This window comes from Kitasatospora sp. NPDC023120 (genome assembly GCF_055560835.1).
The window spans coordinates 1-57,671 of the sequence record NZ_JBVHHY010000008.1 but is presented as its reverse complement, the minus strand read 5'-3'; the positions used below and the strand labels follow the sequence as shown (position 1 = coordinate 57,671).

At 73.0% G+C, this 57,671-nt stretch carries 46 protein-coding genes and 1 tRNA gene (1 of these 47 running past the window's edge); 12 read left to right on the top strand and 35 right to left on the bottom strand.

The genetic code is table 11. The annotated features are described in order from the left end of the window. The 15 genes from ACZ3TI_RS13680 to ACZ3TI_RS13610 all read right to left on the bottom strand — a co-directional run. Positions 1-1,175, bottom strand: partial view of an MraY family glycosyltransferase gene (locus tag ACZ3TI_RS13680; RefSeq protein WP_465726392.1) — the 5' portion only. 103 nt of this gene lie to the left of the window's left edge; the window shows 1,175 of its 1,278 coding nt (coding positions 1-1,175); it begins with the start codon at positions 1,173-1,175; the stop codon falls past the left edge of the window. 197 nt (positions 1,176-1,372) lie between these two features. Further along, positions 1,373-2,653, bottom strand: coding sequence for a serine hydroxymethyltransferase (locus ACZ3TI_RS13675; RefSeq protein ID WP_465726391.1), 1,281 nt, complete (start codon positions 2,651-2,653; stop codon positions 1,373-1,375). A 170-nt stretch (positions 2,654-2,823) separates the two neighbouring features. Then, entirely contained in the window at positions 2,824-3,465 is a 642-nt protein-coding gene (locus ACZ3TI_RS13670) for an arsenate reductase/protein-tyrosine-phosphatase family protein (RefSeq protein WP_465726567.1), read from the bottom strand. Positions 3,466-3,497: 32 nt separating this feature from the next. Then, the gene (locus ACZ3TI_RS13665; RefSeq protein ID WP_465726390.1) at positions 3,498-4,145 is read right to left on the bottom strand and encodes an L-threonylcarbamoyladenylate synthase; all 648 of its coding nucleotides are present in this window, start codon (positions 4,143-4,145) and stop codon (positions 3,498-3,500) included. A gap of 164 nt (positions 4,146-4,309) precedes the next feature. Then, positions 4,310-5,176, bottom strand: a complete 867-nt coding sequence (gene prmC / locus ACZ3TI_RS13660; protein ID WP_465726389.1) for a peptide chain release factor N(5)-glutamine methyltransferase — start codon at positions 5,174-5,176, stop codon at positions 4,310-4,312. A 63-nt stretch (positions 5,177-5,239) separates the two neighbouring features. Next, on the bottom strand, positions 5,240-6,316 hold the full coding sequence (gene prfA, locus ACZ3TI_RS13655) for a peptide chain release factor 1 (protein WP_465726388.1): 1,077 nt from the start codon (positions 6,314-6,316) through the stop codon (positions 5,240-5,242). 147 nt (positions 6,317-6,463) lie between these two features. Beyond that, positions 6,464-6,685 (bottom strand): 50S ribosomal protein L31, encoded by a 222-nt coding sequence (rpmE, locus tag ACZ3TI_RS13650; protein WP_030057539.1) that lies wholly within the window; start codon positions 6,683-6,685, stop codon positions 6,464-6,466. 137 nt (positions 6,686-6,822) lie between these two features. Further along, positions 6,823-7,983 carry an LCP family protein gene (locus ACZ3TI_RS13645; protein WP_465726387.1) on the bottom strand — a complete coding sequence of 387 codons (1,161 nt, stop codon included), beginning with the start codon at positions 7,981-7,983 and terminating at the stop codon, positions 6,823-6,825. A gap of 140 nt (positions 7,984-8,123) precedes the next feature. Further along, positions 8,124-10,199 (bottom strand): transcription termination factor Rho, encoded by a 2,076-nt coding sequence (gene rho, locus ACZ3TI_RS13640; RefSeq protein WP_465726386.1) that lies wholly within the window; start codon positions 10,197-10,199, stop codon positions 8,124-8,126. Positions 10,200-10,811: 612 nt separating this feature from the next. Further along, complete coding sequence (gene thrB / locus ACZ3TI_RS13635) at positions 10,812-11,750, bottom strand: homoserine kinase (RefSeq protein ID WP_465726385.1); 939 nt, start codon at positions 11,748-11,750, stop codon at positions 10,812-10,814. Positions 11,751-12,114: 364 nt separating this feature from the next. Next, positions 12,115-13,215, bottom strand: a complete 1,101-nt coding sequence (gene thrC / locus ACZ3TI_RS13630) for a threonine synthase (protein WP_465726384.1) — start codon at positions 13,213-13,215, stop codon at positions 12,115-12,117. A gap of 9 nt (positions 13,216-13,224) precedes the next feature. Further along, a complete protein-coding gene (locus tag ACZ3TI_RS13625) occupies positions 13,225-14,517 on the bottom strand; it encodes a homoserine dehydrogenase (RefSeq protein ID WP_465726383.1) in 1,293 nt (430 codons plus the stop codon). A gap of 136 nt (positions 14,518-14,653) precedes the next feature. Then, positions 14,654-16,045, bottom strand: coding sequence for a diaminopimelate decarboxylase (gene lysA, locus ACZ3TI_RS13620; protein ID WP_465726382.1), 1,392 nt, complete (start codon positions 16,043-16,045; stop codon positions 14,654-14,656). A 163-nt stretch (positions 16,046-16,208) separates the two neighbouring features. After that, a complete protein-coding gene (gene argS / locus ACZ3TI_RS13615; protein WP_465726381.1) occupies positions 16,209-17,864 on the bottom strand; it encodes an arginine--tRNA ligase in 1,656 nt (551 codons plus the stop codon). A gap of 84 nt (positions 17,865-17,948) precedes the next feature. After that, positions 17,949-18,428, bottom strand: coding sequence for a response regulator (locus ACZ3TI_RS13610; RefSeq protein WP_465726566.1), 480 nt, complete (start codon positions 18,426-18,428; stop codon positions 17,949-17,951). A 191-nt stretch (positions 18,429-18,619) separates the two neighbouring features. Here ACZ3TI_RS13610 and ACZ3TI_RS13605 point away from each other — a divergent pair. Continuing rightward, positions 18,620-18,691: transfer RNA gene (locus tag ACZ3TI_RS13605), tRNA-Arg, on the top strand. A 153-nt stretch (positions 18,692-18,844) separates the two neighbouring features. Here ACZ3TI_RS13605 and ACZ3TI_RS13600 read toward each other — a convergent pair. From ACZ3TI_RS13600 to ACZ3TI_RS13585, 4 genes are all read right to left on the bottom strand, one after another. Next, complete coding sequence (locus tag ACZ3TI_RS13600; protein ID WP_465726380.1) at positions 18,845-19,816, bottom strand: trypsin-like serine peptidase; 972 nt, start codon at positions 19,814-19,816, stop codon at positions 18,845-18,847. A gap of 107 nt (positions 19,817-19,923) precedes the next feature. Next, positions 19,924-20,871, bottom strand: coding sequence for a carbohydrate kinase family protein (locus ACZ3TI_RS13595; RefSeq protein ID WP_465726379.1), 948 nt, complete (start codon positions 20,869-20,871; stop codon positions 19,924-19,926). Positions 20,872-20,952: 81 nt separating this feature from the next. Continuing rightward, entirely contained in the window at positions 20,953-22,575 is a 1,623-nt protein-coding gene (locus ACZ3TI_RS13590; RefSeq protein WP_465726378.1) for an MFS transporter, read from the bottom strand. A gap of 176 nt (positions 22,576-22,751) precedes the next feature. Then, positions 22,752-24,458, bottom strand: coding sequence for a DUF885 domain-containing protein (locus tag ACZ3TI_RS13585; protein WP_465726377.1), 1,707 nt, complete (start codon positions 24,456-24,458; stop codon positions 22,752-22,754). Positions 24,459-24,598: 140 nt separating this feature from the next. Here ACZ3TI_RS13585 and ACZ3TI_RS13580 point away from each other — a divergent pair, with 140 nt between their 5' ends. Next, entirely contained in the window at positions 24,599-25,354 is a 756-nt protein-coding gene (locus ACZ3TI_RS13580) for a TetR/AcrR family transcriptional regulator (protein WP_465726376.1), read from the top strand. 100 nt (positions 25,355-25,454) lie between these two features. On the opposite strand, the gene ACZ3TI_RS13575 is transcribed toward ACZ3TI_RS13580, so the two are convergent. Continuing rightward, a complete protein-coding gene (locus ACZ3TI_RS13575) occupies positions 25,455-26,306 on the bottom strand; it encodes a fumarylacetoacetate hydrolase family protein (RefSeq protein WP_465726375.1) in 852 nt (283 codons plus the stop codon). Between the two features lie 368 nt (positions 26,307-26,674). On the opposite strand from ACZ3TI_RS13575, the gene ACZ3TI_RS13570 reads away from it, so the two are divergent. Further along, positions 26,675-27,370, top strand: coding sequence for an MBL fold metallo-hydrolase (locus ACZ3TI_RS13570; RefSeq protein ID WP_465726374.1), 696 nt, complete (start codon positions 26,675-26,677; stop codon positions 27,368-27,370). Here the strand turns inward: ACZ3TI_RS13570 and ACZ3TI_RS13565 are convergent. From ACZ3TI_RS13565 to ACZ3TI_RS13535, 7 genes are all read right to left on the bottom strand, one after another. Then, on the bottom strand, positions 27,326-28,543 hold the full coding sequence (locus ACZ3TI_RS13565; RefSeq protein WP_465726373.1) for a serine/threonine-protein kinase: 1,218 nt from the start codon (positions 28,541-28,543) through the stop codon (positions 27,326-27,328). The genes ACZ3TI_RS13570 and ACZ3TI_RS13565 overlap by 45 nt on opposite strands. A gap of 160 nt (positions 28,544-28,703) precedes the next feature. Then, positions 28,704-29,693, bottom strand: a complete 990-nt coding sequence (locus tag ACZ3TI_RS13560; protein WP_465726372.1) for an ABC transporter substrate-binding protein — start codon at positions 29,691-29,693, stop codon at positions 28,704-28,706. A gap of 55 nt (positions 29,694-29,748) precedes the next feature. Further along, positions 29,749-30,501, bottom strand: coding sequence for an amino acid ABC transporter ATP-binding protein (locus ACZ3TI_RS13555; protein WP_465726565.1), 753 nt, complete (start codon positions 30,499-30,501; stop codon positions 29,749-29,751). Between the two features lie 38 nt (positions 30,502-30,539). Further along, on the bottom strand, positions 30,540-31,553 hold the full coding sequence (locus tag ACZ3TI_RS13550) for an amino acid ABC transporter permease (protein WP_465726371.1): 1,014 nt from the start codon (positions 31,551-31,553) through the stop codon (positions 30,540-30,542). Positions 31,554-31,624: 71 nt separating this feature from the next. Continuing rightward, the gene (locus tag ACZ3TI_RS13545; RefSeq protein WP_465726370.1) at positions 31,625-32,572 is read right to left on the bottom strand and encodes an ABC transporter substrate-binding protein; all 948 of its coding nucleotides are present in this window, start codon (positions 32,570-32,572) and stop codon (positions 31,625-31,627) included. An 82-nt stretch (positions 32,573-32,654) separates the two neighbouring features. Beyond that, positions 32,655-33,152, bottom strand: coding sequence for a GNAT family N-acetyltransferase (locus tag ACZ3TI_RS13540; protein ID WP_465726369.1), 498 nt, complete (start codon positions 33,150-33,152; stop codon positions 32,655-32,657). Beyond that, on the bottom strand, positions 33,149-34,336 hold the full coding sequence (locus tag ACZ3TI_RS13535) for an LLM class flavin-dependent oxidoreductase (RefSeq protein ID WP_465726368.1): 1,188 nt from the start codon (positions 34,334-34,336) through the stop codon (positions 33,149-33,151). The genes ACZ3TI_RS13540 and ACZ3TI_RS13535 overlap by 4 nt, the downstream gene beginning before the upstream one ends. A gap of 584 nt (positions 34,337-34,920) precedes the next feature. Here ACZ3TI_RS13535 and ACZ3TI_RS13530 point away from each other — a divergent pair. Both ACZ3TI_RS13530 and ACZ3TI_RS13525 read left to right on the top strand, forming a co-directional pair. Further along, positions 34,921-35,874: an amino acid ABC transporter permease gene (locus tag ACZ3TI_RS13530; RefSeq protein WP_465726367.1), complete on the top strand. Its 954-nt coding sequence runs from the start codon at positions 34,921-34,923 to the stop codon at positions 35,872-35,874. Further along, positions 35,871-37,799 (top strand): FAD/NAD(P)-binding protein, encoded by a 1,929-nt coding sequence (locus ACZ3TI_RS13525; protein ID WP_465726366.1) that lies wholly within the window; start codon positions 35,871-35,873, stop codon positions 37,797-37,799. Before ACZ3TI_RS13530 ends, ACZ3TI_RS13525 begins: the two co-directional genes overlap by 4 nt. Before the next feature lie 96 nt (positions 37,800-37,895). On the opposite strand, the gene ACZ3TI_RS13520 is transcribed toward ACZ3TI_RS13525, so the two are convergent. Further along, entirely contained in the window at positions 37,896-39,806 is a 1,911-nt protein-coding gene (locus tag ACZ3TI_RS13520) for a serine/threonine-protein kinase (RefSeq protein WP_465726365.1), read from the bottom strand. Positions 39,807-39,989: 183 nt separating this feature from the next. Between ACZ3TI_RS13520 and ACZ3TI_RS13515 the strand changes: the two genes are divergently transcribed. Beyond that, entirely contained in the window at positions 39,990-42,269 is a 2,280-nt protein-coding gene (locus tag ACZ3TI_RS13515; protein ID WP_465726364.1) for an FdhF/YdeP family oxidoreductase, read from the top strand. A 73-nt stretch (positions 42,270-42,342) separates the two neighbouring features. Here ACZ3TI_RS13515 and ACZ3TI_RS13510 read toward each other — a convergent pair whose 3' ends face one another. Beyond that, the gene (locus ACZ3TI_RS13510) at positions 42,343-43,884 is read right to left on the bottom strand and encodes a C40 family peptidase (protein ID WP_465726363.1); all 1,542 of its coding nucleotides are present in this window, start codon (positions 43,882-43,884) and stop codon (positions 42,343-42,345) included. 332 nt (positions 43,885-44,216) lie between these two features. On the opposite strand from ACZ3TI_RS13510, the gene ACZ3TI_RS13505 reads away from it, so the two are divergent. Both ACZ3TI_RS13505 and ACZ3TI_RS13500 read left to right on the top strand, forming a co-directional pair. Then, entirely contained in the window at positions 44,217-45,389 is a 1,173-nt protein-coding gene (locus tag ACZ3TI_RS13505; protein ID WP_465726362.1) for an inorganic phosphate transporter, read from the top strand. Between the two features lie 26 nt (positions 45,390-45,415). Then, a complete protein-coding gene (locus tag ACZ3TI_RS13500) occupies positions 45,416-45,667 on the top strand; it encodes a hypothetical protein (protein ID WP_465726361.1) in 252 nt (83 codons plus the stop codon). A 102-nt stretch (positions 45,668-45,769) separates the two neighbouring features. On the opposite strand, the gene ACZ3TI_RS13495 is transcribed toward ACZ3TI_RS13500, so the two are convergent. Beyond that, the gene (locus ACZ3TI_RS13495; RefSeq protein ID WP_465726564.1) at positions 45,770-47,266 is read right to left on the bottom strand and encodes an MDR family MFS transporter; all 1,497 of its coding nucleotides are present in this window, start codon (positions 47,264-47,266) and stop codon (positions 45,770-45,772) included. A gap of 223 nt (positions 47,267-47,489) precedes the next feature. Next, the gene (locus tag ACZ3TI_RS13490) at positions 47,490-47,939 is read right to left on the bottom strand and encodes a MarR family winged helix-turn-helix transcriptional regulator (RefSeq protein ID WP_465726360.1); all 450 of its coding nucleotides are present in this window, start codon (positions 47,937-47,939) and stop codon (positions 47,490-47,492) included. Positions 47,940-48,065: 126 nt separating this feature from the next. Here ACZ3TI_RS13490 and ACZ3TI_RS13485 point away from each other — a divergent pair, with 126 nt between their 5' ends. Then, positions 48,066-49,100: an ABC transporter permease gene (locus ACZ3TI_RS13485; RefSeq protein WP_465726359.1), complete on the top strand. Its 1,035-nt coding sequence runs from the start codon at positions 48,066-48,068 to the stop codon at positions 49,098-49,100. Positions 49,101-49,184: 84 nt separating this feature from the next. Here the strand turns inward: ACZ3TI_RS13485 and ACZ3TI_RS13480 are convergent, their stop codons facing one another. From ACZ3TI_RS13480 to ACZ3TI_RS13465, 4 genes are all read right to left on the bottom strand, one after another. Continuing rightward, positions 49,185-50,399, bottom strand: a complete 1,215-nt coding sequence (locus ACZ3TI_RS13480) for an ROK family transcriptional regulator (protein ID WP_465726358.1) — start codon at positions 50,397-50,399, stop codon at positions 49,185-49,187. Between the two features lie 16 nt (positions 50,400-50,415). Then, the gene (locus ACZ3TI_RS13475) at positions 50,416-50,982 is read right to left on the bottom strand and encodes a GtrA family protein (protein WP_465726357.1); all 567 of its coding nucleotides are present in this window, start codon (positions 50,980-50,982) and stop codon (positions 50,416-50,418) included. 44 nt (positions 50,983-51,026) lie between these two features. Then, complete coding sequence (gene lon / locus ACZ3TI_RS13470; protein ID WP_465726356.1) at positions 51,027-53,423, bottom strand: endopeptidase La; 2,397 nt, start codon at positions 53,421-53,423, stop codon at positions 51,027-51,029. 176 nt (positions 53,424-53,599) lie between these two features. Beyond that, on the bottom strand, positions 53,600-54,376 hold the full coding sequence (locus tag ACZ3TI_RS13465) for a rhomboid-like protein (protein WP_465726355.1): 777 nt from the start codon (positions 54,374-54,376) through the stop codon (positions 53,600-53,602). Between the two features lie 563 nt (positions 54,377-54,939). Between ACZ3TI_RS13465 and ACZ3TI_RS13460 the strand changes: the two genes are divergently transcribed. From ACZ3TI_RS13460 to ACZ3TI_RS13450, 3 genes are all read left to right on the top strand, one after another. Next, a complete protein-coding gene (locus ACZ3TI_RS13460; protein ID WP_189915695.1) occupies positions 54,940-55,677 on the top strand; it encodes a response regulator transcription factor in 738 nt (245 codons plus the stop codon). Positions 55,678-55,792: 115 nt separating this feature from the next. Further along, a complete protein-coding gene (locus ACZ3TI_RS13455) occupies positions 55,793-56,980 on the top strand; it encodes a sensor histidine kinase (protein WP_465726354.1) in 1,188 nt (395 codons plus the stop codon). A gap of 233 nt (positions 56,981-57,213) precedes the next feature. Next, on the top strand, positions 57,214-57,671 hold a 458-nt coding region (locus tag ACZ3TI_RS13450), incomplete at its 3' end, for a 2-oxoglutarate dehydrogenase E1 subunit family protein (RefSeq protein WP_465726353.1).

Genomic DNA, 57,671 nt, shown 5'->3' with positions numbered 1-57,671 from the left:
CCGGAGGGCTGGCGGCGGTAGCGCGGCGGGACGAAGGACTGCACCGCCCGCGGGGCGCGCGGCCGGAACCGCGGGGTGAGCAGCACCACCAGGCCGACCAGGCAGAGCCCGGCGAGCGTCAGGACCACCGTGCGGCCGGTGTTGGTCACCGAGAAGGCCACCGTGCCGAAGGCGATCAGCGCGGCCCAGAAGTACATGATCAGCACGGCCCGGCTGTGCGAGTGCCCGACCTGCAGCAGCCGGTGGTGCAGGTGCCGCTTGTCGGCGGCGAACGGCGACTGGCCGGCCCAGGTGCGGCGCACCACCGCGAGCAGCAGGTCGGCCAGCGGCAGCGCGATGACCGTCAGCGGCAGCAGCAGCGGGATGTAGATCGGCACCAGGGCGTGCACGGTGGCGGTCTGCGAACCGGTCTCGTTGTTGATCAGGTCCGGGTCGACGCGGCCGGTGATGGAGATCGCGGCCACGGCCAGCATCAGGCCCAGCATCATCGAGCCGGAGTCGCCCATGAAGATCCGCGCGGGGTGCATGTTGTGCGCCAGGAAGCCCAGGCACATGCCGATCAGCAGCACGCTGAACAGCACGGCGGGGGCCGCGTCGGTGATCGCGTAGCCGTACCAGAGCCGGTAGCTGTACAGGAAGAACGCCATCGCGGCGATGCAGACCATGCCACCGGCCAGACCGTCCAGGCCGTCGATGAAGTTCACCGCGTTGACCATGACGACGACCAGGGTGACCGAGATGACCATGCCCTGGGTCGGGCTCACCGCGACCGCGCCGACGCCGGGCACCGGGAGGGTGATCACCGTGACGCCCTGCCAGACCATCACACCGGCGGCGATCATCTGGCCGCCGAGCTTCACCAGCGCGTCCACGCCCCACTTGTCGTCGAGCACGCCGAGCAGCCACATGATCCCGGCGCCGGACAGCAGCGCGCGGATGTCGGTGCCCTGGCTGAACACCTTGCTCAGGTTGTCGAGTTGCGAGGCGACCAGGATGCCCGCGCAGAGCCCGCCGAACATCGCGATGCCGCCGAGCCGCGGGGTGGGCTCGCGGTGCACGTCGCGGGCGCGGACCGGCGGCATGGCGCCGGCCGCGATGGCGAACTTCCGGACCGGGCCGGTCAGCAGGTAGGTGACGGCGGCGGTGCAGAACAGCACCAGCAGATACTCACGCACCACTGGCCTCCTGCATCACTGTCGAACGGGGAAGTACCGAAGGTACTCCCCTGCCTTCCCGGGGTTCGAGGTGCGTCGCCACGGCACACACCTTATTGAGTCGGACGCCGGGGACGTGCATCGCGGTTCGTCCTCCCGGGTAGGAGATCCGGATGCCCGTGGACGGACGGCTGGACGGACGGCTGGACGGACGGTGCTCAGGCCCGGTCGGCGAACGCCCGTGCGAGCTCCCGGACCCGCTCCGCGACCGGCGCCACCGTTCCTCCGGCGAGCACCCGGGCGATCAGCCCGGCGATCTCGGACAGCTCGGCGGCGCCCATCCCCTGGCTGGTCACGGTGCCCGTCCCGAGCCGGATCCCGGAGGCCTCGGCGGGCGGCGCCGGGTCGAACGGCAGCGCGCACTTGCCGAGCAGCAGCCCGGCCGCCGAGCAGCGCCGCTCGGCCTCCGCTCCGGTCACCCCGAGCGGGCTCACGTCGGCGGTCACCAGGTGGGTGTCGGTACCGCCCGTCAGAGGGCGTATACCGGCCTCTGCGAGCCCCTCGGCCAGGACCCGGGCCCCGGACACCACCTGCTCCGCGTACGCCCGGTAGGAGGGCGTGGAGGCCTCCGCGAGGGCGACCGCCTTGCCGGCCACCTCGTTCATCGCCGCGCCGCCCTGGCTGAACGGGAACACCGCGCGGTCGATCCGCTCGGCCAACTCCGCGGTGCACAGCAGCAGGCCGCCGCGCGGGCCGCGCAGCAGCTTGTGGGTGGCCGCCACGGTGACGTCCGCGTACGGCACCGGGGAGGGCGCCACCCCGGCCGCGACCAGTCCGGTGGTCTGCGCGGAGGAGGCGATCAGGTAGGCGTCCACCTCGTCGGCGATCTCCCGGAAGGCCGCCCAGTCCGGGTGCCGGGGGTGGGAGATCGAGCCCGCCACGATCGCCTTGGGGCGGTGCAGCCGGGCCAGGTCGCGCACCTGGTCGAGGTCGATCAGCCCGTCGTCCTCGCGCACGCCGTAGCCGCTGAAGTCGAACCAGCGGCCGGAGAAGTTGGCGCGGGAGCCGCAGCTGAGGTGCCCGCCGTGCTCCAGCGACATCGCCAGCACCCCGTCACCGGGCTTCAGCAGCGCCGCGTAGGCCGCCAGCATCGCCGAAGTCACCGACCGGGGCTGGACGTTGGCGTGCGGGGCGGCGAACAGCTGACGGGCCCGGTCGATCGCCAGCAGCTCGGCGGCGTCCGCCAGCGCGCAGCCGGTGTGGTGCCGGCGCCCGGGGTAGCCCTCGGCGTACTTGTCGATCAGCGGGCCGGTGAGGGCCGCCAGGACGGCCGGGGTGGTGAGGTTCTCCCCCGCCAGCAGCTGGATCGTTTCGGCGCGCCGCTCGGCCTCCGCGGCCAGCAGGTCGGCCAGCTGCGGATCCGCCCGGTGCAGGGCCTCGGACGCCCAGGGGCGCCCGTTCGTCGCGGTCGGGCCGGTCGCGGCATCGGTGACGGTCATGGCGGGGCTCCCGGGCGCTGCGGGGACGGTGCGTCCAGCGTAGGACCGCCACCGTCGCCCGGCCCGCCGAAACGGGGCCGTTCGGGCGCGCCTCCTTTTTTGCCGCTCGGCTCGCCTCCCGGCCGCTGCGACCCGGTTCGCTCGCGGGGGTCAGCGCGGCTCGCGCGGGGTCAGCGGTGCGCGGGGACGCCGGTGAGTGCGGTGACCACGGGATCGACCGCGTGGAATATCTCCTCGCCGCAGTTGCGGAACATGCCGATCGGCGCCCCGTACGGGTCGTGCACCTCGTCCGACTCCGGGGTGGCGGCCAGCAGCCAGCCGCGCAGCGCGGCGGCGGCCCGGACCAGCGCGCGGGCCCGCTCGGTGACGTCCGCGCCGCGCCGGGGGTCCGGCAGCGTGCCCGGGTCTATCGTCCGCACCAGGCGGGTGAACTCCTTCAGCGTGAAGGTGCGCAGCCCCGCCTCGTGGCCCATCGAGATCACCTGGGCGCGGTGGTCCAGGGTCGCGGTGAGCACCAGGTCGGCCTCGACCACGTGCTCGTCCAGCAGCTCTCGGCCGGTGAAGCCGCCGCTGTCCGCGCCGTACTCGTCGAGCACGGTCGCGGCGTGGTCCTCCATCGGCGCGCCCTCGTGGCCCCAGGTGCCGGCGCTCTCGACCAGGATCCGGCCGGCCACCCGCGGGCTCAGCCGGGTGTCCAGCTCACGCCGGGTGAGCCGCTCGGCGATCGGCGAGCGGCAGATGTTCCCGGTGCAGACGAACAGGATCCGGAAGTGGTCCAGCGGCCTGGGGCCCACGCTCAGGTACGGCGCTATGCCGGGCCCGGAGTGGAGCGAGGCGGTGGGCGTCAACTTCCGGCCTCCAGGTCGGGGACGACCTCCCTCAGCTGCTCGACGCTGATCGCGCCGGCCCGCAGCAGGACCGGGACCTTGCCGGTGACGTCGACGATGGACGAGGCGGCGGAATGGTCGGCCGACCCGCCGTCCAGGTAGACCGAGATCGCGTCGCCGAGCTGCGACTGTGCCTCGTCGCAGGTCAGCGGGGAGGAGCCGCCGATCCTGTTGGCGCTGGAGACGGCCATCGGACCGGTGGCGTTCAGCAGCTCGATGGCGACCGGGTGCAGCGGCATCCGGACCGCGACGGTGCCGCGGGTCTCGCCGAGGTCCCAGCGCAGCGAGGGCTGGTGCCGGGCGACCAGGGTGAGCCCGCCGGGCCAGAAGGCGTCGACCAGTTCCCAGGCCTGCTCGGAGAAGTCGGTGACCAGGCCGTGCAGGGTGGTCGGCGAGCCGACCAGCACCGGGGAGGGCGTGTTGCGGCCGCGGCCCCGGGCGGTCATCAGCTCGCCGACGGCCTCCGGGGAGAAGGCGTCCGCGCCGACCCCGTACAGGGTGTCGGTGGGCAGCACGACGAGTTCGCCGCGGCGGACGGCCGAGGCGGCCTCGCGCAGACCGGTGGCGCGGTCCCCGGCATCGGCACAGTCGTAGCGGCGGCTCATCGGTGCGGTCCCCTTCCGAAGTGGCTCTTGGCGGTCACAGCGGTCGTCACAGCAGTCGTCGCAGCGGTCGTCGCGGCGGTCGTCACAGCGCGGCCTTGCCCGCCGTCGTGCGGTGCTCGGTGTTCACGACCCGACCCTCCGGGCGGTCGTGCGGTGCTCGGTGTTCACGACCCGGCCCTCCGGGCGGTCGTGAAGCGCGGCCGGTTGTTCAGGTCGCGGTGGTCGGCGGTGTCCGTCCAGCCGCGTTCCTCGTTGAAGATCCACGGCACCTGGCCGCCCTGCTGGTCGGCGTGCTCGATCACCACCGCGCCGCCCGGGCGCAGCAGCCGGGCGGCGACGCGCTCGATGCCGCGGATGGTGTCCAGGCCGTCCTCGCCGGAGAACAGGGACATCTGCGGGTCGTGGTCGCGGGCCTCCGGCGCGACGTACTCCCACTCGGTGAGCGGGATGTACGGCGGGTTGGAGATGACCAGGTCGAAGCGACCGTCCCAGGAGCGGTCGTCCTCGAAGGCCTTGGTGGCGTCCCCGGCGTGCAGGGTGATCCGGGCGCGGTCCGGGCTGGCCTCGATGTTGCGCCGGGTGTACTCCAGCGCGCCCTCGTCCAGTTCGAAGGCGTGCACGGTCGAGCGCGGCAGCTCCTGGGCCAGGGCGAGGGCGATCGCGCCGGAGCCGGAGCAGAGGTCCACCACCAGCGGCTCGGCGACGTCCATGTCGCGCACCGCGTCTATGGCCCACTCGACGACCGTCTCGGTCTCCGGCCGGGGCACGAACACCCCGGGGCCGACCGCGAGTTCGAGGTAGCGGAAGAACGCCCGACCGGTGATGTGCTGGAGCGGCTCGCGCGCCTCGCGGCGCGAGACCGCCTCCCAGTAGCGGGCGTCGAAGTCGGCGTCCTTCACCGTGTGCAGCTGGCTGCGCTTGACGTTGTGGACGTAGGCGGCGAGCTCCTCCGCGTCGAAGCGCGGCGACGGCACGCCGGCCGCGGCCAACCGCTGAGTGGCCTGGGCCACCTCGGCGAGCAGCAGGTTCATCCGTACGACCTCTTGTTTCTGCGCTCCGGCTTCGGACTGCGCGTGGGCTGGGGCGCGCCGGTCTCAGTTCTCTTGGGCCGCGGCGAGCTTGGCCGCCGCGTCCTTGTCGACGCAGGACTGGATCACCGCGTTCAGGTCGCCGTCCAGGACCTGGTCCAGGTTGTACGCCTTGAACCCCGTGCGGTGGTCCGAGATGCGGTTCTCGGGGTAGTTGTACGTCCGGATCCGCTCGGAGCGGTCCACCGTGCGGACCTGGCTGCGGCGCGCGTCCGAGGCCTCGCGCTCGGCCTCCTCCTGCGCGGCGGCCAGCAGCCGCGAACGCAGGATGCGCATCGCCTGCTCCTTGTTCTGCAGCTGGCTCTTCTCGTTCTGGCAGGACGCCACGATACCGGTCGGCAGGTGGGTGATCCGGACCGCGGAGTCGGTGGTGTTGACCGACTGGCCGCCGGGGCCGGAGGAACGGTAGACGTCGATCCGCAGGTCGTTGGCGAGGATCTCGACCTCGACCTCCTCCGCCTCGGGGGTGACCAGCACGCCCGCCGCGGAGGTGTGGATGCGGCCCTGGGACTCGGTGGCGGGGACGCGCTGCACGCGGTGCACGCCGCCCTCGTACTTCAGCCGGGCCCAGACGCCCTGGCCGGGCTCGGCGCTGCCCTTGGTCTTCACGGCCACCGAGACGTCCTTGTAGCCGCCGAGGTCGGACTCGTTGGAGTCGATGAGCTCGGTCTTCCAGCCGATCCGCTCCGCGTAGCGCAGGTACATCCGGAGCAGGTCGCCGGCGAACAGCGCGGACTCCTCGCCGCCCTCGCCCGCCTTGATCTCCAGGATGACGTCCTTGTCGTCGCTCGGGTCGCGCGGGACCAGGAGCAGTCGCAGCTCCTCGGTGAGCTCGTCGCGGCGTGCCTCGGAGTCCTTCACCTCGGAGATGAAGTCCGGGTCCTCGGCGGCGAGTTCGCGCGCCGCCTCGATGTCCTCGCCGGCCTGCCGCCACTGCCGGTACACCCGGGTGATCGGGGTCAGCTCGGCGTACCGCTTGGCCAGCTTGCGCGCGTTGGCCTGGTCGGCGTGGACGGACGGGTCGGCCAGCCTCGTCTCGAGGTCGGCGTGCTCGACGAGGAGCTCTTCGACTGCCTCGAACATGGGGTGGCCTTCTTCCGGGGGCTCGGATCGTGCGGGGGATTCGGAACGGGTGGGACCGGGAACGCGCGGGGGGACGCGAACGGCGCCGGCCCCCTAGCGCCCCCGACAACGAGTACGGGGGCGCCGGGAACCGGCGCCGAGGGAGCGCTAGGCCTTCGCGCTGTGCTGCTTGCCGAAGCGGGCCTCGAAGCGGGCCACGCGGCCACCGGTGTCGAGGATCTTCTGCTTGCCGGTGTAGAACGGGTGGCACTGCGAGCAGACCTCGGCGCGGATCTCGCCGCTGGTCTCGGTCGAGCGGGTGGTGAACTCGGCGCCGCAGGTGCAGGTCACACGGGTGACCACGTACTCGGGGTGAACGTTGGGCTTCAAGGGGTTCTCCTAGGTTTCGGGAGGGCACCGGGTCGGCGGCTGGAGTGCCGCACGTGAACCGGGACCGACGGACCAGTCTGCCAGGACCGGCCGCATCTTCCCAAACCGGGTCGCGTTCCGGGATATTCCGGGCCCGCTCAGCGCGTGGCGGTGGCCTTCGCGGTGGGTGTCGCGCCGGGTGTCGTGGTGGCCTTCGCGGCCGGCTTGCCCGCGCTCCGCGCGGGGGCCGAGGGGGTGGCCGTCGGGTCCGCCTGGGCGGGGTTCTCCGGCTGCGCCGCGACGACCGTCTGCGGCAGCTCCCGGTCGGCCTTGAGCGCCGCCCAGAGCTGGTCGGCCTGCGGCTGCTGCTCGACCACCCGGTTCGGGTCGGTGGGGGCGGTCTCCACCGGCAGGGTGACCATGCCCAGCTGGTCCGGCCCGATCCCCCTGAGCTCCTGGACGAGCCCCACCAGGGAGTTCACCGAGCCGAGCGCGGAGTCGGTGGTGATGCTGCTGGTCACGGTGTCGCCGATCGACCACAGCTTCACCGGGTCGGTGAACAGCCCGGCCCCGCCGGCCTGCCGGAGCAGCGACTTCACCATCTGCTTCTGCAGCTCGATCCGGCCGAGGTCGCTGCCGTCGCCGACGCCGTGCCGGGTGCGGACGAAGGCCAGCGCCTGCCGCCCGTCCAGGTGGTGCTGCCCGGCGGGCAGGTCGAGCCCGCTGTCCTTGTCGTGGATGGCCACCGTGGTGGTCACGGTGGCCCCGCCTATCGCGTCCACGACCCGGGCGAAGCCGGCGAAGTCGATCTGCAGGTAGTGGTCCATCCGCAGCCCGGTGAGCTGCTCGGTGGTCTTGACCGCGCAGGCCGCTCCGCCGCTCTCGAAGGCGCTGTTGTACATCGCGCGCTTGGCGCCGGGCACGGTCCTGCCGTTCGCGTCGGTGCAGTCGGGGCGGGCGACCAAGGTGTCGCGCGGTATCGAGACGATCTGCGCGCGCGAGTGGTCCTGCTTGACGTGCACCACCATCGCGGTGTCCGAGCGGGCGGTGTCGCCGGTGCTCCCGCCGGCCAGGGAGCCGTTCTCGCCGTTCCGCGAGTCGGAGCCGAGCACCAGGATGTTGAAGGAGCCGTCGGTGGCGGCGGGCGGCCGGGCGTCGCCGAGTCGGCCGTCGATGTCGACGCTCTTGATGTTGCCGTCGAGCTTCACGTACGCGTAGACGGCCGCGCCGGCGCCGAGGACGACGAGCGCGACGAACGCGCAGGCGGCCGTCCGCAGGACCTTGCGGCGGCGACCCGGGACCTTCTTGTGCTCGGCCATACGGTCCAGAATAAATCGGACAACATGATCCAAAGGCCCTCAATTGTCCCGACCCTGGAACAACCGGGGCGTGAACGCACGGAACCCCGGACCGCTCGCGCGATCCGGGGTTCCGTGCTTCGACAGCCGTCCGGCTACAGTCAGTCGCCCGAGCCGGGGGTCGTCTTGGCGATCTGCATCAGGAACTCGGCGTTGCTCTTGGTCTGCTTCATCTTGTCCAGGAGCAGCTCGATCGCCTGCTGCGAGTCGAGCGCGTGCAGCACCCGGCGCAGCTTCCAGACGATGGCCAACTCCTCGCTGCCGAGCAGGATCTCCTCCTTGCGGGTGCTGGAGGCGTCCACGTCGACGGCCGGGAAGATGCGCTTGTCCGAGAGCTTCCGGTCGAGCTTGAGCTCCATGTTGCCGGTGCCCTTGAACTCCTCGAAGATCACCTCGTCCATGCGCGAGCCGGTCTCGACCAGCGCGGTGGCCAGGATGGTCAGCGAGCCGCCGTTCTCGATGTTGCGCGCGGCACCGAAGAACTTCTTCGGCGGGTAGAGCGCGGTCGAGTCGACACCACCGGACAGGATGCGGCCGGAGGCCGGCGCCGCCAGGTTGTAGGCGCGGCCCAGGCGGGTGATCGAGTCCAGCAGGATGACCACGTCGTGGCCCAGCTCCACCAGGCGCTTGGCGCGCTCGATGGCCAGCTCGGCGACGGTGGTGTGGTCCTCGGCCGGGCGGTCGAAGGTCGAGGAGATGACCTCGCCCTTCACCGACCGCTGCATGTCGGTGACCTCTTCCGGACGCTCGTCGACCAGGACGACCATCAGGTGGCACTCGGGGTTGTTGTGGGTGATCGCGTTGGCGACCGCCTGCAGCACCATCGTCTTGCCGGTCTTCGGCGGCGCGACGATCAGACCGCGCTGGCCCTTGCCGATCGGCGACACGAGGTCGATGATCCGGGTGGTCAGCACGCCCGGGTCGGTCTCCAGGCGCAGCCGCTCCTGCGGGTAGAGCGGGGTGAGCTTGTTGAACTCGGGACGGCCGCGGCCGCTCTCCGGGTCCATGCCGTTGACGGAGTCCAGCCGCACCATGGCGTTGAACTTCTCGCGGCGCTCGCCCTCGCGGGGCTGGCGCACCGCACCGGTGATGGCGTCACCCTTGCGCAGGCCGTTCTTGCGGACCTGGGCGAGCGAGACGTAGACGTCGTTCTGGCCCGGCAGGTAGCCGGAGGTGCGCACGAACGCGTAGTTGTCGAGGATGTCGAGGATGCCCGCGACCGGGATCAGGACGTCGTCCTCGCCGATCTGCGGCTCGACGGTGCCGGCCTCGAAGCCGTCACGGCCACGACGGCCCCGGCGGTCGCGGTAGCGGCCACGGCGGCCGCGGCGGCCCTCGCCGAACTCGTCGTCGTCGTAACCGCCCTGCTGGACCTGCGGCTGCTGGGGCTGCTGGGCCTGGCGGCCCTGCTGCTCGCCCTGGCCGCCGCCCTGCTGCTGGCCCTGCTGGCCCTGGCGGTCGGCGCGCTCACGGCGGTTGCGGCGGTCGCGACGCGACTCGCGCGCCTCGCCGTCCTGGGCCTCGCCGCCCTCCGGGCGCTCGGTGCGCTCGCCGCCCTCGCGGCGGTCGCGCCGCTCACGGCGGTCGCGACGGCTCTCGCGGCCGTCCTCGCGGCCCTCGAAGCCGCGGGTCTCGGCCGGGCGGGCCTCGGCCTGCTTGGGCTCGGCGACCGCGACGGTGGCGGCCTCGGCCTCGGCGGCCGGGGCGGTGGGGGCGCCGGCGGCCGAGGTGGCACGACGGCGGGTGCGCTCGGCACGGGCCGGCGCGGCGGTCTCGGCGGCGGCCTGGACCGGGATCTCGATCTGGGCCTGCGGCTCGGCAGCGGCCTCGGCGTCCGCCTTGGCGGCGGCCTTGGTGCGGCGGGCCGGCTTCTCGGCCGGGGCCTCGGCGTCCGCCTTGGCGGTGGCGCGCTTGGCGGCCGGGGCGGCGCCACCGGCGGCGAGCAGCGGGTCCCCGCCGCTCTTCTCCTTGATGGTCTCGATCAGCTGGCTCTTGCGCATGCGTCCGGTACCGGTGATGCCAAGGTCCGCGGCGAGCTTCTGCAGCTCGGCCAGGACCATGCCGTCCAGGCCCGCGGCGGCGCTGCGGCGGCGCCGCGCCGGGGCAGCGGGGGCGGCGGCTGCGTCCGACGCGTCGGCGTCCGGGCGCGCGCCCATCAGATCGGTGGAGTCGCTCACTAAGGGTCCTTCCCTGGAGCGGACGTCGGCCTGTCTGGCTCGGCGACCGGTTGTGCTGTCCTGACCAACGCTCGACTGCGTCGGTCCGAGGCGGTGATCCCTCGAATGGCGGGAGCCCGTCGAGGGAGAGCTGCGAGGTGCGGTGCATGAAGCACGGTGGTGCTGGCGCGTGGGCCGGTCGTGTGTCGACCTCCCCTGAGGGCGTAACCCCCACGCTCCCTGCGAATCCCGGGCCCCCGTCGCGTGACGGTGGCCCGCGCTCCGCCCGTCCTGGCCTCGAGGTGGGAGGCCGCGGGTGGGAGTCAGGTGCCGTCACGGCTTCGGGATGCGGCCGCATGTCGCGCAGGCAGGCTGCGTACGCGCTGCGGTGGGCTCCCGGAGAATCGTCGCCCCGTGCATCGCCGGGACTCCACGGCAGTGGAGTGCTGGGATCGGGACGCGGCGCACCGAGCCCCGGAGGGCACCTGGTGCAGCAATGAGGTTAACACTACCGACCCCCTCACACATTCCCCAGCCTTGCGCTTGCCAATCGTGTCCGGCGGGCCCGGCTCGACGTGGAGCCGGGCCCGGGCCCGGGCGGACGGCCCGTACGGGCTGCCCGGACGTCCGGCGTCAGACGTCCAGCGGGAGTACGACGGCCCCGGCGCGGTCGACGTCCAGCCGGTGCGCGGCAAACGCCGGGTCGCCGCCGTGGCCGTGGTGCCCGGCGAAGGAGAGCACCTTGTCGGCGCCCGCCTCGTCGGTGAGGGCCAGGACGGTCGGGCCGGCGCCGGAGATGACCGCGGGGACGCCCTCGGCGCGCAGCGCGCCGACCAGTGCGGCGCTGTCCGGCATGGCGGAGGCGCGGTAGTCCTGGTGCAGGCGGTCCTCGGTGGCGGCGAGGAGCAGCTCGGGACGCCGGGTCAGGGCCTCCACCAGCAGCGCGGAGCGGCCGGCGTTGACCGCGGCGTCGGCCAGCGGGACGGTCTTCGGCAGCAGGCCGCGGGCGGTCTCGGTGAGCACCTCGCCGGCCGGGACGAACACCACCGGGACGACCTGCTCCGAGGGCTCCAGGGAGACCGCCTTGGCGGACTCCTCGTCGGTCCACGCGATGGTGAAGTTGCCGCGCAGGCAGGCCGCGACGTTGTCCGGGTGGCCCTCCAACTCGGAGGCGAGGGCCAGCAGCGCGTCGTCGTCCAGCGCGGACGGGCCGCCGATGGTGACCGCGCGGGCGGCCACGATGCCGGCGCAGATGGCGGCGGAGGAGGAGCCGAGGCCCCGGCCGTGCGGTATCCGGTTGGCGCAGACCACTTCGAGGCCGCGCGGCTGTCCGCCGAGCCGGTCGAAGGCGGCGCGCATCGAGCGGACCAGCAGGTGGCGCTCGTCGCGCGGCAGCGTCTCGGCGCCCTCGCCGGCGATGTCGACGGAGAGGCCGGAGTCGGCGACCCGGACGACCACGTCGTCGTACAGACCCAGCGCGAGTCCGAAGGCGTCGAAGCCCGGACCGAGGTTGGCGCTGGTCGCGGGAACCCGGACCCGGACGGCGGCGGCACGGAACGCAGGACCGGCCATGCGGTGGACTCTCCTGGGGAAATCGGGCGGCGCGGAGCGCGTCGTCGGTGCGAGGGTGGGGGAAAGCGCCGCGGCCCCCTCCGGGGCGGGCGGTCACAGTCGTCGGCCGGCCCGGACGGCGCCGGGCCCGGGGCATGTGCCACACGGCCGGAGCCAGAGTATCGAAGAGAGGTTCCCAAGCGGTACACCCCGTGGACCTTCGATCTGGTGTGTTGCAGGTTCTGGCCGGAATGCGCACCCCTGTCCGTCAAAGAGAGGCGCGAAAACGGATCGGAATGCGGAGCGGAATTGACACAAAAGTGTCAGCGGAGAACTTTGACGGGCCGACCCCCGAAAGGGTCGGCCCGTCGAAGTGTCGGACCCGCTACCGGTCGAGCAGGCCGAGGTGCCGGGCCGCGGCCTCCGGGTCGATCGGGACGACCTGCGGCTGCGGCGCGCCGGCCACCGCCCAGTCCGGGTCCTTGAGGCCGTTGCCGGTCACGGTGCAGACGATCCGCTGGCCCGGGTCGACCAGGCCGGCCTCCGCCTTGGCCAGCAGTCCGGCCACCGAGGCGGCCGAGGCGGGCTCCACGAAGACGCCCTCCTGCGCGGCCAACAGCCGGTAGGCGGACAGGATCTGACGGTCAGTCACCTTGTCGATGAGGCCGCCGGACTCGTCCCGCGCGGCGAGCGCGAAGTCCCAGGAGGCCGGGTTGCCGATCCGGATCGCGGTGGCGATGGTCTGCGGCTTGAGCACCGGTGCGCCGTCCACGATCGGGGCCGAGCCGGCCGCCTGGAAGCCCCACATCCGCGGGGTGCGCGAGGCGAGGCCGTCCGCGGCGTATTCGCGGTAACCCCTCCAGTACGCGGTGATGTTGCCCGCGTTGCCGACCGGCAGGACGTGGATGTCCGGGGCGTCGCCGAGCATGTCGACGATCTCGAAGGCTGCGGTCTTCTGACCCTCGATCCGCACCGGGTTCACGGAGTTGACCAGGGCCACTGGATACTTCTCGGACAGTTCACGCGCGAGGGTGAGGCAGTCGTCGAAGTTCCCGTCGACCTGCAGGATCCTCGCCCCGTGCACCAGCGCCTGGCCCATCTTGCCGAGGGCGATCTTGCCCTGCGGGACGAGCACCGCGGAGACCATCCCGGCCCGCACCGCGTACGCGGCGGCGGAGGCCGAGGTGTTGCCGGTGGACGCGCAGATGACCGCCTGCGCGCCCTCCTCCTTGGCCTTGGAGATGGCCATCGTCATCCCGCGGTCCTTGAAGGAGCCGGTCGGGTTGGCGCCCTCGACCTTGAGGTAGACCTCGCAGCCGGTGCGCTCGGAAATCACCTGGGCGGGGACCAGGGGCGTGCCGCCCTCCAGCAGGGTGACCACCGGGGTGGCCGCGGTGACCGGCAGGCGGTCCCGGTACTCCTCGATCAGGCCGCGCCACTGGTGGGTGTGCGCGCCTCGGACGACGTTCTCGGCAACGGCGTTCATGGCAGTTCCTTATTCCCCTTCGACCCGCATGATGCTGGCCACGTCCCGCACGCTGTCCAGCGCGCGGAGCTTGTCGACCGTCGCCGACAGCGCGGCGTCGGTGGCACGGTGGGTGACCACGACGAGCGAGGCGTCGCCGTCGCGGCCCTGCTGGCGCACGGTGTCGATGGAGACGCCGTGCTCGGCGAAGACGGACGCGACCTGGGCGAGCACGCCGGCGCGGTCGTCCACGTCCAGGCTGACGTGGTAGCGGGTGACCACCTCGTCCATCGGCTTCGCGGGCAGCTGGGTGTACACCGAGTCGCCGGGGCCGGTGGCGCCGGTCACCTTGTTGCGGCAGACCGCGACCAGGTCGCCGAGCACCGCGGAGGCGGTCGGCGAGCCGCCCGCGCCCGGGCCGTAGAACATCAGCCGGCCGGCCGCCTCGGCCTCGACGAACACCGCGTTGTACGCCTCCCGGACCGAGGCCAGCGGGTGCGAGAGCGGGATCATCGCCGGGTGCACCCGGGCGGTGACCGACGCGCCGTCGGCCGCCCGCTCGCAGATCGCGAGCAGCTTGACCACGCAGCCCATCTCCTTGGCCGAGGCGATGTCGGCCGCGGTCACCTCGGTGATGCCCTCGCGGTAGACGTCCGCCGCGGTGACCTCGGTGTGGAAGGCGATGCCGGCCAGGATCGCGGCCTTGGCGGCGGCGTCGAAGCCCTCGACGTCGGCCGTCGGGTCGGCCTCGGCGTAGCCCAGCGCGGTGGCCTCCTCCAGCGCCTCCGAGTAGCCGGCGCCGGTGGTGTCCATCTTGTCGAGGATGAAGTTGGTGGTGCCGTTGACGATGCCCAGCACCCGGTTGACCTTGTCGCCCGCGAGGGACTCGCGCAGCGGGCGCAGCAGCGGGATCGCGCCCGCCACCGCGGCCTCGTAGTACAGGTCCACCCCGGCCCGGGCGGCCGCCGCGTGCAGCTCGGTGCCGTCCTGGGCGAGCAGCGCCTTGTTGGCGCTGACCACCGAGGCGCCGTGCTCGATGGCCGACAGGATCAGGGATTTGGACGGCTCGATGCCGCCCACGACCTCGACCACCACGTCGATGTCGCCGCGGCCGACCAGGGCCTCCGCGTCGGTGGTGATCAGGTGCTCGGGCACGCCCGGGCGCACCCGTCCGGCCCGGCGGACCGCGATCCCGGCCAGCTCCACCGGGGCACCGATGCGAGCGGCGAGGTCGTCGGCCGTCGTCGTCATGATGCGCGCCACCTCGGAGCCCACCACACCACAACCCAGCAACGCCACCTTCAGCGGGCGCGTACGCATCATCCGACTCCGCTCTGCATTCATCGTGCTTCGGTATTTCCGGCGGTTTTCCGGGCCGCCGGGAACTTCGGTCCGTACCAGTCTCCGGGACTTTCCGTACGGATCTCCGGTCGTTCCATGATCTGAGACAAGGATTTCGTCATCCGATATCCAGACGCAGGAGATCCTCCTCCGTCTCGCGCCGGACGATCACCCGCGCCGCACCGTCCTTGACGGCGAGCACGGGAGGCCTGAGGGCGTGGTTGTAATTGCTCGCCATCGAGCGGCAGTAGGCGCCGGTGGCGGGCACCGCGACGAGGTCGCCCGCGGCCAGGTCGGCCGGCAGGAAGGCGTCCCGGACGATGATGTCGCCGGACTCGCAGTGCTTGCCGACCACCCTGACCAGCATCGGCTCGGCCTCGCTGGTGCGCGACACCAGGGCCACCGAGTAGTCGGCGTCGTACAGCGCGGTGCGGATGTTGTCGGACATCCCGCCGTCCACGCTGACGTAGGTGCGCAGGCCCTCCAGCGGCTTGACGGTGCCGACCTCGTACAGCGTGAACGCCGTCGGGCCGACGATCGCCCGGCCCGGCTCCACGCTCAGCCGGGGGGCGTCCAGGTTCACGGCGGCGCACTCGCGGCGGACGATGTCGGCCAGCGCGGCCGCGATCTCGGCCGGCTCGCGCGGGTCGTCGTCGCTGGTGTACGCGATGCCGAGGCCGCCGCCGAGGTCGATCTCGGGCAGCTGGACGCCGTGCTCGTCGCGGATCCGCGCCAGCAGGCCGACCACCCGGCGGGCGGCCACCTCGAAGCCGGCCGTGTCGAAGATCTGCGAGCCGATGTGCGAGTGGATGCCGAGCAGCTCCAGGCTGTCGTGGCCGAGCACCCGGCGCACCGCCTCGGCGGCAGCTCCCCCGGTGAGCGAGAGGCCGAACTTCTGGTCCTCGTGCGCGGTGGCGATGAACTCGTGGGTGTGCGCCTCGACGCCGACGGTGACCCGGACCAGCACCTGCTGGCGGACGCCCTGGCGGGCGGCGATCGCGGCGAGCCGCTCGATCTCCTCGTACGAGTCGACCACGATGCGCCCGACACCGGTCTTCACCGCGTGCTCGAGCTCGTCCACCGACTTGTTGTTGCCGTGCAGCGCGATCCGCGCCGGCGGCATCCCGGCGGCCAGCGCGACGGCCAACTCGCCCGCGCTGCACACGTCGAGGTTGAGGCCCTCCTCGTGCAGCCAGCGCACGACCGCCTTGGAGAGGAACGCCTTGCCGGCGTAGAAGACGTCCGCGTCGGTGCCGAAGGCGTCCCGCCAGGCGCGCGCCCGGCTGCGGAAGTCCTCCTCGTCCATCACGTAGGCCGGGGTGCCGAACTCGGCCGCCAGCTGCCGGACGTCGATCCCGCCGACGGTGGCCACGCCCTCGGCGTTGCGGGCGACGGTGCGCGACCAGACCTTGGGGTCCAGCGCGTTCAGGTCGGCGGGTGGGGCCTGGTAGTGCCCCTCGGGCAGGACGTCACCGTGGCGGGGGCCGGCGGGGTGTGCGGAGCGACTCATGCGCCCACCTCGCTGCGCTCGGCGGGGCGTTCGCCACGCGCGGTTCCCATGGTTCGCTCGCTTCGCTCTCTCACGTTTGCCAGTCCTTCGAGACCTATGGCGAGGGGCGGCGACGGTCCTCGTTGACCGTCAGCCGCCCCCGCTGTGCGCTTGGGGGTGGTGCTTACATCCGCTCGGGCGCCGACACGCCCAGGAGCGTCAGGCCGTTGGCGAGCACGGTGCGCGTCGCCTCGACCAGCCAGAGGCGGGCGTGCGTGAGGTCCGTGACCTCGTCGTCGCCCTTCGGCAGGACCGGGCAGTTGTCCCAGAAGCGGTGGTACGCGCCGGCCAGGTCCTCCAGGTAGCGGGCGACCCGGTGCGGCTCGCGCAGCTCGCCGGCGGCGGCGATGACGCGCGGGAACTCACCGAGCTGACCGAGCAGGTCGGTCTCCCACTCCGTGCTCAGCAGCTCCGGTTTGAAGTCGGCCGAGCGCGTGATGCCCATGTCCGCCGCCTTGCGCTGCAGCGAGGACATCCGGGCGTGCGCGTACTGGACGTAGAAGACGCGGTTCTCGTTGGTCTGGCTGGTGAGGACGTTGATGTCCAGCGTGATCGTCGAGTCCGTGGAGGAGCGCGCCAGGGTGTAGCGGGCGGCGTCCACGCCGATCCACTCGACCACGTCGTCGATCGTGATGATGTTGCCCGCACGCTTGGACATGCGGACCTCTTCGCCGTCGCGAAGCATCTTCACGAACTGGCCGATCTTCACCTCGATGTTGTGGTTCATGTCGTCGCCCGCGCAGGCCGAGATGGCCTTGAGGCGGTTGACGTAGCCGTGGTGGTCGGCGCCCAGCATGTAGAGCGCGACCTCGGCGCCGCGGTCCCGCTTGGACAGGTAGTAGGCGGCGTCGGCGGAGAAGTAGGTCTTGTCGCCGTCGGCCTTGATCAGGACGCGGTCCTTGTCGTCACCGAAGTCGGTGGTGCGCAGGAAGACGGCGCCGTCCTGCGCGAAGACGTGGCCCTGCTCGCGCAGCCGGTCGATGGCCTTCTCGACCGCGCCGGAGTCGTGCAGCGTCTTCTCCGAGAACCACACGTCGAAGTGGGTGCCGAACTCGTCCATCGACCGCTTGATCTCGGCGACCATGAGCTTGAGGCCCTCGGTGCGGAAGACCTCGAGCTGCTCCTCCTCGGGCAGGTCGAGCACGCCCGGGATCGCGTCGGTCAGCGCCTTGGCGATGTCGCCGATGTACTCGCCGACGTACCCGCCCTCGGGCACTTCGCGGCCGTTCGCGGCGGCCTGCAGCGAGGCGGCGAACTTGGTGATCTGCACGCCCGCGTCGTTGAGGTAGTACTCGGTGGTGACGTCGGCGCCGGAGGCCCGCAGCACGCGCGCCAGCGAGTCGCCGACGGCGGCCCAGCGGACGCCGCCGATGTGGATCGGGCCGGTCGGGTTGGCGGAGACGAACTCCAGGTTGATCTTGAGGCCCTTGAGCGCCTCGTTGCGGCCGTAGCCCTCGCCCGCCTCGACGACGGTGCGCGCCAGCGCGCCCGCGGTGGCGGTGTCCAGGGTGATGTTCAGGAAGCCCGGACCGGCGATGTCGACCTTGGCGACGCCGGTGATCCCTCGCAGGCGCTCGGACAGGACCTCGGCAACGGCTCGCGGCGGCTTGCCGGCCGCCTTGGCGAGCTGGAGGGCCACGTTGGTCGCGTAGTCGCCGTGGTCCCTGTTCTTGGGCCGCTCGACCGTCACGTGCTCGGGCACGGCGACGGCCAGCTCGCCCGCCTCGACGGCGGTGCTCACTGCGGCCTGGATTGCCTGGGAAAGGTCTGCGGGGGTCACGACGCCAAGCGTAGGCGAGACGGGGTGCCCGCCCGCCACTCGGTTTACCGGTTGAGACGCCTCCGCACCGTCCGTCCCGGGGTCTCAGCCGCGATCGGTCCGATCTGTTCGCTCAGGGCGAAACCCGCCGGACCGTCCGTCGCCCCTTCCGTCGACCCGTGCGCCGAGCCGCCCGTCGGTCCGCCCCTCCGGTTCCCCGTCGAGCCGCATCAGGCGGCGGACCAGGGCCACCAGGTCGGCCGGGTCGAAGGGCTTGCCCAGGTAGCCGTCCACGCCGACGGTCTCCCCCAGGTCCAGGTCCGCCGGGGTGCAGGCGCTCACGATCGCGATCGGCAGCCGACTGGTGTCCGGTGTCGCGCGCAGCCGTGCCGCCGTCCGCAGGCCGTCCAGCCGCGGCATCATCACGTCCAGCGTCACCACGTCGGGCTTCACCCGGCGGACTACCTCCAGGCACTCGGCGCCGTCGGCAGCGGTCACCACCTCGAAGCCTTCGAGCTCCAGGTTGACCCTGATCAGCTGGCGGATCACCTCGCTGTCGTCCACCACGAGGACCCGCCCGGACACTCCCGACACCTCACCGAGGTTATCCGCGGCCCCACCGCCCCGTCCGGCCTTTGGGCACTTCCGCTCCGGGCCTGCGCCGCCACCCGGCGATCCGGCCCCGACGATCTTTCCGGAAACCCGTGCACGGACCACGGTCGAAGCCTGGTAGTGTTCATTCCGTCGGAACGCGGAAGCGACCGACAGGCCAACAGGCCCCCGTAGCTCAGGGGATAGAGCACCGCCCTCCGGAGGCGGGTGCGTAGGTTCGAATCCTACCGGGGGCACTCACGCAGTGAATGCAAGAGTGTAACCAGGGCCCAGATCAGTGGAGTTGTTCCACGGATCTGGGCCTTCGTCATGTCCGCGGCCCTGCGGGCCCCGGCGCTCGTGTCCTGCCGCCGCGGCCCGCCCGGGTGGTGCGGGCGGGCCGGGGCGGGTCAGGACGCGGCGGATTCGGCCTGGATGTAGAGCGTCGCGATGGTGTGGTCGAAGTAGGCGCTGTAGGAGACGTCGTCGGTGTCGCCGCCCTGCTGGTAACCGCCGATGGTGCCGACCACGTCGCCGGTGGCGGTGCTGATCCAGGGGCCGCCGCTGGTGCCGGCCGGGTAGTCCCGGCACCGGATGACCCGCTGGTAGCTGCTCTGCCGGTCGGTGGTGTTGGTGCAGAGGTCGGGCACCTCGCTGTCGGCGGGGTAGCCGTAGAGCCGGACGGTGGCGCCGAAGGGCCCGCCGGCGCCCAGGTGGTTGCCGCCGACCACGTCCTCGACCTTGCGCCCGTTGCTGGGGGCGGTCTCCAGGATCGCGAAGTCCTCGTCCACGTCGCCCTTCTGGGCCCAGTTGGTGGTGGTGTGGATCGCGGTCACCTTCCAGGTCCCGTACGGGGCGGAGCCGTCGCGGTAGCCGGGGGCGAAGGTGACGCCGTCGGTGCTGTTGAGGCAGTGCGCGGCGGTCAGCAGCAGGTTGCCGGTGGCGCTGTGCAGCACGCTGGCGGTGCAGAAGTGGTTGCCGGCCTCCACCGCGCCGCTGAACAGCGCGCCGACGGTGGCGGTTTCGCGGACGTCGGCGGGGGCGGGGGCGGTGGTGCCGAGGGCGGCGCCGCGGGTGTCGGGGGTGGCCGTCGGGGTGTCGGCGGGGTCGGGCGCGGGCGCCTCGGTCGGCGTCGGCGTCGGGGCCGGGCCGTCCGTCGGGCTGGGGGCCGCGACCGGGGCGGCTGCCGTGTCGGAGGTCGGGGTGGGTGCGACGGCGGCACGGGTGCTGCGGGCCGCCTTCCCGGCGGCCGTCGCGCCGGACAGGTCCAGCCCGTGCGTCCCGGCGACCACGGCGGCCACCACGACGGTGGAGAGCGCGGTGAACAGGGTCGGGGCCAGAAGACGGCGGCGGCGCGACTTCGGGCGGCGGTGCTGACCCATGCTGCTGCTTCTCCTGCCGTCGGTCCGTGGCGGTGCTCGGTCAACGACTATGACGGAGTCGCCTGGAAAGGACGTTACCGGTGGCTTGGAGGTCGATGAGAAATCCGTCACTCGGGCGTGCGTGACGCGAGCGCGGCCTCCAGTTCAGCGGGCCCGAGGAAGGCGGTGTGCGTCCCGGCGGCGGTGCAGGCGAAGGCCCCGGCCGCCGAGCCGGCCCGGGCGCAGTCCAGCGGCGGGAGGCCCCGGAACCAGGCGTACAGGAAGCCGGACACGAAGGCGTCCCCGGCGCCGTTGGTGTCCACCACCGGGCGGCCCGGGTCGACGGCGGGCAGGTGGCGCGGTGCGTCGTCGTCCGGGGTGAGCAGGTGGCAGCCCTCGGCTCCCGCGGTGGCGACGACCACCCGGGCGCGGCCCTCGGCGAGGATCGCCCGCATCACCTCCTGGTGCCGGCCGCGGCAGCCGGCCACCGAGAGGAAGACCAGGTCGGAGCCGAGCGCGTAGTCGCGGTGGTGCGGGTCGGCGCCGTCCCAGTCGTGCAGGTCGGTGGAGGTGGTGCGGCCGAGCCGGTGCAGGTCGCCGTACATGTCGCGGTTGACGCCGGTGATGGACAGGTGGACGTGCCGGCTGCGCTCGGCGTACGGGAGGTAGAACTCGCGCGGCAGCCGCAGGTCGGCGGGGTGGCGGCCGTCGAAGAAGGAGAACCGGCGGCCGGCGGCGTCCACCAGGTTGACCCCGCGCGGGGTGCCGTGCGGGGTCACCAGGTGCGCGAAGTGCAGTCCGTGGCGCCGGTACGCGGCGCGGACCAGGGCGCCCTGCGGGTCGTCGCCGAGGAAGTCGAGGAAGGCGGTGCGCAGGCCGAGGTGGTGCGCGCCGAGGGCGACGCCGTTGCCGGTGTGGCCGACGTAGTCGCGCACCGGCCCGACGAACTGCGAGTCGCCGGGCGGGATCTCCAGCCGCTCGACCCGGACGATGGTGTCGACGCCGGCACCGCCGACGACCAGCAGGTCGAACTCGGACTCCGGCGGCGCGGTCTCGAGCGCGGACTCGGGCAGCACGACGGCGCCTCCTTGATCCCTGGATGGTGGCCAGGAGTCAAGCAGGCGCCGAAGGTTGACTGCAAGACCTTGCTGCAAACTTCAATCGGTCGGTGGCCGCTCCGTTCCCGCTTCCGTCCGCACCTCGCCACCCGTGCGGACGTTGGCCTTGACGTCGGCGATGGCGGCCTCCCGGGGGCTCCGCCGCCCGTCCACGGCCGGTACGGCGGCGGCTTCGGCGGCCGGTTCCGCGCCGCCCTCGAAGCCGGTCGCCTCACCGGGTGCCGGACGGTGGTTGATCATCACGAACGCGACCAGCGCGGCGAGGATCAGCACGCCCATCGCCACCCAGGTGGCGACCGCGTACCCGTGCACCGCGCCCTGGGCCTGCACCGCCGGGTCGGAGGCGATCCGGGTGGCCAGATAGGTCGCGGTGGCGCTGGCCGCGATGGTGTTCAGCAGCGCCGTGCCGAAGGAACCACCCACCTGCTGGGCCGAGTTGATGGTGGCCGACGCGGCGCCGGCCTCGTTCGGGGCGACCCCGAGCGTGGCCAGGCTCATCGACGGCATGAACACCAGGCCCATGCCGAAGCCGAGCAGCAGCTGGGCCGGCAGCACCATGGCGGCCCACGGGCTGTCTACCTTCATCTGGGTGAGCCAGGCCATGCCGCCCGCGGCGAGCAGCAGACCGGGGGCGATCAGGTTGCGGGAGGGCACCCTGTTCATCATCCGGGCCGCGAAGCCCGTCGAACTGGCGATGATCGCCGCGGTCATCGGCAGGAAGGAGACGCCGGACATCACCGGCGAGAAGTGCTTGATCACCTGCAGGTAGTAGGTCAGGAACAGGAACAGGCCGAACATGCCGACCATGGCCAGGCCGACCGAGAGGGCGGCGCCGCCGCGGTTGCGCTCGCCGACGATGTGCAGCGGCAGCAGCGCGTGGTCGGTGTGCTTCTCGACCAGGACGAAGGCGGCGAGCAGCACGACGCCGAGCCCCAGCGAGCCCAGCACCAGCCAGTCGCCCCAGCCCCTGGTCACGGCCTCGGAGGTGCCGAAGACGATGGCGAGCAGGCCGGAGCAGCCGAGCAGCGCACCGGGCAGGTCGAGTCTGACCCGCCGGCCCTTGGCGACGTGGTCGCGGGCGAGCACGAAGCGGGCGGCCACGGCGGTGGCGATCGCGATCGGGGTGTTGACGAACAGGCACCAGCGCCAGTTCAGGTACTCGGTCAGCAGGCCGCCGGTGATGAAGCCGATCGCGGCGCCGCTGCCGGCGATCGCGCCGAAGATGCCGAAGGCCGTACTGCGTTCCCTGGGGTCGGAGAAGGTCGTCGAGAGCAGCCCCAGCGCGGAGGGGGCGAGCAGTGCGCCGAACGCGCCCTGCAGGGCCCGGGCGCCGAACAGCATGGCGGGGGTGACGGCCGCACCGCCGATGGCGGAGGCGAGGGCGAAGCCGAGCAGGCCGACGGTGAAGACGCGCTTGCGTCCGAAGAGGTCGCCCAGCCGGCCGCCGAGCAGCAGCAGGCCGCCGAAGGCGAGGGTGTAGGCGGTGATCATCCACTGCCGGTCGGCGTCGGAGATCCCCAGGTCCTTCTGGGCGGACGGCAGCGCGATGTTCACGATGGTGATGTCGAGGACGATCATGAGCTGGGCGACGGCGATGACGGCCAGCGCCCACCAGCGTCGGCTGTCCGCGCCCGCATGACCGGTGGCGGTTTGCACAGTCACTGATCGAGCCCTTCCGGAGTGTGGCGGAGAGGTCACGCAGTCGCCTTCCAGCCAATACCCCGGCCCGACCGAAGGGCAAGGAAAATCCTCACCAAATCGGACTTTTAGGACAAAAGAACCAGGGTCCTGGGACTTCGGGACGAGGCCCCCGGGACCCTGGTTCCGCACGGCTCCGGTCAGAGCGCCGAGAGCTCCTCGACCAGGTCGTCCAGCCCCAGCGAGCCCTGCGAGAGCGCCGCCATGTGCCAGGCCTTGAGGTCGAACTCCTCGCCCCGCGCCTCGTGCGCCGCCTTCGCCGCCGCCCGCCCGCGCAGCCAGGCGCGCTCGCCCAGCTTGTAGCCGATCGCCTGGCCCGGCATGCCCAGGTAGCGGACCAGCTCGCTGTCCAGGAAGTCGTCGGTCAGGCCGCAGTACTGCCCGAAGAACTCGCGGGCGTGCTCCGGGCTGACCGGCTCGCCCGGCTTGTACGGGGAGTCGGCGGGGAAGTCCAGGCCCGCGTGCATGCCGATGTCGACGATGACCCGCAGCGCCCGCATCATCTGCGCGTTGAGGTAGCCGAGGCGCTGGCCCGGGTCGGTGAGGTAGCCGAGCTCGTCCATCAGGCGCTCGGCGTACAGCGCCCAGCCCTCCAGGTTGGCGCTGACCCCGCCGAGGCTCACCTGGTAGGTGGAGAGCCGGTCGGCGACGTAGTTCCACTGCGCGAGCTGCAGGTGGTGGCCCGGGACGCCCTCGTGGTACCAGATCGACACCAGGTCCCAGAGCGGGAAGCGCTCCCGGCCCAGCAGCGGCAGCCAGGTCCGCCCGGGGCGGGTGAAGTCCAGCGACGGCGGGGTGTAGTACGGCGCGGCGGCGCTGCCCGCCGGGGCGATCATCGACTCGACCCGGGTGACCGGCTCGGCCAGGTCGAAGTGGGTGCCCTGGAGGTCGCGGATCGCCTGGTCCATCAGGCCCTGCAGGTGCTCCCGGATGCCCTCGCCGCCCTCGACGGCGGGGCCGTCGGTGCCCAGCCACTCCATCGCCGCCATCGGGTCGGAGCCGGGGAGGACCTTCTCCGCCTCGGCGCGCATCTGGGCGAGCAGGTCGTGGAACTCGGTCCAGGCCCAGGCATAGGCCTCGTCCAGGTCCAGGTCGGCGCCGACCCAGTAGCGGACCCACCGGCGGTAGCGCTCGCGGCCCACCGCGTCCGGGGTGCCGGCGGCCGCCGGACCGTAGACCTCGCGCATCCAGTCGCGCAGCGCGACCAGCGCCTCGGCGGCGGCCACCGCGTGCCCGGACAGCTCGGCACGCAGAGACTCCGGCGCCTCCTGGACGTACTCGCCGAACCATCCGCCCGGCGCCTCGCCCTCCAGCCACTCGTCGATCTGCCCGGCCACCGTGGTCACCTGGCGCGGAGCGCACAGCAGGCCGCGCTCGATGCCCTCGGCCAGGGTCTGCCGGTACTGCTCCAGCGCGACCGGGACCTTCGCCAGCCGGCGGCCGACCACCTGCCACTCGGCCTCGGTGCCGGTGGCCATCAGGGTGAAGGACTCGCGCAGGTCGTGGATCGGGGAGGCCAGGTTGCGCACAGCGCGGAAGTTCTCCCCCGCGTCGTGGACGGCGAGTTCGGCGGTCAGCCGCTCGCGCAGCAGCCGGGCGCAGCGGTGCTCGGCCTCGTCCTTCGCCGCGCCGGCCTGCTCGGCCTCGTCGAGCTGTGCCAGGGTGCGGCGGGCGAGGTCGGCGATCGCCTCGCGGCCGGCCGGGGAGAGGTCGGGCAGCCGGTCGTCCTCGGGGTTGAGGCCGAGGTAGACCGCGGTCAGCGGGTCGAGCTCGGCCAGGGCACGGACGTAGGCGTCCGCGATGCGGCGCGGGGTGCCGCCGTCGACGTTGATCAGTTCTTCAACCATCTGTACATCATTTCTCGGTACGGCCCGTTTGTAACCCCTTTGCCAATGGCATCTGACGACCCGTACTCATGCCCGATCCGGGGAAATCCGTTCGGCCGCGACAGGATCCGATCCGTCCGACGCCCATTACGCTGACCGCCATGGAAGCCCGCCCCACCCCGGCATCCGACCAGGTCCCCGCCCCGGTCGACCCCGACCCCCGCCCGCGCCGCACCGGCTACCGCCGGCTGCCGGTCCAGCAGCGGCGCGAGCAGCTGATCGCGGTCGCCCTGGAGCTGTTCGCCTCCCGGCCGCCCGAGGAGGTGAGCCTGGACGACGTCGCCGAGGCCGCCGAGGCCTCCCGCCCGCTGGTCTACCGCTACTTCGCGGGCGGCAAGCAGCAGTTGTACGAGGCCGCCCTGCGCACCGCGGCCGAGGAGCTGACCAGCCGCTTCGCCGTCCCGCTGGCCGGGACGCCGTCCGAGCAGCTGGCGGCCGTACTGGACGGCTACTTCGCCTTCGTCGCCGAGCACGACGCGGGCTACTCCGCCCTGCTGCGCGGCGGTTCGGTGGTGGAGACGGCCCGGACCTCGGCGATCGTGGACGACGTCCGGCGGGCCGCGCTGCGCCGCACGCTGCGCCACCTCGGCGTGCGGGAGGCCGGGCCGCGGCTGACGCTGCTGGTGCGCTCCTGGATCGCGGTGGTCGAGGGCGCGTCGCTGAGCTGGCTGGACGAGGGCCGCACGCTGCCGGTGGACGAGCTGCGCGACTGGCTGGTGGACCAGTTCACCGCGATGGCGGCGGCCACGGCGCTGCACGACCCGCAGACGGCTCAGGTGCTGGCGGGGCTGCTCGCGCTGGAGGGCCCGGACGCGCCGCGGGCCGCGCGGCTGCGGGAGGTGCTGGGGCGGGTCTGACACGCCCCCGGCTCCGCGGTGGACCCGACCCCCGTGCCAAGGGTCAGGCCTCGCCGAGAGGGCCAGGCCGTGCCCGGAGAGTCAGGCCCGGCCGGGGGAATCAGGCCTTGCCGAGCACCTGGCGCTGGCGGCCGAGGCCGTCGATCTCGATCTCGACCACGTCGCCGGGGGCGAGGTACGGCGTGCCGGGGCGGCCCAGGGTGACCCCGGCGGGGGTGCCGGTGACGATCACGTCGCCGGGCTCCAGCACCATGAACTGGCTTGCGTAGCGGACCAGTTCGAGCACCGGGAAGATCATGTCGGCGGTGCTGCCGTGCTGCCGCTGCTCGCCGTTGACCCACAGCCGCAGCCCGAGCGCCTGCGGGTCCGCCACCTCGTCGGCGGTGACCAGCCAGGGCCCGAGCGGGGTGAAGGTCTCCGCCGACTTGCCCTTGTCCCACTGGCCGCCGCGCTCGAACTGGAACGCCCGCTCGGTGACGTCGTTGGCGATGGTGTAGCCGGCGATCACGCCGACGGCCTCGGCGTGCGAGTCCAGGTAGCGGGCGGTGCGGCCGATCACCACGGCCAGCTCGGCCTCGTAGTCGGTCTTCTCGCCGCCGCGCGGCACCAGCACCTCGTCGTACGGGCCGACCACGGTGGAGCTCGGCTTGAGGAAGATCACCGGCTCGGCCGGGATCGCGGCCCCGGCCTCGGCGGCGTGGTCGCGGTAGTTGAGCCCGATGCCGACCACCTTGCCCGGCCGGGCCACCGGCGCGCCCACGCGCTGCCCGTCCAGGTCCACCACCGGCAGGACGCCGGCGGCCAGGTCCGCGGCCAGCCCGGCCGGGTCCAGCCCGGCCAGGAAGGCGCCGTCGAGGTCGCGGGCCCGCCCGGAGAGGTCGTACGCGGTGCCGTCCCCACCCAGGACGACCGGGCGCTCGGCGCCCGGGGGTCCGACGCGCAGGAGCTTCATCGATCCTTCACCAGCCTTTCGTCGCAGCTCACCGGGGCGGTGCGCAGACCGCTCCGGAGTCCGGCAACGAGGTATACCAACGCCGCGGACGGCGGGACCAGACCGTCCCGATGGGCGAAATCCTCCCGATTCCCGGGATGGACCGGGGCCCGGCTCGGGTGGCCGCACGGTTGACATCCGGTGCGCCCGAGATCCGGTCCTCCGACGTCCGGTGCGCCCGAGATCCGGCGCGCCTGCGACCGGGAAGCCCCGAGATCCGGTGCGCCTGCGACCGGGAAGCGCCCGGACGGCTCTGCCCTCGGCGAAGTCCCGCACGCTCAGGGCGAACGCGGGCGTGCCCGGGCGGTGGGACGTGCAGGATCCGGAGCATGGAGATCACCCGGGTACGCGACGAGTTGCACATGATCACACTGGAGTTCGGCACCGCCTACCTCTGGCGGGACGAACACGGACTGACCCTGGTCGACACCGGCATCGCCGGCTCGGCCGACGACATCGAGAAGGGCATCCACGCCATCGGGTCCGAGCCGGCCGCGCTGCGCCGGATCGTGCTCACCCACCACCACGAGGACCACACCGGCTCGGCCGCCGAGCTCGCCCGGCGCTGGGGCGCCGAGGTGGTGGCGCACCGGCTGGACGCACCGGTGATCCGGCGCGAGCAGCCGCCCGTGCCGCCGCTGCTCAGCCCCTTCGAGCAGCAGCTCTGGGACGGCCTGCCGCCGATCCCGCCCGCCGAGCCCTGCCCGGTGCACCGCGAGGTCGAGGACGGGGACGTGCTGGACACCGGCGGCGGCGCGGTGGTCGTGCATGTGCCGGGCCACACCGACGGCAGCATCGCGCTGCACCTGCCCGGGCCCGGCGTGCTGTTCACGGGGGACGTGGTCGCCAATGTCCAGGTCCTGATGCCCGGGGTGTTCAACACCGATCCGGCCCGGGCGCTGGCCTCCTTCCACCGGCTGGCCGCGCTGCCGGTGGAGACCGTCGTCTTCGGGCACGGGGACCCGATCGCCGAAGGCGCCTCAGCCGCCCTGCGGGCCGCCGCCGAGCAGCACCCCCAGGCTTAGGGCTCTCGGCCGGCCGGGGCCGGCCCTGGCGACCTCCCGCTGCCAGTGCGCGAGGTCGCGCCGCGCGTCGGCCCGGGCCTCCGGGGCGGCGCCCGGCACCTGGGTCAGCTCGTCGAGCAGGGCGACCGCGGCACCCGGGCTGCCGTCCCGGGCGACCCAGAGGGCCAGGTCGTGGCAGGTGCGCAGGGTGCGCGGGTCGTCCGGGCCGCAGATCCGGGCGAAGTCGGGGACGAGCGCGGTGAGGATCTGCACCGCCTCGCCCGGCTCTCCCGCCGCGCCGTGCTGCCAGGCCCGGTCGGCCCGTCGGCGCAGCTGCTCCGGGCTGGGGTCGTCCGGGCGCAGCATCCCCGGCCGGACGGCGCGCAGCCGCCGCAGCACCTCGGCGGCGTCGGCCGGCCGGTCCTCGGGCCGCTTGTCGAGCAGCCGGGCGACCAGCTCGGCCAGCGCCGGGTCCTTGCTGCGCACCCGGGGCGGGACCTCCTCCAGGTGCTTGTACATGTACTCGGCGGCCGAGGCGGCGCGGAACGGGCGTGCGCCGGTGCAGACCTCGTACAGCATGATGCCGAGCGCGTAGAGGTCGGCCCGCCCGTCCACCGCGCCGCCGGACCAGCACTCGGGCGCGAGGTACGGGACGGTGCCGACCACGTTGCCGGTGGAGGTGAGCCGGACGGTCTGGGTGACCAGTCGGGCGATGCCGAAGTCCAGGACCTTGGCCCGCGCCCCCAAGTCCTCCGTCGTGATCATCACGTTCTCGGGCTTGATGTCCCGGTGGACGACGCCCGAGCGGTGCGCGGCGTCCAGCGCCTTGCAGATGTGCCGCATCCAGCGCAGCGCGTCCGCGTGGTCCGGCAGGCCGTCCTTGAGCACCGCGGACAGCGCCCGGCCGCGGACCAGCTCCATCACCAGGTACGGGATCTTCCCGGAGCCGGCGTCCGTCCAGCCGTAGTCGTAGACGGTCACGATGTGCGGGTTGTTGAGGCCGCCGGCCGTCCTGGCCTCGCGGACGAACCGGCTGACCGCCTCCCGGTCGGTGGCGTGCTCCGCGAGCAGCACCTTGACCGCGACCTGCCGGTCGATGGTCGTGTCCGTCGCCCGCCAGACCACGCCGAAGCCGCCCCTGCCCAGCCGCTCCTCCAGCCGGAAGCGACCGCCGAGCACCTCGCCCTTCTCCATGCCCTCCCCCAACTCGACCGCGCCCGCCCGGCGTTCGCCGTCGGAGGGGTCACCATAGCGGCGGGCGGGGGCGAACGGGTGAACGAGCCGGGACCGGGCCGTCCTGATCCGGCCCCGGCTTCGGCGGCGGCTGTCGCCACGGCCTCCGCGATCGCCGTCGCTACGGCTTGGGCTTGGGCAGCCCCGGCGGGTTGATCTCGGAGGTCTGCACGGCCTCGCCGTCCAGGCCCCAGCGCTTGAGCACCTGCCCGTACGTGCCGTTCCTGATCACCTCGTCGACCGCCGCGTTGAGCGCCTTGACCAGGCCGTTGTCCTTCCTGGTGGTCGCCGCGATCTTGCCGAGGACGTCGGCGCCCCCGCCCGAGTAGGTGCCGACGACCTCGGTCTCGCCGGTCTGCACGGCATGGAAGGCCAGGCTGGGGTTGGGGCCGGTGTAGACCTCGATCCGGCCGGAGGAGAGCGCCAGGTGGTACTCGGTGCCCTGGAAGTACTTGATGTCGATCGGCTTGAGGCCGTTCCTGACGTTCTCCTCGCTCCAGGCGATCAGCAGCTTCTCCTGGTTGGTGCCGGTGGAGACGCCGACCGACTTGCCCGCGAGGTCCTTGGGGCCGGCGACCTTGAGGCTGCTGCCCTTCTTCGCCTCGAAGCCCAGGATGTCCAACCGGTAGGTCGCGAAGTCGTACTTCTCCTTGCGCGCCTCGGTGACGGTGATGTTGGACAGGCCCACGTCGTACTTGCCGCTGTCCAGCCCGACGAAGATGTTCTCCCAGGAGACCGGGTTGAACTCGACCTTGAGGCCGAGCACTCCGCCGATCAGGGTGGCGATGTCGGGCTCGACGCCGATGATGGTCTTGTCGTCGTTGGCGTAGAAGTCCAGCGGCGGGGTGGTGCCGATGGAGTCGACGACGGTCAGCGTGCCCTTCTTTCTGATCTCCTCCGGGACCAGCGCCGCGATCGCGTCGACTTTGGGCGTGGTCACCCGGTTCTGGTTCGGCGACAGGTTCACCACCGTGCCGTTCGGCGCGGTGCTGCCCTTGGCCGGGGCGATTTCCGCCGCGGCGCCCGTGGCACCGCTGCCGCAGCCGGCCAGGACGAGGACGGCGGCGAGCGCGGCGGCCGAGCTCACGAGGGCGCGACGGGGTAGGGACATGGCGGAACTCCTGCTCGGTGAAGGGGACTTGGTTCGTTTCGAGGAAGAAGGGGGCTCAGAGGACCTTGGCCAGGAAGGCCCGGGTGCGTTCGTGCCGCGGCTGGTCCAGGACCTCGGCCGGCGGGCCCTGCTCGACCACCACGCCGCCGTCCATGAAGACCACGGTGTCGGCGACCTCGCGGGCGAAGCCGATCTCATGGGTGACCACGATCATCGTGGTGCCGCTGCGGGCCAGGTCCTTGATGACGTCCAGCACCTCGCCGACCAGCTCCGGGTCGAGAGCCGAGGTCGGCTCGTCGAACAGCAGCACCTTGGGCTCCAGCGCCAGCGCCCGGGCGATCGCCACCCGCTGCTGCTGCCCGCCGGACAGCTGCCGGGGGTAGGCGGCGGCCTTGTCGGCCAGCCCGACCCGCTCCAGCAGCGCCAGCGCCGCCGCCTTCGCCTCGGCCCGGGGCCGGCGCAGTGCGGCGACCGGCGCCTCGACCAGGTTCTCCAGCACGGTGAGGTGCGGGAACAGGTTGAAGTTCTGGAACACGAAGCCGATGCCGGTGCGCTGGCGCAGCACCTCGCGCTCCTTGAGCTCGTACAGCCGGTCCCCGGAGCGCCGGTAGCCGATCAGCTCCCCGTCGATCGCGACGTGGCCGCGGTCCAGCTTCTCCAGGTGGTTGATCGCGCGCAGCAGGGTGGACTTGCCGGAGCCGGACGGGCCGAGCACCACCGTCACCGAGCCGGCCGGGACGTCCAGGTCGACCCCGCGCAGCACCTCCAGCCGGCCGAAGCTCTTGTGCAGGCCGCGGACCTGCACCATCGGTGCGGCCGTGGTCGGGCCGGTCTTCGTCAGGGTGGTCACGGCTGTCCTCCGGAGGTGCGGGCGGCGGGCTGGGTGCGGGCCGGCAGGCTCCGGACGAAGGCCCGGACGCGCTGCAGCGGGGTGGGCGGCGGGGTGCGCTGCGCGCCGCGGGCGAAGTAGCGCTCGACGTAGTACTGGCCGACCGACAGCACGGTGGTCAGCACCACGTACCAGACGGTGGCGACCATCAGCAGCGGCACCACCCGGCCGGTCCGGCCGTAGATGACCTGGGTCTGGTAGAAGAGCTCGCCGATCGCCATCACGTAGACCACCGAGGTGCCCTTGAGCAGCGAGACCACCTCGTTGGCGGCGGCCGGCAGGATGCCCCGCATGGCCTGCGGCAGCACGATCCGCCAGGCCTGCCGCCACCGCGGGATGCCGAGCGCGGCGGCGGCCTCCCGCTGGCCGGCGTCCACCGCGATGATGCCGCCGCGGATGATCTCGGCGGCGAACGCGGCCTGGTGCAGCCCGAGGCCGAGCACCGCGGCACCGAGCGCGCTGAGCACGCCCACCGTCTCGAAGTCCCCGAAGGTCGGGCCGAAGGGGATGCCGAAGCCGAACCGCTTGTACAGGTACGAGAGGTTGAACCAGAACACCAGCTGGACGATCAGCGGGATCGAGCGGAACACCCAGACGTACGCCCAGGCGATGGACCGCAGGATCGCGCTGCGGGACAGCCGCATCGCGGCCACCCCGGCGCCCAGCACGAAGCCCAGCACCGTTCCGTAGGCGGTGAGTTCGAGGGTCCGGCCGATCGCCTGGAGGATCGTGTCGGCGGTGAAGTAGAGCCGGAAGGTCGCCCAGTCCCAGCCGGGGTTGGTGGCCAGGCCGTGGGCGAACTGGGCGAGGACGACCAGCGCGGCGATCCCGGCGGCCCAGCGCCAGGGGTGCCGGGCGGGAACGGTCCGCAGGGTGCCGAGCTCGTCGAGGTCGACGGCGGCCCCGGCAGTGGCCGCCGCCGCGGGTCTCGGACGGGCCGGGGCGGATGGTGCTTCGGTGCTGACGGTCATCGGACTCCTCTGGCTGACCTCGGCTTGACTGACCTTGGCTTCGAGGGACCTCGTCGTCGACGGATCCCGGATCAGGCGTGCTCGGGCGGGCTGATCTGCGACTCCTTGATCGCCGAGTCGGCGACCCCCCACTTGCGCAGGATCCGCTCGTACGTCCCGTCCTTGATCAGCTGGTTGACCGCCGCCTGGAAGGCCGGGGTGAGCTTCGAGCCCTTCTTGAAGGCGAAGCCGACGTCGAGGCGGTGGAACTCGCCGAGGAAGCGCGTCCCGGAGGCCTCCTGCGCGGCCTGGTGGCGCAGCCCGTTGATGGTCGACATCTCGATGTCCACCCGGCCCTGCTGGAGGCTGGTCAGCAGCGCGCCGCTCTCGCTGAACGCCTTGACCTCGTACGGCTTCTTCCCGGCGTCGGTGCAGACGTTCTTCCGGCTGTTGAGGGTGGTCTCGAAGGTGGTGCCGGCACCGGTGCCGACGGTCAGCCCGCACAGCTGGACCAGGTCGGTGACCGGCTGGATCGCGGTGTCGTCCTTCTTCACCGCGAAGCCCTGGCCGTCGTCGATGTAGGTGACGAAGTCGATGGTCTTCAGCCGGGCCGTGGTGACCCCGAAGTTGCCGGTGCCGACGTCGAACTTCCCGCTGTCCAGCGCCGGGAGGATGGTCTCGAAGGCGGCCTCCTGCCGGTCCACGGTCAGCCCGAGCAGCTTGGCCACCGCGTCGGTGAAGTCCACGTCGATCCCGGCGGGCTTCTTGCTGACCTGGTCGACGTAGAACGCGGTGGGCGGCGCGCCGAAGGAGGAGCCGAACTTCAGCGTGCCGGCCTTGCGGACCTCCTCGGGCAGCAGCGCGGCCGCCGCGTCCGACTTCGCGAGGCCGGCGACGACGTCCTCGGTGGCGGGGGCGGCCGGGCCGCCCGCCCCCGCCGCGCCCGCGATCTTCGGGTCCGAGCCGCAGGCGGCCAGCGCCAGGACCGGCAGCAGGGCGGTGGCCGCGAGCAGGCGGCGGCGGACGGTGGTGGTTCTCACGGGGGCCTTCCAGGGGGTCGGAGCTCAGGGGGCGGGGCTCAGGGGCGCGGGGCTCAGGGGCGCGGGGCTATTGGGGTCCGGCTCAGGGGGTCCGGGCGAGGACGGGGAGCGGCTTCTCGAAGGGCAGCGGCCCGATCGTCAGCGGATCGGCGGTGACGTCGAACAGCGGCGTGTAGCCGGTCGCCAGGTAGAGGCCCCTGGCCTCCGGCTGGCGCGGGCCGGTGGTGAGGTAGAGCCGGGTGTAGCCGGCCGCGGCCGCGGTGCGCTCCAGTTCGGCCAGCACCCGGCGGGCCAGGCCGCGGCGGCGGTGCCCGGAGTGCGTCCACATCCGCTTCACCTCGGCGGTGTGCTCGTCGTAGCGCTTGTACGCGCCGCCGGCCACCGGCTCGCCGTCCTCCAGCAGGAGCAGCAGCACCCCGTGCGGCTCGGCGAAGGCCTCGCCCGGGTAGCGGCTCATCTCCCGGTGCGCCTCGGGGCCGTACCGGGTGACGTACTCGTGGGTGAGTTCCCGCAGCAGCGGCTCGACCAGCGGGTCTTCGACGGAGACCCGGCGGAACTCGGCCACCGGTGCTGCGCTCACGCCTGCACCGCGATCAGCTGGTGGCGGTCGCGCTCGGCCCGCTCGGCCCGGGCCGCCTGCTCGGCCGCGGCCTTGGCGGCGTCCCGCTTGGCGACCTCCTCGCGGACGATCGGGATGACGTAGCGGCCGAAGTCGATCGCGTCGCCCAGCAGGTCGTAGCCGCGCGCGGAGAGGATGTCCACGCCGAGGTCGTGGTAGTCCAGCAGCGCCTGGGCGACCGTCTCCGGGGTGCCGACCAGCGCGTTGGAGTTGCCCGCCCCGCCGGTGGCCGCGGCGGTCGGGGTCCACAGCGCGCGGTCGTAGCGCTCGCCGGCCTCGGCGATCTCGATCAGCCGCTGGGAGCCGGCGTTTTCGGGTGCCGCGGCTTCGGGTGCCGCAGCCCCGGGTGCGGTGCCGCCCCCCGGCCGCCGGTCGGCGCTCCGGCGGGCCCGGATCGCGGCGACCGTCCGGTGCGCCTTCTCCCAGGCCAGTTCCTCGGTCGGCGCGATGATCGGCCGGAACGCCACCTGGATCCGCGGCACGTCGGTCCGCCCGGCGGCCCGCGCCGCATCCTTCACCCGCTCGATCTGCTCGGCGGTGCGGGCCAGCGGCTCGCCCCAGAGGCAGTAGACGTCCGCCTCCGCTCCGCCGGCCGCGTAGGCCGCGTCCGAGGAGCCGCCGAAGGAGACCGCCGGGCGCGGCTGCTGAACGGGGAAGACGTCGGAGACGAAGTCGTTGAAGCGGTAGTGCGGGCCCTCGTGGTCGAAGGGCTCCCGGCTGGTCCAGGCCTTCTTCACGATGCCGATGTACTCGCGGGTGCGCTCGTACCGCTGGTCCTTGGTGAGGAAGTCGCCCTCGCGCTGCTGCTCGTGGTCGTTGCCCCCGGTGATGAAGTGCACGGTCAGCCGGCCGTCGCTGATCCGGTCCAGGGTCGCGAAGGTCTTGGCGGCGAAGGTCGGGTAGGAGACGTTCGGCCGGTGCGCCAGCAGGATCTGCAGCCGGTCGAGGTGCGAGGCGAGGAAGGCCGCCGCGGCCGCCGGCTCCGGGGCGCCGGCCCCGTACGCGAAGAGCACCCGGTCCCAGCCGTGGTCCTCGTGCGCCCGGGCCAGCCGCAGGGTGTAGTCGCGGTCGAAGGCGGCGGTGGTGCGCGGGGTGGTCTCCGAACCATCGCCGGTGGCGGCGATGCCGAGGAATTCGACGGGCATGGCGGAACCTTTCGGGTGAGCGGGGATCCGGTGGGCTGCGGGTGGGAAGACCGGAGGCGGCCGCGGCGGGGCGGCCGTACGAGCACGTGACGGTGCAGGGGACGGCGGGGAACTGCTGGAGCGCAGCGTGAAGGGATCGACGGGTGCGCGCGATCGGCGCGACGTCGGTTCGGAAGGGGGATCGCGGACCGGGGCGGGGTGAACCGAGGGAGGCTCCCCCGCGGGCGATCAGGCCGGACGGGCGGCCGCTACCGCGTCAGCCGCGACACGCCGCGGACCACACCCGACCGAAGTCGATGTGGTCGCGGGTGACCAGGGGCTGCTCGGCGTACATGGCCCCAAGTTGAGCAGTCGCCCCTCCGGTACGTCAACCATCCCTCGTTGCCGCAGTGTTGCGATCTCCTGTCGCCCTTCCGACGGTCCCCGTCGCCTCCGGACCACCCTTGACAGCCGTCGATCGCGCATGCGTACGATCGACGCGGAGTGCAGTGCAAGGCGCAGGCCGTGTTGAGGGACGCGGGCCGCGCGTACGAGGCCACCGCCCGTACCCCTTCCCGCCCGCACTCCCGCCAGGAGCCTCCGCCATGGCCACCCCGCAGGACGTCCTGCCCGCCCCCTCCGCACTCGACCGTCCCGCCCCGCCGCCCGCCCCCGAGGCCCGGATCGTCGCCCGTCGCAAGCCCGGCCAGTGGATCGCCGCCGCCGTCGCACTGCTGCTGGCGGCGATGGCGGTCACCTCGGTGATCCGCAACGAGGCCTTCCGGTGGAGCGTGGTCGCGCAGTGGTTCACCGCCCGGTCCGTGCTCGACGGCCTCGCCCTGACCCTCTGGCTGACCGCCGTCACCCTCGCCCTCGGCTTCGTGCTCGGCACCGTCCTCGCCACCATGCGACTCTCCGCCAACCCGGTACTGCGCACGCTCGGTTGGGGCTACATCTGGATCTTCCGCTCCACCCCGCCGCTGGTGCAGCTGCTGTTCTTCTTCAACATCGGCGCGCTCTACCCGACGCTCGGCCTCGGCATCCCGTTCGGCCCCGAGTTCGTCACGGTCAGGACGGTCGACCTGATCGGCCCCACCCTGACCGCCGTCATCGGCCTCACCCTGCTGGAGACCGCGTACGCCGCCGAGGTGATCCGCGGCGGCATCCTCTCCGTGGACCGCGGCCAGCTGGAGGCGGCCGCCGCGCTCGGGCTCGGCCGGTGGCGGGTGCTGCGCCGGATCGTCGTGCCGCAGGCGATGCGCGCGATCGTGCCGACCGCCGGGAACATGCTGATCGGCGCGCTGAAGGGCACCAGCATCGTCAGCGTGCTGGCCGTCTCCGACCTGCTCTACTCGGTGCAGCTGGTCTACCTGCAGTCGTACCAGGTCATCCCGATGCTGATGGTCGCCACCATCTGGTACCTGGTGGTCACCACCCTGCTGTCCATCGGCCAGTACTACGTGGAGCGGCACTTCGCCAGGGGGGCGACCCGGGACGGGCTGCCGCCCACGCCGCTGCAGCGGGCCCGCGCGGCCTTCCTGCGGGTGGTGAAGGCATGACGGCCTCGCTCGTCATCGTCGGCGCCGGCCCGCGCGGCACCGGACTGCTGGAGCGGATCGCCGCCAACGCCGCCGAACTCCTGCCCGCCGACCGGCCGTTGGAGATCCACCTGGTCGACCCGTACCCGCCCGGCGCAGGCCGGATCTGGCGCCACGACCAGTCCCCGCTGCTGCGGATGAACTCGATGGCCGAGGACGTCACCATGTTCACCGACGAGCGCTCGACCCTCGAAGGACCGGTCCGCCCCGGCCCCTCGCTCGGCGAGTGGGCGGTACGGCGGCGCGAGTTCGCGCCCTACCGCGAGGTCGCCGACCCGGCCGTCCGGGCCGAGCTGGACACCCTCGCACCCACCGACTTCCCCACCCGCCGGGCCCAGAGCGCCTACCTGGACTGGGTGTTCCGCCGCGCCGTCGCCGACCTGCCGCCGCACGTACGCGTCACCGTCCACCGGGACACCGTCCGGCGGATCGACGGCCCGGCCGACGGCCCGCAGACCGTCCACCTCGGCGACCGGACGCTCACCGCCGACCACGTCGCCCTGACCCTCGGCCACCTCGACTCGGCCCCGCACCCGCGCCACGCCGCCGACGCCGAGTTCGCCACCCGGCACCGCCGCTTCCACCTCCCACCCGCCTACTCCGCCGACGTGGCAGCCGAGTTGGCGGTCATCGCCCCAGGCGAGCAGGTGGTGCTGCGCGGCCTCGGCCTGGCCTCCGTCGACCTGCTCGCGCTGCTCACCGAGGGCCGCGGCGGCCGCTTCGAGCCCACCGGGCACGGGGACGCGCTGCGCTACCACCCGTCCGGCCGCGAGCCCGTGCTCCACCTCGGCTCCCGGCGCGGCGTCCCGTACCACTCCAAGACCGGCTACCGCCTGCAGGGGCCGCACGCCCCGCTCCCCCGGTACTTCGACGCGGCCGCCGTCGACGCCGTGCTCGCCGGCCGGGGACCGCTGCAACTGCGTCGCGACTTCTGGCCGTTGATGGCCAAGGAGGTCGCCTTCGGGCACTACCACGAGCTGTTCCACGCCCACCCCGGGCGCACCGCCCTGCCCTGGCCCGAGTTCCTGGCCCGGTACGACCGGCACGACTGGTACACCCCCGAACTCACCGCCCTCGTCGCCGAGGCCGTCCCCGACCCGGCCGACCGGATCGACTTCGAGCGGCTCGACCACCCGCTGGCCGGCCTCGAACTCGACTCCGCCGAGGAGCTCCAGGCACACCTGCGCGCCTACGTCACCGCCGACGCCGACCGCCGCGCCGACCCCGCGCACAGCGCCGACCTCGGCGCCTTCCTCGCCCTGCTCTCGCTCTTCGGGCAGCTCCAGCGGGTGCTCGCCAGCGGCCGGCTCACCGCCCGTTCGATCGCCGAGGAGGTGGACGAGTGGTTCTTCGGCTACTTCAGCTTCCTCGCCTCCGGCCCGCCCGGCTTCCGGCTGCGCCAGCTGCTCGCCCTGTCCGAGGCCGGGGTGGTGCGCTTCCTCGGCGCGGGCGTCCGGGTCGAACGGGACGAGGCCACCGGCACCTGGCGCGCCTCCGGCACCACCGTACCCGGCCACACCGTCCACGCGACGGCGCTCGTCGAGGCGTACCTGCCCAAGCACGCGCTGGCCCGCACCCTCGACCCGGTGCTGCGCGAACTGCACCGCACCGGGCGGATCGCGGAGGAGGTGGTGAGTGACGGGGACTACACCCACCACTCCGGCCTGGTCACCATCGCCCCCGCCGACAGCCGACTGCTCGACCCCGCCCTGGGCGGCGCCCCGCACCCGCGCCGCACCGCGCTCGGCCCGCACACCAGCCTGCGCTCCGCCGCCGCCTTCGCCCGCCCGCGCACCGACGCACCGGGGTTCCGGCAGAACGACGCGGCCGCCCGGGCGCTGCTGCGGGCGCTGGCCGCACTGCGGACGGCGGCGCTGGCGGCATGAGCGTGCGTCGACCGGGCAGAGGCCTCGGGGACCTCGCGGACCTCGCGGACCTCGGGGACCCTGGGGACCCCGGGGGCCTCAGGGGCCTCGGGGACCTCAGGGGCCGAAGATCTCCTCCACCAGGTCCTCGTCCGAGACGTGGTCCGGCGCGTCGAACACCACGTCCGCGACGCCCTTCAGGCCGATCCCGCGGTCCAGCGCGTCCATGCAGGCCCGGGCCTCCTCGTCGGTGGCGAAGTCCCAGACCCGCAGCCGCCGTACCAGCGCCAGCACCTCCATCGGGCTCATCCGCGGCGGCCGCCGCCGGTGCGGACCGCCCGCGCCCCTGCGGCCCGCCTGGGCGAGCCGCTGCTGGTAGCCGGCCAGGTCCTGCCAGGCCTGGACGGTGCTTGGGTGGTGCTCGCCCAGCACCCGGGCGAGGTCCGGCAGCAGCGCGTTCAAGTGGATCACGGCGCTCTGCAGGTCGTTCCGGTTGGCGTGGTGCACCGCGAGGTCGTGCCGCGCCTTGAGCAGGCGGGTGTCCTGCGGGCCCCAGGCGGCGTGCAGATCGGGCAGCAGCCCGTTCAGCAGCCGGATCGCGGTGACCACCGCGCCGCTCTCGCCGATGCACCACACCAGGTGGTAGCGGGCGCCGAGGGTGTCCGGGTCGAGCGGGCCGAGGGCCGAGCGCATGTCGTCCACGACGCTGGTCAGCAGCCGGATCGCGCCGTCCAGGTCGCCTGCCCGGCTGAGGTACCAGGTGAAGTCCCGCCAGGTGCACAGGGTGTCCCGGTCGCTCGCGCCGAGCGCGTTCACGCACTCCTGGGCGACGGCCTGCAGCTGGATCGCCGACTCCCCGGCCGTCGCCGCCCGGTACGCGGCCGACCGCCGCTCGCGCAGCGCCGCCCGTACGGCGTCGGACGGCGGCGCGGCCAGTACCGGCGGCGTGGTCAGCGGCGACAGCACCGACGGGCCCGCACCCGCAGCGACGGGCGGAGCGACGGGCGGTGCGGCCGGGGGCGCGGCGGGCACGACGGGCGGAGCGGTCGGCGCGGGCGGCACCACCGGCGCCACCGGACCCACCGGCACCACCGGCGCCACCGGGCCCACCGCGACCTCGCCGACCGGTCCTGACACGGGCGCCGCCCGGTCCACCACCGTCGGCACCGCCGCCACCGCGCCCGCCCCGGTGCCCGGCGCCGCGGCCGCCTCCGCCAGCCGCCGCTCGACCGTCCGGGCGTCCGCCGGCCGGTCCGCCGGGTCCTTCGCCAGCAGCTCCGCGACCAGCCCGGCCACCTGGGGCGGCAGCCCGAACTGCGCCGGATCCAGCGGCGGGGGTGCCTCGTTGAGGTGCTGGTACATCAGCACCGGCGTCGAGTCCCCGCCGAACGGCCGCGCCCCGGTGAAGAGTTCGACCAGCACGCAGCCGAGCGCGTAGAGGTCGGCCCGGCCGTCCACCCGGCCGCCGGTCCACCGCTCGGGCGCCATGTACGCCGGGCTGCCGACGATCGTGCCGGTGGTGGTCAGCCCGCCCGCGCCGGTGTCCAGCTGGGCGATGCCGAAGTCCAGCACCTTGAGGTGCCCGGCGTCGGTGATCATCACGTTGTCCGGCTTGATGTCCCGGTGCACCATGCCCGCGTCGTGCGCGGCCGCCAGCGCACCGCTGATCTGCCGCCCCCAGCGCAGGCTGAGCGCGGGCTCGGGCAGCCCCTCGCGCAGCACCTCGGTCAGGGTGCGGCCGGTGAGCAGCTCCATGACCAGGAAGGTGACCTCCCGGTCGCCGACCTCGCACTGACCGAGGTCGTGCACGGTGACGATGTGCGGGTGCGACAGGTTGCCGGCCGCGCAGGCCTCCCGGACGAACCGCAGGGCGGCCTTCGCCTGGTCGCCGCCGTGGTGCCCGATGACCTTGACCGCCACCGGCCGCCGCATCCGGGTGTCCTGGGCCCGCCACACCACCCCGAAGCCGCCCTGACCGAGCTTCTCCACCAGCTCGTACCGGCCGTCCAGGACGTCACCGACTCGCACGCGCGCCCCTCCCCCATCCGCCATGACGGACAGGACTCTACCGACGCCGTCCACTCCTCCCCCGCCACCTCCCTCTCCCCTCCCCTCCGCCCCTCCCCCCGTCTTCGGCCAGGTGGAAGGATGGGCACCGAGCCCCCGCGACGGTGCGGCGGCTCGAACGAGCAGAACCCGAGGAGCGCAGTCATGGCCAAGCAGGCCCCGCAGAGCGACCCGGCGCAGGACGCCCCCGAGGTGTCGGCGCCCCAGCACGCGGCCGCCGGGCTGCCCGCCGTCGGCCACAGCCTGCGGATGGCCGCCGAGCAGATGGGCGCCCGCCGCACCCTCGCCACCCTGCGCAAGGTCAACCAGCCCGACGGCTTCGACTGCCCGGGCTGCGCCTGGCCCGAGCCGGACAAGACGCACACCGCCGAGTTCTGCGAGAACGGCGCCAAGGCCGTCGCGGAGGAGGCCACCGAGCGCCGGATCCGCGCCGAGTTCTTCGCCGCCCACCCGGTCGCCGAGCTGGCCGAGCGCTCCGGCTACTGGCTCGGCCAGCAGGGCCGGCTCACCCAGCCGATGCTGCTCGACGAGGGCGCCACCCACTACACGCCGGTCTCCTGGGACGACGCCTTCGCGCTGATCGCCGAGGAGCTGCGCGCCCTGGACACCCCGGACGGCGCCGCCTTCTACACCTCCGGCCGCACCAGCAACGAGGCCGCCTTCGCGTACCAGCTGTTCGCCCGCCGGCTCGGCACCAACAACCTGCCGGACTGCTCCAACATGTGCCACGAGTCGTCCGGTTCGGCACTCACCGAGACGCTCGGCGTCGGCAAGGGCAGCGTCAGCCTCAAGGACCTCTACCAGGCCGACCTGATCATCGTGGCCGGCCAGAACCCGGGCACCAACCACCCCCGGATGCTCTCCGCCCTGGAGCGCGCCAAGCGGGCCGGCGCGACCATCGTCAGCGTCAACCCGCTGCCGGAGGCCGGCCTGGAGCGGTTCAAGAACCCGCAGAACGCCCGCGGCCTGGTCGGCCACGGCACCAAGCTGACCGACCTCTTCCTGCAGATCCGCCTCGGCGGCGACCTCGCGCTGTTCCGCGCGCTCAACCGGATCGTGCTGGAGCAGGACGGCGTCGACCGCGACTTCATCGCCGAACACTGCCACGGCTTCGAGGAGTTCGAGGCCCAGGCCCGCAAGACCGACCGGGACGAGGTGCTCGCCGCGACGGGCCTGCCCTGGGAGCAGATCGAGGAGCTCGGTCGGCTCGTGCTGGGCTCGAAGAAGATCATCGTCTGCTGGGCGATGGGCCTCACCCAGCACAAGCACGCCGTCCCGACCATCCGCGAGGTGGTCAACTTCCTGCTGCTTCGCGGCAACGTCGGCCGCCCCGGCGCCGGGGTCTGCCCGGTGCGCGGGCACAGCAACGTCCAGGGCGACCGGACGATGGGCATCTTCGAGCGCCCGAGCAAGGCCTTCCTCGACGCGCTGGAGAACGAGTTCGGCTTCGAACCGCCGCGCGAGCACGGCTTCGACTCGGTGGACACCATCCGCGCGATGCGCGACGGCAAGGTCGAGGTCTTCTTCGCGATGGGCGGCAACTTCGTCGCGGCGACCCCGGACACCGAGGTCACCGAGGCCGCGATGCGCCGGTGCCGACTGACCGTCCACGTCTCCACCAAGCTCAACCGCTCGCACGTGGTCACGGGCGCCCGCGCCCTGATCCTGCCCACCCTGGGCCGCACCGACCGGGACGTCACCGCGGCCGGCGCCCAGTTCGTCAGCGTCGAGGACTCGATGGGCCAGGTGCACGCCTCCCGCGGCGGTCTGCGTCCGCCCGCACCGGGCCTGCTCTCCGAGACCGCGATCGTCTGCCGCCTCGCCCGTACCGTCCTCGGCCCGCGGGACACCGTGCCGTGGGAGGACTTCGCCACCGACTACGACACCCTGCGCGAGCGGATCGCCCGCGTCGTCCCGGGCTTCACGGACTACAACGAGAAGGTCCGCCGCCCCGGCGGCTTCACCCTCCCGCACGGCCCGCGCGACTCCCGCACCTTCCCCACCGCGACCGGCAAGGCGAACTTCACCGTCAACCCGCTGACCGCCCCCGAGGTCCCGCCGGGCCGCCTGCTGCTGCAGACCCTGCGCTCCCACGACCAGTACAACACCACCATCTACGGCCTCGACGACCGCTACCGCGGCATCAAGGGCGGCCGCCGCGTGGTCCTGGTCAACCCCGCCGACGCGGACGAGCTCGGCCTGACCGAGGGCGAGTACGTCGACCTGGTCGGCGAGTGGAAGGACGGCGTCGAGCGCCGTGCCCCCCACTTCCGGGTCGTCCACTACCCCGTCGCCCGCGGCGGAGCGGCGGCCTACTACCCCGAGACCAACGTGCTGGTCCCGCTGGACTCCACCGCCGACATCAGCAACACCCCGACCTCCAAGGCCGTGGTCATCCGCTTCGAGCCCGACACCGGCGAATGACCCCGCGACCGACGCGAAGGCCGCCCCACGTCCTCGGACGTCGGGCGGCCTTCGCCGTCGTACGGCGGCGGCGTCAGTGGTGCGTCGGCGTCCCCAGCGGCAGCGTCGCGGTGGGGCTGCCCGGCACCGAGGCGCTCGCCGAGCCGGTCACGGTCGGGGTGCCCGCCGGGGTGCCGGTCCCGGTCGGGGTGGGCGTGCCCGGGGTGCCGGTCGGCGTCGTCGGCGTGCCCGTCGGGGTCTGGGTCGGCGTTTGCGTCGGGGTCTGCGTGCCGGTGCCCGACGGCGTGCCCGGGTCGGTCGGGGTGGTCGGCGCGGTCGGCGTCGTCGGGGTGGTCGGCGTGCCGGTGGGCTGACTCGGGGTGGTCGGCGGCGTGGTGGGCTGAGTGGTCGGCGGGGTCGGCTTGGTGGGGCTCGGCGCGATCGGCGTCACGGAGTCCCAGCCGGGCGGCAGGTCGGGCACCTTCCAGGTGCCGCCCGCGTCGTCGGCCGCACCGGAGGGGTCCGGCCTGACGGCGCCGAGGATCGGCATCGAGCCGATCGGCGACACCTTGATGAACGCCCCCGGCCGGGGTGCCTGCACGATCAGCCCGCCGCCGATGTACATCCCGACGTGCGAGGCGTCCTTGAAGTAGATCACCAGGTCACCGGGGCGCAGCTGGTTCAGCGCCACGTGCGGCAGCTGCGCCCACTGCTCCTGGCTGGTGCGCGGGATCGGCCGGCCCGCGTGCAGCCAGGCCTGGGAGGTGAGGCCTGAGCAGTCGTAGGCGTCCGGACCGGTACCGCCCCACAGGTACGGCTTGCCCACCTGCGCCAGCGCGAAGGCCACCGCTCCGCGACCCTGCAGCGAGGGCGTGCGCTCGCCCTTGCCGAGCGCGCCGGAGGCGAGGAAGGCGAGCTGCGCCTCGTCCGCCTTCGCCTTCTCCAGCTGCTCCAGCTCGGTGCGCTGGGCGCCGGTCAGCGAGGAGACCACCTGTTCGACGGAGGCGAGGTCGGCGGCCACCTTGGCCTTCGCGGCGTCCTGCTGGGCGACGAGCGCCTGGGAGGCCTTCAGCGCCTCCTCGGTCTGCTTCTTCAGCCCGTCGAGCGCGTCCCGGTCGCTCTTCAGCCGGTCCAGGAACTCCGACTGGGAGCGGCTGGCCGTCTTGAGCAGCTCGGCGATGGTGACGGCCTCGTACGGGTCCTTGGAGAGCAGCAGTTCGGCGTAGGCGGAGGCGGCGCCGTTGCGGTACTGCGCGGCGGCGAGCTGCGAGGCGATGTCGGTGCCGGCGTCGACCTGCTTCTGCTGGCGTTCCAGCCGGCCCTGCAGGTCGGCGATCGCGGCCTGCTGCTCGGCGGCCTTGGCGACGGTGCCGTTGTACTGCTCGGTGGCGGCCTCGGCGCTCTGGTAGAGCGCGTGCAGCTGGTCGAGCAGCGGGCCGAGGGTGGCCTTGGCGGCGGCGAGCGGGTCCGCTCCGGCTACGGTCGTCCCGGCGCCCGGGTCGGGTGCGGCCCAGGCGGCCCCGGCGGCGACCGGCAGGGCGAGTGCGGCGGCCGCGAGGACGGCTCCGCAGCGCAGGGCCGCCCGCACCCACGGGCGTACGCCCGCCGTCTCCGTTCGCTGTACAGCCCCGCCCATGGGTTGGTCCTCCCCGCCCGCGCCTGTCCCGGCCTCCCGGATCCCGCAGATCCTCCCACGGGTTACTCGCCGGAAACAGGGCGCACGCGGACCGGGAGGTTAATTCTCGATCGATCTGTGAGACAGGTCTCAGCAAACCCGGTCGAACCCGGGCGTTCTTCACCAATGCCCAGTTCAGCGCGGCCCCGGACACCCCGACGAAAGCTTACGGTCACCCCGAGGCAACCATCGGAACCACGATTCGGGGCCCAGTTCACCTTCCGTTTACCAAGCAGACCTACCGTCGCGAACGACACCGAAGTCCGTGCGACAACTACGACGATTGTTTGGGTATGGAACACATCTCGTTCCTGGTGGCCGTTGTGATCATCACGGCGCTCGCCTTCGACTTCACCAACGGGTTCCACGACACCGCCAACGCGGCCGCCACCGCGATCGCGACCGGGGCCCTTCGTCCGAAGGTCGCGGTCACCATCGCGGCCGTCCTCAACTTCGCGGGCGCGTTCCTGTCCGTGAAGGTCGCCACCACCATCTCCGGCGGCATCGTCAACGAGAAGGCCGGGGTCCACCCCGAGATCATCTTCGCCGCACTGGCCGGAGCGATCCTCTGGAACCTGCTGACCTGGCTGCGCGGCCTGCCGTCCAGCTCCTCGCACGCGCTGTACGGCGGCCTGATCGGCGCCACGATCGTGGGCGTCGGCATGAACGGCGTCAACTTCGACACCGTGATCACCAAGATCATCATCCCGGCGGTCGCCTCCCCGTTCGTCGCCGGCCTGGCCTCCTGGGGCGCCACCAAGCTGGCGTACGCGATCACCCGCAAGGGCAATGACGCGAGCACCGAGAAGGGCTTCAAGACCGGCCAGATCTTCTCCTCCTCGCTGATCTCGCTGGCACACGGCACCAACGACGCCCAGAAGACGATGGGCATCATCACCCTGACCCTGGTCTCGGTCGGCGCCCTGCCGCACGGCGCACTGCCCCCCACCTGGGTGATCGTCTCCGCCGGTGCCGCGATCGCGCTCGGCACCTACATGGGCGGCTGGCGGATCATCCGCTCGATGGGCAAGGGCCTGGCCGACATCCGTCCGCCGCAGGGCTTCGCCTCCGAGTCGGCCGCCGCGACCGTCATCCTGACCTCCTCGCACATGGGCTTCGGCCTCTCCACCACCCAGGTCTGCTCCGGCGGCATCATGGGCGCCGGCCTCGGCGGCCCTAAGGGCGAGCTGCGCTGGAGCCTGGTCCGCCGCATGGTCTACACCTGGGGCCTGACCCTGCCGGCCGCCGCCCTGGTGTCCGGCGCTGCGGCCCTGCTGGCCCAGCAGGGCACCTGGGGCGTCGCCCTGGTCGGCGCCGCGCTGGTGGCCGGTTCGGGCGCGATGTGGCTGATCTCCCGCCGCCAGCCGGTCGGCGCGGACAACGTCAACGACGTCACCACGGTCGAGGTCGCAGCGACCGTCACCGCGAACGCCCCCACCCCCGCCTCGACCACGGTCGCGGCCTGAGCGCCGCAGGCTGAGGAGCACGCACCATGCACATCAAGTGGAACGCCCTGGCCCAGACCGCCGGCTTCAGCTTCGGCATCACCGTCGCCGTGGTCGCCGTCTTCGCGCTCGGCATCCTGGCGCTGTCCCGCCGCGAGGCCGCGGTGAGCGCCGCCCGCGAGAGCGGGGGCGCCCAGGCCGCGGGCGGCGGCAAGCTGGCCCTGGCCGGCGCGTACGTCTGCTTCGCCGTCTGCGCCTCGGCCGTCGGCTACGGCCTGATGCTGATCGCCGGCCACTAGCCGCCCGGTCGGCGCCCGGTACGCCACGGGCCGGGGAGTGCCTCCGCACTCCCCGGCCCGTTCGCGTATCCCGACGGCCGTCCGGCCGCTCCTGCGCCCCGGTCAGTTCTCCTGGGTGGTCTTCAGCACCGTCTCCCGGATGAACAGCACGGTCACGAAGGCCAGCGCCGCGAACGGGGCCGCCCACAGGAAGACGGTGCCGACGCCGTGGCCGAAGGCGTCCGTCACCAGCGGGACGATCGGGGCCGGCAGCTTGTGCAGGTCCGGGATGCCGCCGCCGGCCGCCGCGTGCCCGGCCGGGACGTGCGCGGCGGCCAGGTTCTCCGCCAGGTAGTGGGAGACCTTGTTCGTCATCAGCGCGCCGAGCGCGGAGACGCCCATCGCGCCGCCCATGGTGCGGAAGAAGGTGACCACCGAGCTGGCCGCGCCGAGCTCGTGCCGGGGCACCGTGTTCTGCACCGCGAGCACCAGGTTCTGGCTGGTCAGGCCGAGGCCGATACCGGTGATCGCCATGTAGACCGAGAGCAGCACGTAGTCCGTGTCGGCCCGGGCGGTGCCCAGCAGGCCGAAGCCGACCGCGAGCAGCGCGGTGCCGGCGACCAGGTAGGCCTTCCACTTGCCGTACTTGGTGATCAGCCGGCCGGCCGCGGCGGAGGAGAGCGCCAGGCCGAGGATCATCGGCAGGGTCATCAGCCCGGCCGTGGTCGGGGACTTGGCCCGGGCCAGCTGGAAGTACTGGCTGAGGAAGGTGGTCGCGCCGTACATCCCGACGCCGACCAGCACGCTGGCGAGGGCGGAGAGGGTGACGGTGCGGTACTTGAAGAGGTCCGGCGGGATGATCGGCTCGGCGGCGCGGCGCTCGACCACGACGGCCAGCGCGCCCAGCAGCAGGCCGCCGCCGACCATGGCCGCGGTCTGCCAGGACAGCCAGGCGTAGTTCTTGCCGGCCAGCGTGATCCAGATCATCAGCAGGCTGACCGAGGCGGTGATGACCAGCGCGCCCAGGTAGTCGATCTTCGCCTTGCGCTTGACCACCGGCAGCTTGAGGGTGCGCTGCACCACCAGGATCGCGGCGAGCGCGAACGGGATGCCGACGTAGAAGCACCAGCGCCAGCCCAGCCAGGAGGTGTCCACGATGACGCCGCCGATCAGCGGGCCACCGATGGTGGCGAGCGCGAAGACCGCGCCGAAGTAGCCGCTGTACCGGCCGCGCTCGCGCGGCGGGACCATCGCGGCCAGGCAGATCTGGCCGAGCGCGACGACACCGCCGGCGCCGACGCCCTGCAGCGCGCGGCAGGCGATCAGCTCGCCGGTGTTCTGCGAGAGGCCGGCCAGCGCGGAGGTCGCGATGTAGATCAGCAGGGCGATCTGCAGCAGCAGCTTCTTGCTGGCGAGGTCGGAGAGCTTCCCCCAGATCGGGGTGGAGGCGGTGAGGGTGAGCAGGGCCGCGGTGATCACCCAGGTGTAGGCGGACTGGCCGCCGTGCAGGTCGGCCAGGATGTGCGGCAGGGCGTTGGAGACGACGGTCGAGGAGAGCACGGCCACGAAGAGGCCGAGCAGCAGGCCGGAGAGCGCCTCCATCACCTGCCGGTGGGTCATCTGACGGTTGTCGGCGGGGGCGGCGGTGCCGCTCCCGGCCTCGGTGGTCACGGTCATCTGGGTCCTTCGGGCGCAGGCGTGCGGGATACGCGCATCATGAAAGTTCGTTGCCTTAAGCAACCATAAGAGGAGATGGTTGAATTAGGCAACTTTCTTCAAGGCCGAGTAAAGAACTGCGCGAAGAGCCGAGCGGCCGGCCGAACAGAGGCCCCGGGCCCCCGGATCACGCGGTCGGCGGCTCCTCCAGGACGTCGTTGAAGCGCTGCAGCAGCTCCGCGAAGCGCACCGCGTCCTCCTGCGACCAGTCGCCCATCAACTCCCGCACCCGCCGCATCCGGGCGTCCCGGGCGGCCAGGTAGCGCCGCCGCCCGTCCTCGGTCAGCGACACCAGCGCCGCCCGGCGGTCCAGCGGGTCCGCCTCCCGGGCCACCAGCCCGAGCTCCTCCAGCGCCCGGATCTGACGGCTCACCGTCGCCTTGCCCACCGCGAAGTGCACGCCGACGTCGGTCACCCGGACCCGCCCGGCCTGCTCGATGTAGCCGAGCATGCTGTACGCCATGCCCTCCAGTCCGGGGTGCACCCGGCGTGAGAGTTCCGCCACTCTGGCCCGGCCCCGCCGGAACATCAGCGCGACCTCGCGCTCCACCGCCACCAGGGCTTCCTCGTGCTTCACCGCGTCAGTATCGCCCAGCGGCACGGGCCCGAGCCCGGCGCGCGGGGTACGACAGCCCAACTACTTCATGGTATGAAGTATCGGTTCTGGAAGATCCGTTTTTCCCCGATACGCAAGGAGATGTGGATGGCAGCCCCGGGGCAGGGTTTCGTCGCCGAACTGAAGAGCGCGGTCACCCCGCGCGCGGCACTGCTCGTGATCGGAGTGCTGCTGCTCCAGCTCGGCTTCATCACCTCCTACATCGGGGCGCTGCACAAGCCCGCCCCGCACAACCTCTCCATCGCGGTGGTCGCCCCGCCGCAGGTCGCCCCCAAGCTGATCGGGGCGCTGGAGGCGGTCCCGAACGACGCCGTCAAGGCCGTCACCGCGCCGGACGCCGAGACCGCGACCGCGCAGATCAAGGACCAGAAGATCTACGCCGCCTGGGTCGTGAACCCGACCGGCACCGAGGACACCCTGCTGGTGGGCGGCGCCCGCGGCCCGTCCGCCGCCAAGGCCGCCGAGACCATCACCACCGCGATCGACAAGTCCCAGGGCCGTACGGTCAAGGTCGAGGACGTCGTGCCGCTCGCCAAGGGCGACACCAACGGCCTCTCCTCCTTCTACCTGGTGATCGGCTGGTGCGTCGGCGGCTACCTGGTCGCCTCGATCCTCGGCATCAGCGCCGGCTCCAAGCCGGCCAACGCCCACCGCCTGCTGATCCGCCTCGGCGTCCTGGCGCTCTACTCGGTCGCGGCCGGCATCGGCGGCACCGTCATCGCCGGACCGGTGCTGGACGCGCTGCCCGGCTCGCTCCTCTCGCTGTCCGCGATCGGCGCCCTGGTGGTCTTCTCGGTCGGCGCGTTCACCATGGCGCTGCAGTGCCTGTTCGGGATCATCGGCATCGGCGTCGCGGTGCTGGTCTTCGTCGTCCTGGGCAACCCGAGCGCGGGCGGGGTCTACCCGGCGCCGATGATGCCGCCGTTCTGGCGCGCCATCGGCTCGGTGATCCCGAACGGCGCCGGCACCGCCGCGACCAAGTCGATCGCCTACTTCGACTCGACCAACCTGGGCATGCCGATCCTGGTCCTGGTGGTCTGGGCGCTGGTCGGCATCGGCGCCGCCTACCTGGCCGTCCTGCGCGGCCCCCGCACCGAGGAGCCCGCGCCCGCCGAGGCCTGATCCTCCACCGCCCCACCGCACCGCGCAGAGCCCCCGGCCCCACCGGCCGGGGGCTCTGCGCGCTCCGGACACACCCTGCGGAAGTCAGCCGCCCGCGAGCGGTCCGGGGTCGGCGATGATGGCGCGGACCACGCCCACCGCCGCGCCCAGCAGCGGGCCGCGGCGGCCCAGCCGGGAGACGGCCAGCCGGTCCTCGGACCACGGTCGGACGGTGACCCGGGCGGCCAGCTCGGCGCGCATCGCCGGGAGCAGCCAGGGCGCCAGCTTGGCGTAGCCGCCGCCCAGGACCACCTCGGCCGGGTCCAGCAGGTTGACCGCGCCGGCGGCCGCGATGCCGAGCGCCGACCCGGCCCCCGCCAGGGCCGCGCGGGTCGGCTGCTCGCCGGCCGCGGCGCGGTCGGCGAGCAGCGTCACCCAGTCGCCCTTCACCCCGGTCAGTCCGGCCGCCCGCAGCACCGCCGCCTCCCCCGCGTACGTCTCCAGGCAGCCGTGCGCCCCGCAGGCGCAGCGGGGCCCGCCGGGGTGGACCGGCACGTGGCCGAACTCGCCCGCGTAGCCGCGCGCGCCGCGCAGTAGCCGCCCGCCGACCACGATCGCGGCGCCGACCCCGGCCTCGGCGGAGACGTACAGGAAGTCCTCCGCCCCGTCGCCCAGCCAGCGCTCGGCGAGTCCGCCGAGGTTGGCCTCGTTGTCGGCCTCGACCGGCAGTTCGGCCAGGCCGTCCCCGGCCGGGCGCAGCGCCGCGCGCAGTTCGGCGGCCAGCGGGACGTCCTGCCAGCCCAGGTTGGCGGCGCGCTGCAGGACCGCTCCGGAGTCGCCGACCAGTCCGGGCACGGCCAGGGTGAGCGCGGCCGGGCGCAGGCCCGCCTCGGCGACGGCCGAGCGCAGCAGGCGGGCGAGGTCGGCCATGACGGCGGCGGGCTCCCGGCCGCGGTTGGAGATCACCTGGCGGCGTACGGCGCGGACCTCCCCGCGCAGGTCGACCACGCAGGCGCCCAGGTGCCGGACGCCGATCTCGGCGCCGAGGCCGCCGGGCCCGAGCGGGTTGAGTCCGAGCGCGGTGCCGGGGCGGCCGACCTTTCCGCTGGGTGCGGCGGGGCCCGCCTCGACCACCAGGCCGCCGGCGATCAGCTGTTCGGCGAGCGAGGAGACCGCGGCCCTGGTCAGTCCGGTCTCGGCGGCCACCTCGGCGCGCGAACGCGGGCCGCGCGCGATCACCCCGAGCACCAGGGCCAGGTTGGCTCGGCGCATGCCCTGCTGGCTGGCGGGCCCGGTCCGGACGCCGTCCGGCTCGCGCATCAGGCTCACCTCGCCCTCACGGCACATCCCGTGGCATCTCGGGTGCAGCGTAACCGGGTTCCGGGGGCACCGTCCTCACCAGGGCGGGCTCGGCCGCAGGGGGCTCGGCAAGCCGGGTGAAGACCCACCGCTGCATCGCCCAGAAGCGGAACAGCATGGCGACGAAGGTGCCGACGACCATGCCGCTGAGGAAGTCCGCGACCTCCTGGGCGAAGGGGCTGACGTACGGCTCGCGCAGGTCCAGGACGTACCGGGAGACTGCCAGCGGTACGTCGTTGACGCCGATCGCCATGGCGCTGACCAGGAAGAACAGCAGGGCCTCACGCTGTCGTCCGCCGGCCCGGAAGGCCCAGCGGCGGTTCAGCACGTACGAGACGACGGTGGCGATCACGGTCGCGACGGTCAGTGCCGCCACCGGTTTGTGCTGCAGCACGGTGAACTTGAGTTCGAGGTTGATCACCAGGGTGAGCGCGAAGCAGGTGCCCCCGACCAGCAGGAACTTCACCAGTCGGCGGTGCCTCACCAGGAAGGGGCGCAGCCGGTCCGGCACCCGGGCCAGGGCGCGCTGCGTGGGGGACGGCATCTCCGCAGTCTCGCACGCGGAGATGCCGTCGGCCCCTCGGACGGTCAGGCGGCGGTGACCAGCACCTTGGCCGGCTCCAGCGCCAGCTTCAGCACCTCTCGGACGTCGGACACCGGGTGGACGGTGAGCCGCTCCAGCACCTCGGCCGGGACGTCGTCCAGGTCGGCCTCGTTGCGCTTGGGGATGATCACCGTGGTGACCCCGGCCCGGTCGGCGGCGAGCAGCTTCTGCTTCACCCCGCCGATCGGCAGCACCCGCCCGGTCAGCGACACCTCGCCGGTCATCGCCACGTCGGTGCGGACCTTGCGGCCGGAGAGCAGCGAGGCGAGCGCCGTGGTCATGGTGATGCCGGCGCTCGGCCCGTCCTTGGGGACGGCCCCGGCCGGGACGTGCAGGTGCACGCCGCGGTCGCGCAGCGAGGTGACCGGCAGCTCCAGCTCGGCGCCGCGCGAGCGCAGGAAGGAGAGCGCGATGTGCGCGGACTCCTTCATGACGTCGCCCAGCTGCCCGGTGAGGGTCAGCCCGGTGCCGCCGGTCTCCGCGTCGGCCAGCGAGGCCTCGATGTAGAGGACGTCGCCGCCGGCGCCGGTCACCGCGAGGCCGGTGGCCACGCCGGGGACGGCGGTGCGGCGCTCGGCCGGCTCCTGGGCGGACTCCGGCACGTGGTGCGGCCGGCCGATCAGGGCGCGCAGGTCCTCCGCGCCGACCGCGGCGGGCAGCTCGCGCTCGCCCAGCTCGGCCTGTGCGGCGATCTTGCGCAGCACCCGGGCGATCGAGCGCTCCAGGTTCCGGACGCCCGCCTCGCGGGTGTACTCCCCGGCGAGCCGGCGCAGTGCCGGTTCGTCCACGCTGACCTGCTCGTCGCCGAGGCCGGCCTTCTCCAGCTGGCGCGGGAGCAGGTGGTCGCGGGCGATGACGACCTTCTCGTCCTCGGTGTAGCCGTCCAGCCGGACCAGCTCCATCCGGTCGAGCAGCGGCTCGGGGATGGCCTCCAGCACGTTGGCGGTGGCGAGGAAGACGACGTCGGAGAGGTCGAGCTCGACCTCCAGGTAGTGGTCCCGGAAGGTGTGGTTCTGCGCCGGGTCCAGCACCTCCAGCAGGGCGGCGGCCGGGTCCCCCCGGTAGTCGGAGCCGACCTTGTCGATCTCGTCGAGCAGGACGACCGGGTTCATCGAGCCGGCCTCCTTGATCGCGCGCACCAGGCGACCGGGCAGCGCGCCGACGTAGGTGCGCCGGTGGCCGCGGATCTCGGCCTCGTCCCGGACGCCGCCGAGCGCGACCCGGACGAACGTGCGGCCCATGGCGCGGGCCACCGACTCGCCGAGCGAGGTCTTGCCGACGCCGGGCGGGCCGACCAGCGCGAGCACCGCGCCGCCCGCCCGTCGCCCGCCGATCTGCCCGAGCCCCTGCTCCGAGCGGCGCTTGCGCACGGCCAGGTACTCGACGATGCGCTCCTTCACGTCGGCCAGGCCGGCGTGGTCGGCGTCGAGCACCGCGCGGGCGCCGGCGATGTCGTACGCGTCCTCGGTGCGCTCGTTCCAGGGCAGCTCCAGGACGGTGTCCAGCCAGGTGCGGATCCAGGAGCCCTCGGGCGACTGGTCGGACGAGCGCTCCAGCTTGTCGACCTCCTTGAGGGCGGCCTCCCGCACCTTCTCCGGCAGGTCGGCGGCCTCGACCCGGGCGCGGTAGTCGCCCTCCTCGTCGGCCGCGTCGCCGTTCAGCTCGGCCAGCTCCTTGCGGACGGCCTCCAGCTGGCGGCGGAGCAGGAACTCCTTCTGCTGCTTGGCCACGCCCTCCTCGACGTCCTTGCGGATGGTGTCGTTGACCTCCTCCTCGGCGAGGTGGTCGCGCAGCAGGGTCAGCGCGTACTCCAGTCGGGCGACCTGGTCGGCCTCCAGCAGCACCTTGAGCTTCTGCTCGGCGGTGGCGAAGGGCGCGTAGCCGATGTTGTCGGCGAGCTCGCCGACGCCCTCGATCTGCGCCACCCGGTCGACGATCTGCCAGGCGCCGCGCTTGCGCAGCCACTGGGTGGACAGCGCCTTGTACTCCTTGACCAGCTCGGCGGCCCGGCCGGCCACCGGGGTGCCCACCGAGGACTCCCGGAACGGCGTGGTCTCCACCCAGAGGGCGGCGCCGGGGCCGGTGGTGCCGACGCCGATCCGGACCCGGCGCACGGCGCGCACCAGCGCGGCGGGATCGCCGTCGGCCAGCCGGCCGACCTGTTCCACGGTGGCCAGCGTGCCGGCCGCCGCGTACGAGCCGTCCATCCGCGGAACCAGCAGGACCTGCGGCTTGCCGCCGGCGGCCGCGGCGCGGGCGGCCTCGACCGCGGCGCGTACCTCGGTGTCCTTCAGGTCCAGCGGGACGACCATGCCCGGCAGGACGACCTCGTCGTCGAGTGGCAGCACGGGCAGGGTGAGCGGTGTGGACGTCGATGCCATGATCTCTCCCCAGTCAGTGAAGTTGAGTCGACCTGACTAAGGCTTCAAGGGTGCCGGATGTTCCCGGGCCTCGGTTCGCCGTGAGCGAACGCGATCACGATCGCAAGGCCCGCGCGCCGACCGCGGGCGGGGCGTCAAGGAGCACCGCGGGAGCCCGGGCGCGCCTCGGGGAACCCTCAGCGCGCGGTCCGCACGTGCGCCCCGCCGGGCGCGGGCGCGACCCCGGCCGTCGCCGCGGCCGGGGTCGGCCGGGGCGGGCGCCGCTCGGCCCGGCGCAGCCAGCGCCACAGCGCGACCCCGGTGAGCACCGCCGCCGGGTGCCCCACCGCGGTGACCACGTCCTCGTCGGAGGCGATCTGCTCGGCGATCATCAGCCCGGCGCCGCCGAGCGCGAGCAGCCGCCCGCGCCAGGAGAGCAGCCCCGCCACCGCGCCCAGACAGGCGAGGACGCCGTAGCTGACCCCGATGTCCAGGTGGTCCATCATCTCGGGCGCCATCCGCCCGGTCTCCACCGCCGCGATCACCACGCCCTGGGAGAGCAGGGTGGCCGCGACGTGGCCGATCGCGAAGACCGCCGCCGCGCGGGCCGGCCCGACCCTGCGCTCCAGCGGTGCGAGTGTGAAGGCGAATCCCCACAGGTAGGGCATCCACACTTCACCGGCCACCCAGAAACCACTCAGGAGAAGCGCCCGCAAAGGGTGCTGCAGCAGGTTGTGACCGTCCGAACTGGAGGCTTCCTGCAGCCGCTGCACGAGTTCCGGATCGGCGAGCTCGGCGAAGGTCGTGGTGGCACCGACGACGGCGAGGTACCCCAGGGTGAACGGGTTGCGCCGGGGCGTCGGCACGCGGTCCAGCAGCCATCGGGCGACGCCGCTGCGCAGCCCGTACCGGAGCATCCCGTACGGCGCTCCGGCGGGCACGCGCCCGTCGGCAGCCCGCCGCAGCCCTGTCATGCCGCCTCCGCTCCACGCCCGCGGCCACCGACCCCCGCCCGGTGATCGACGTACCGGCGCGGACCACGGATTCCGCCCGGTCGAGTGTTGTCGTGCCCACGGTACGTCGAGGTTCTGGGAGGCAGCTGGGAAAAGCCGGTGAAGACCGTCGACGTAGCGGACGGCCCGATTCCCCGTATTGGTCCAGACCTTCTTCCTATTAACGCGTCAGCAGAGCCCCTGACCGGCGACTTGGCGCCAACTCGACCGCATACGTACCGTTACGCAGTGAAAATTCGCCGGGTAAGGTATCGGCCCGTGCCCACTCGTGCAGTGGGTCCACGGGCGGCCCGAACAGCCGCTCCACGGGCCGGAAACGTCCGGTCCACCTGCCGGAAAGCATCCGCTGTCCGTACGCTGCGAAGTGCGCGGGAGAAGTGGGCGGCCGACCAATCCGTCCTCGCCTCCCGATCGCGCGACGGGACGGCGGACCCGGCACAGTCCACGACGGAACAAGACTACGAGCGGAGCCCCGCCATCCCCACAGGTGGCCGGCCCGCAGCCCTGGGGGCGGTGGCGTGACCGTGACAGAAATTCAGCAGGACAACCACAACGCCGGCGGCGCGGTGAGCAGCCAGCGCAGAGTGCTGGTGGTGGAGGACGAGCCCACGATCGCCGAGTCGATCGCGGCCCGACTGGGCGCGGAGGGCTTCAAGGTCGCCGTGGCCCACGACGGCCCCGGCGCGGTCGACGGCTTCCACACCTGGCAGCCGGACCTCGTCGTCCTCGACATCATGCTGCCCGGCTTCGACGGCCTGGAGGTGTGCCGCCGGATCCAGGCCCAGCGCCCGGTGCCGGTCCTGATGCTGACCGCCCGCGACGACGAGACCGACCTGCTGGTCGGCCTCGGCGTCGGCGCGGACGACTACATGACCAAGCCGTTCTCGATGCGCGAACTGGCCGCCCGGGTCAACGTGCTGCTGCGCCGCGTCGAGCGCGCCCAGCAGGCGGCCCGCACGCCCGCGCTCGGCTCGCTGCGCTTCGGCGAGCTGGAGATCGACCACGTGCAGCGCCGGGTCCGGCTGGCCTCGGGCGACGTCCACCTGACGCCGACCGAGTTCGACCTGCTCGCCTGCCTGGCCGCCCAGCCGCGCGCGGTGCTCACCCGCGAGCAGCTGCTGGCCGAGGTCTGGGACTGGACCGACGCCTCCGGCACCCGCACGGTGGACAGCCACGTCAAGGCGCTGCGCCGGAAGATCGGCGCCAGCTGGATCCGTACCGTCCACGGCGTCGGGTACGCGCTGGAGGCCCCGCTCTCCTAGGACTCGTCACCCGACGAGTCCTGCGGCGAGCCTCGGGCGACGGGCCACCGGGGGGCCCGTGTCCGGACGACGCCGTGCCACCACGCGGGGGAACACGCGGGGACCACAGGGACCAATGACCTTTCCACAGCAACGCAACGGGGCGTCCGGCGGCACGCGGCCGCAGACGCTGGCCGCCCGCGCCGCCCACCGGGTCTGGGCCGACATCAGGCCGCTCGACCCGGTCCGCTCGATCAAGGGCAAACTCGCCCTGCTCGTGATCGTCTCCGTGTTCCTGGCCACCGGGATGGTGGTCGTGGCGATCCGGTCCGAGACCCAGATCCGGATCATCATGGTCTTCTCCATGATCGCCTCGCTGCTGTTCATGCAGTTCCTCGCGCACGGGCTGACCGCCCCCCTGCGCGAGATGACGGCCGCCGCCCGCGCGATGGCCTCCGGCGACTACAGCCGCCGGGTCGAGGTGAGCTCGCGCGACGAGATCGGCGAGCTGGCGGCCGCCTTCAACGCGATGGCCGCCGACCTGGAGGCCGCCGACCAGCACCGCCGCGAGCTGGTCGCCAACGTCTCCCACGAGCTGCGCACGCCGATCGCCGCGCTGCGCGCCGTCCTGGAGAACGTGGTCGACGGCGTCGTGCAGCCCAATCCGGCGACCCTCGGGGCGGCACTGGAGCAGACCGAGCGGCTCGGCCGCCTGGTCACCCACCTGCTCGACCTCTCCAAGATCGACGACGGCATCGTCGACCTGGACGCCCGCCCCTTCGAGGTGCGCGAGTTCCTGGACGGCGTGCTGCGCGGGGTCACCGTGGACGGCGCGACGGCCGGCGGGGCCTTCTCCCGGCGCGGGGACGTCCGGCTGGCCCTGGAGGTCAGCCCGGCCGGGCTGACCGGCGTGGCGGACCCGGAGCGACTCCACCAGGTGGTCGCCAACCTGGTCGACAACGCCTGCAAGCACTCCCCGCCCGGCGGCACTGTGACGGTGCGCGCCCGGCCCGACGGCGAGGACGGCGGCCTGCTGCTGGAGGTCCAGGACGAGGGTCCGGGCATCCCGCCCGCCGACCGCAGCCGGGTCTTCGAGCGGTTCAGCCGCAGCGGCACCGCGACCGCCTCCGGCGCGGGCGCGGACGGCGGCACCGGGCTCGGCCTGGCCATCGCCCGCTGGGCGGTGGATCTGCACGGCGGGCGGATCGCGGTGGCCGAGTCGCCCAGCGGCTGCCGGATCGAGGTCCGCCTGCCCGGGCCGCGCCCGGGCGAGGGCGGGGGCATTTGTCACAGATCCGACACAGACGCATACGAAGATCGTTAGAGGATTTCAGCAGACGTTTGTCCGGTTTGATCCGCATATAGACCCTGTTCGGCGCCGATCGCTTCCCCTCAGATGCGGCTTTCTAACCCACTTTTTCGGCCAAACCGCAGGTCAGGACTGTGATCTGGACGACGCCTGGCCCCCGGAGACTGCGCGATCACTGGTCAGGGGCGTAGCCTTAATCCCCGCTGTCCAAACATCCCAAAAGGAAGCGGAAGAGGGCGGTTGCCGCCGTGTCGCCACAGTCCCCTGAAACCCCCAACAGCTCGGCAAGCTCCACTGGCTTCGGCCCCAATGAGTGGCTCGTCGACGAGATCTACCAGCAGTACCTCCAGGACCCGAACTCGGTCGACCGAGCCTGGTGGGACTTTTTCGCCGACTACAAGCCCGGTACCGAGGTGACCCCAGTGACCCAGGCCGCGACCCAGGCCGGCCCCACGCCGACCCCTGCCGCTGCCCCCGCGCCCGCCGCCGCTGCTCCGGCCGCGCCCGCCCCGGCCGCTCCGGCCCCGGCTGCCGCCCCGCTCGCCGCCGCGCCCGCCGCGCCCCCGGCCCCGAAGGCCGTCGCCCCGGCGCCGGCCGCCGCCGAAGCCCCGGCCGGCCCCGAGCTGGTCCAGCTGCGTGGCCCGGCGAAGGCCGTCGCCGCCAACATGGACGCCTCGCTGGAGGTGCCGACCGCGACCTCGGTCCG

Bases quoted from the DNA above. Each gene is read 5' to 3' on its own strand.
- ACZ3TI_RS13675 (WP_465726391.1), bottom strand. From the start codon at position 2,653: ATGACCGTCACCGATGCCGCGACCGGCCCGACCGCGACGAACGGGCGC.
- ACZ3TI_RS13665 (WP_465726390.1), bottom strand. From the start codon at position 4,145: ATGAGCCGCCGCTACGACTGTGCCGATGCCGGGGACCGCGCCACCGGT.
- prmC (WP_465726389.1), bottom strand. From the start codon at position 5,176: ATGAACCTGCTGCTCGCCGAGGTGGCCCAGGCCACTCAGCGGTTGGCC.
- prfA (WP_465726388.1), bottom strand. From the start codon at position 6,316: ATGTTCGAGGCAGTCGAAGAGCTCCTCGTCGAGCACGCCGACCTCGAG.
- ACZ3TI_RS13645 (WP_465726387.1), bottom strand. From the start codon at position 7,983: ATGGCCGAGCACAAGAAGGTCCCGGGTCGCCGCCGCAAGGTCCTGCGG.
- thrB (WP_465726385.1), bottom strand. From the start codon at position 11,750: ATGGCCGGTCCTGCGTTCCGTGCCGCCGCCGTCCGGGTCCGGGTTCCC.
- thrC (WP_465726384.1), bottom strand. From the start codon at position 13,215: ATGAACGCCGTTGCCGAGAACGTCGTCCGAGGCGCGCACACCCACCAG.
- ACZ3TI_RS13625 (WP_465726383.1), bottom strand. From the start codon at position 14,517: ATGATGCGTACGCGCCCGCTGAAGGTGGCGTTGCTGGGTTGTGGTGTG.
- lysA (WP_465726382.1), bottom strand. From the start codon at position 16,045: ATGAGTCGCTCCGCACACCCCGCCGGCCCCCGCCACGGTGACGTCCTG.
- ACZ3TI_RS13600 (WP_465726380.1), bottom strand. From the start codon at position 19,816: ATGGGTCAGCACCGCCGCCCGAAGTCGCGCCGCCGCCGTCTTCTGGCC.
- ACZ3TI_RS13585 (WP_465726377.1), bottom strand. From the start codon at position 24,458: ATGGTTGAAGAACTGATCAACGTCGACGGCGGCACCCCGCGCCGCATC.
- ACZ3TI_RS13580 (WP_465726376.1), top strand. From the start codon at position 24,599: ATGGAAGCCCGCCCCACCCCGGCATCCGACCAGGTCCCCGCCCCGGTC.
- ACZ3TI_RS13575 (WP_465726375.1), bottom strand. From the start codon at position 26,306: ATGAAGCTCCTGCGCGTCGGACCCCCGGGCGCCGAGCGCCCGGTCGTC.
- ACZ3TI_RS13570 (WP_465726374.1), top strand. From the start codon at position 26,675: ATGGAGATCACCCGGGTACGCGACGAGTTGCACATGATCACACTGGAG.
- ACZ3TI_RS13565 (WP_465726373.1), bottom strand. From the start codon at position 28,543: ATGGAGAAGGGCGAGGTGCTCGGCGGTCGCTTCCGGCTGGAGGAGCGG.
- ACZ3TI_RS13560 (WP_465726372.1), bottom strand. From the start codon at position 29,693: ATGTCCCTACCCCGTCGCGCCCTCGTGAGCTCGGCCGCCGCGCTCGCC.
- ACZ3TI_RS13555 (WP_465726565.1), bottom strand. From the start codon at position 30,501: ATGGTGCAGGTCCGCGGCCTGCACAAGAGCTTCGGCCGGCTGGAGGTG.
- ACZ3TI_RS13550 (WP_465726371.1), bottom strand. From the start codon at position 31,553: ATGACCGTCAGCACCGAAGCACCATCCGCCCCGGCCCGTCCGAGACCC.
- ACZ3TI_RS13535 (WP_465726368.1), bottom strand. From the start codon at position 34,336: ATGCCCGTCGAATTCCTCGGCATCGCCGCCACCGGCGATGGTTCGGAG.
- ACZ3TI_RS13530 (WP_465726367.1), top strand. From the start codon at position 34,921: ATGGCCACCCCGCAGGACGTCCTGCCCGCCCCCTCCGCACTCGACCGT.
- ACZ3TI_RS13525 (WP_465726366.1), top strand. From the start codon at position 35,871: ATGACGGCCTCGCTCGTCATCGTCGGCGCCGGCCCGCGCGGCACCGGA.
- ACZ3TI_RS13515 (WP_465726364.1), top strand. From the start codon at position 39,990: ATGGCCAAGCAGGCCCCGCAGAGCGACCCGGCGCAGGACGCCCCCGAG.
- ACZ3TI_RS13510 (WP_465726363.1), bottom strand. From the start codon at position 43,884: ATGGGCGGGGCTGTACAGCGAACGGAGACGGCGGGCGTACGCCCGTGG.
- ACZ3TI_RS13505 (WP_465726362.1), top strand. From the start codon at position 44,217: ATGGAACACATCTCGTTCCTGGTGGCCGTTGTGATCATCACGGCGCTC.
- ACZ3TI_RS13500 (WP_465726361.1), top strand. From the start codon at position 45,416: ATGCACATCAAGTGGAACGCCCTGGCCCAGACCGCCGGCTTCAGCTTC.
- ACZ3TI_RS13495 (WP_465726564.1), bottom strand. From the start codon at position 47,266: ATGACCCACCGGCAGGTGATGGAGGCGCTCTCCGGCCTGCTGCTCGGC.
- ACZ3TI_RS13485 (WP_465726359.1), top strand. From the start codon at position 48,066: ATGGCAGCCCCGGGGCAGGGTTTCGTCGCCGAACTGAAGAGCGCGGTC.
- ACZ3TI_RS13480 (WP_465726358.1), bottom strand. From the start codon at position 50,399: ATGCGCGAGCCGGACGGCGTCCGGACCGGGCCCGCCAGCCAGCAGGGC.
- ACZ3TI_RS13475 (WP_465726357.1), bottom strand. From the start codon at position 50,982: ATGCCGTCCCCCACGCAGCGCGCCCTGGCCCGGGTGCCGGACCGGCTG.
- lon (WP_465726356.1), bottom strand. From the start codon at position 53,423: ATGGCATCGACGTCCACACCGCTCACCCTGCCCGTGCTGCCACTCGAC.
- ACZ3TI_RS13465 (WP_465726355.1), bottom strand. From the start codon at position 54,376: ATGACAGGGCTGCGGCGGGCTGCCGACGGGCGCGTGCCCGCCGGAGCG.
- ACZ3TI_RS13455 (WP_465726354.1), top strand. From the start codon at position 55,793: ATGACCTTTCCACAGCAACGCAACGGGGCGTCCGGCGGCACGCGGCCG.